The sequence below is a fragment of the Thalassotalea fonticola genome (assembly GCF_032911225.1).
GTDB lineage: Bacteria > Pseudomonadota > Gammaproteobacteria > Enterobacterales > Alteromonadaceae > Thalassotalea_A > Thalassotalea_A fonticola.
Window position 1 is genome coordinate 4,613,719 of sequence record NZ_CP136600.1, and the last position, 57,671, is coordinate 4,671,389.

Genomic DNA, 57,671 nt, shown 5'->3' on the forward strand with positions numbered 1-57,671 from the left:
AAACAGAATCAACCCCGGTTTCAGGTGTGGCCACTAAAAAAGCTGAAGTGGCAGGAGATGAAGCCCCCGAACGTTTAAGCTGTGTAGCCACAGGAATTACACCGCAAGAACAAAGCGGCAGCGGGGCGCCTATAAATGCAGCCTTTATAATTGCAAGTTTCCCTTCACCTAAATGTTTGCTCAAAATTTGTGTCGGTACAAATGACTTCATCAAGCCAGCAATAATTAAACCTAATAATAACCAGGGACTTGCTTCATTGGTTAAGGCTAATAAATTAATTGCTAATTGGCTGATAATATCCATAAATGACTTCTATAGGGTTGAAAATAATATTTTTGTTACTATTAATATTGTACCTTAGTTTTTTGTAAAATTAACACTTTTAACGATACAACCTACAGGTTTGTTCATTTTATGCTTTCGCTTATTATTAGTGCAGGTATAATACGTGTCATTATATCGATATATCGCCATTTAAAGTAATTAGATTATGTTTGAGAATCTCTCCGATCGTTTATCCAAAACCCTGAAAAATATCAGTGGTCGTGGCCGTCTTACCGAAGACAACATTAAAGACACCTTACGCGAAGTGCGTATGGCTTTATTAGAAGCTGACGTGGCTTTACCTGTTATTCGTGAGTTTATCGCTAACGTTAAAGAAAGAGCTGTTGGCCAAGAAGTTTCGAAAAGTTTATCCCCAGGGCAAATTTTTGTAAAAATTGTTCGAACTGAACTTGAATCTGCAATGGGCCAAGCCAATGAAGCTCTGGACTTAAAAGCTACGCCGCCAGCAGTTATCTTAATGGCTGGTTTGCAAGGTGCGGGTAAAACCACCTCTGTTGCTAAACTTGCTAAGTTTTTAAAAGAACGCGAAAAGAAAAAAGTATTAGTTGTTAGTGCCGATGTTTATCGACCAGCCGCTATAAAACAACTTGAAACCTTAGCTGGTGAAGTTGAAGTAGATTTTTTTCCAAGTGATATTTCACAAAAGCCTACCGCTATTGCCAATAGTGCAATAGAGCATGCGAAAAAACAATTTTGTGATGTAGTTATTGTCGATACAGCTGGCCGTTTACACGTAGACGGCGAGATGATGGATGAAATTAAACAATTACATACCAACATCAAACCAGTAGAAACTTTATTTGTTGTTGATGCTATGACGGGGCAAGATGCCGCCAATACAGCAAAAGCGTTTAACGATGCTTTACCGTTAACCGGTGTTATCTTAACTAAAACGGATGGTGATGCACGTGGTGGTGCGGCGCTTTCTATTCGTCATATTACGGGTAAACCAATTAAGTTTATGGGGGTTGGTGAAAAAACTGACGCCCTAGAACCATTTCATCCAGATCGCGTAGCATCTCGAATTCTTGGTATGGGTGATGTGTTATCACTTATTGAAGAAGTTGAGCAAAAAGTTGATAAGAAAAAAGCCGAACAATTAGCTAAAAAAGTTAAAAGTGGTAAAGGTTTTAGCTTAGAAGATTTTCGTGACCAACTGGTGCAAATGAAAAGCATGGGCGGCATGATGGGCATGATGGATAAATTACCAGGTATGGGTAATATGTCTGAGCAAGTTAAAGGACAAATGGATGATAAAGTTACTATCCGAATGGAAGCTATTATTAATTCAATGACCCCGGGCGAACGTGAACGTCCAGACATTATTAAAGGCTCTCGAAAACGCAGAATTGCGGCGGGTTCTGGTACGCAAATTCAAGATGTGAACAAGCTACTTAAGCAGTTTACTCAAATGCAAAAAATGATGAAAAAAATGTCTGGCAAGGGCGGCATGAAAAAAATGATGCGCTCAATGCAAGGCATGATGCCTCCAGGTGGTATGGGCGGTGCCGGCGGTATGGGTGGAATGGGCGGCCCGGGCGGAATGTTCCGTAAGTAAATTTAAGTCAACCTTCTCAATTCATAAATAATAAGTACATCCCTTTTGGGATTACGCATGCATATATTCACGCCAGCCAAATTTACTTCTTTGGTTGGTCTGAATTTATTCTGACGTTATAGCACCTTAACGCAACCTGAAAAATTCTCCGTTTGAGCTATATGTTACTCTCATGTAGTATGATCTTAATAAAAAAAAATTGACTTAAAAACTAATAAAAAATCAACTTCCAAAGGCATCCAGTAAAGTGCAGTTATTCAAATCTCTATTTTGTTTCAAAGGCTTAGATAATTCAGAGCGTTATTTTGCTATCAGTATTTGTTGTTTGGCCGTTTTCTTTTTATTTAATGGCGTTATCTTATCTTCACTAACCGCGAAGTTAATTTTGGTTGTTGTTATTACAGTTGTCTATTTTGCTGCAGGCATTCGTCGCTGTAGAGACGCCCACAAGCGTTCGGGGTCGGCATGGTTAACTAGTGCAATAACTGCATTATCATTTTTACTGATCATATTAATACCTTCTAGTACCAGTTATGTATTGTTAATATTGCCAGTAATGGCGAGTTTATACTTATTTTCTTTATCATCTTTCGCGCCACAAGTGTATGTTATGGGTTACTGTGGTCCTGTTGATTTAAGTGCTTTGTCAGAGCCAGTTAAAGTAGAAAGAAAACCATTATCAAACCGTATTGAACCGAGTTTATTTGGGGGAACAAATGAGCAAGATGATGAATTTAATATTTATTCACCGTCTGCTGAACCTGAAGATGTTGTTCAATCAGTTCAACAACCAGCTAAACAAGCGAGTAATGATTTAGCTTTGTTGATTAATAACTGGTTATTAACAAATCAAAAAATCGCTGTTATAGCGGCAATAATCATTTTAGTAATAAGTGCCGTTATTACTAGTTTACCTTTTTTAAATAACACAGTACTTGCTGACGAAGCAGCACAAAATGCCGAACAACAAGCAGAGCAACCTAAAACGGTCACACATCGTCAACAATTGTTAGCCATGCCAGATGAATTTTATCTATTATTAGATGATCATGAAGGCCTAATTGTGCATTGGAAGGCTGACTTAATTCGTGAGGGCGAAATCTGGTCACAAGCAAGTGCAGAGGGCGACGATAGCTGTGAGGTCATTGAATTTAACAATGGCGATAAAGTAAGAACAATCAATGTTGTGGTTGAAGATTCTGGTAGCTATTACGCGAACTTTTCGCCTTTAGATACTGCGTTTGTCGTTAAGTCATTGGCAAGGAGAGGGAACTTTGGTCTATGCGGCTATAATTTCTCACTTAAGGGCTCACAAAAAGCACTGAATTCTAACCCTATATACAGTGATTACGCCAATTAATACTGAGTCAGAGTTAGGTTTCTACTAATAAACCTGACTCTGACCCTAGTTTTAATCTCTATTTCTATTAAAAAATCCTGTCAGCACTGCTAATAGCCATAGGTAGCTCAATGCGCCGCCACCGCCACCGCCACCAGATTTTGGCTCTGGCGCGACTGCATTTTGTACCAAAATGTCCACTTCATCGGCAAACTCCCCGGGCAGATGATCATCATGTACTTCTAATTGAAACGTTAATGTTTCGTTGGCAGCAACTGTTGGCGCCGTAAAGCTTGGTTTTTCTTCCGTTATATCACTCAAACTAACAGTAGTTCCGGCAAGCTGAGTCCATTGATAAATTAGCCTATCACCATCAATATCTGAGCTTGCTGAAGCATCAAGATTAACGATAGTGCCTTCATTCACGGTTTGATCTGGTCCGGCATTGGCAACTGGGGCTGTATTTGGTAGCACCGTTACTTTATAAACACTACCGCTATTCCCATTAGGTAGGCCATCAGTATTTGCCAGTAAATACAGCTCATTGTTAGCATCTTGGCCAAATCCAAGGACTTTACCAAAATCGATAGTGTCTTCATCTTTAAAAGTTGAAATGGTCTGTTCTTTATTGATGTAGAATATCGGGCCGTCGTAATCGGCAAAAAGGTAACGGTCTTGTAGGTTTTCATATGTTTGACCGCGATAGATAAAGCCACCTATTACTGCACGCCCCTCATCATGATCGTATTCAACAGTGGGGTTGATGGTACCCATGGCATCTACTTGCTCAAATACAAAACCGTCTTCAGTATCGTTAGCATCAAAGCCAAAACTACCTTCCCGTTTATTCCAACCATAATTGCCACCGACAGTTACGATATTGACTTCTTCAATAGCATTTTGCCCTACGTCAGCAACATATAAATCACCAGTGTCAACATCAAAAGACATTCGATAAGGATTACGTAAACCGAAAGCGAAAATTTCTCTGCCGATAGTATTTACAAATGGGTTGTTTGCAGGCACGCCATAATTGCCATTCTCACTATTACTTCCCATTGGGTCAATTCGAACGATGGTGCCTAATAAATTACTATTATCTTGAGCGTTACCCGTTAAACCATGGCCTTCACCTTGATCGTCGGCATTGCCGCCATCACCCAAACTCACGTAAAGCAGCCCACTACTGTCAAATGCCAAGGCACCGCCGTTATGATTAAATTGTGGTTGTTCAATAGTGAATAATATCCGTGAAGGTGTGTTATCAATAATTATGCCGCTATCGCCAGCAATTGTTGCGCTCCACTCCCTAAGTACCGATTGATGATCACCTGTACCGGCAACAGGCATAGTGCTAAAATCAGCATTTTCTGTGACAAGCTCAGAAGTATAAGTATACATTTTGCCATTGCTAACAAAGTCTGGATGAAACGCTATTCCTAACAGGCCCCTTTCATCATAGCCACCAAAATCAGCTATACCTACAGGAACCAGTAACGAACTTAAATTTGCTATCTCAGTTTTTATGCCTGTAATTGTGTTTATTGCCCAAATACTGCCGACCTGATCAATCACATAAATAAAGTCGGTTACACCCGGAGCGCTCGTTCCCCAAAGAGGAGCTACAAGGCCTGAGGCTAGTAATTCCAATTTTAATTTAAGGCCGCCCTCTGCGATAGGAATAGGCAATGGATCATCTAAAGGACCTGGTGGTGAATCTATAGCGGTAAAACTAAACGTGTCGAATACGGCATAACTGCTCGAATTATTGACTAATTCCAATCGAGAAATGCCATCTACAGAGGTTAAGGTGATTTGTTGCCATTGGGTGGTTGCCATGAAGGTATTTGTGAGGTTGCTGTTAATGTCATAAACTCGAACTTCTGCTCCCGCTGCCCCTGTTTGCGCTCTTAACCAAACATCAACCATGCCTGCTGGCGTCTCAAATTCAACCATGCCAGTGTTATTTTGCACCATAAATGCATTCATACCGTCATGGTAAAGTGATGCTATAGCTGCTGTTTTGGCATGGCCGTTTTTGAAGGTTACAGTGTTTGGACTCGTCCCTCGAGTAAATTCTCCCGTGGTGTCGGTGAACTCAAACCCTGTAGCGAAATCAGCTGAATAGCTGCTAAAGCTAATAATAAGCAGAGATAATAATGAAATGAGTAAAAATTTAAGCGAAAAAAAAGTCGATACTTTAGCTGCATTAAACATAACAAGGCCTTTGTCATTTATTTTACTAAAATATAAGACCCGAGCAGATTAATTTTTATTTCAAATACCTGTTTCCGCTTTAGATCATAACCTCATCAGACGCTTTAACGCTCTGAAGTTATTTTTAGTCAAAATTTTATTACCTAACGCGGTTAGCATTGAGCCAAGTACAACTAAACATGCACCGATATAAGCAATATTATTTAATGACTGCGCGCTAAACATTTTTGGCCAGATTTTCTCTGCAATAGTGGCAAACAATACCGTTAGTAGGGGGGTAATCGCCAATACCGCGCTTACCTTAGATGCCGGCCAATATTCAAGAGATTCAGCAAAGGTGCCGTATGCAATAAGGGTATTAGCACAACAAAAGAATAATAATAAAAAGGCAATTAAACTTAATGAACCAATGTCAGTTGGAGTAGCCACTGGTAAAAAGAATAAGCTGGAAAATAAATAGATGAACCACATGATTTGGTTCGAACTAAAGTGATTAAGCATCTTTTTTTGCAAAATCGCATATATCGCCCAAGTAGAAGACGCGCCAAACATGATGATGAAGCCAGTGATAAAGCTACTGTTCTCTATATCGCCTGCTTGTGTGAACTGTTGATTAAAGAATAATAATAAACCTGAAATCAATACCAATGAGCCAACCATTTGCCCACGGCTAAAGTCTTCTTTTAAAAATAGCACGCTGCCTATTAACATCATAAAAGGTGCCATTTGGATCAGCATTTGTGCAGTTTCTGCAGGCACGTAGTATAAAGCTGATAGGTACAGAATATAATTTAATGATAAAAATATAGCGGCAAAAAACAGTCTTTTGAATAAACCTTTGTTTTTAAAAATAGCTGTTGGGATCTTTTTCTTACGATAAAGCATAAAAGAAACAATGATCGCAGCAAATAAAAAGCGATACCAAGTGATGGTATAAGAATCCATTAATTGCAACACACTGGTAAGTGCTAATGGAAGCAAACCCCACATAACGGCTGTTATGAGTGCTAAAGTTAAACCTTTTAAATTGTTGCTGCTTGATGTTGGCATAATAGGAATGTTTTAACCTGTTGGAATCTGCAAAAATTAATACTTAAATCGTATCAATCAGTAAAGGAGGGCGGATTTTATCGTAGATTTTGTCGATTAGCTTGTTTTTTTCGATTATTTTCCCCTTAAAGCAGCATTTAAGTTGCAATTTAGCTGTAAAAGCGTAAAATCTGCGAGCTTTTCTATCCCTTGTGGTTAGAAAGTGTCTGGAAAATTCGTTTTATAACTTAAATATAGAGGACGGTATGGTTACCATTCGTTTAGCTCGTGGCGGCGCGAAAAAGCGTCCATTTTTTACAGTGGTTGTTGCTGACAGCCGTAACTCTCGCGATGGTCGTTTCATCGAGAAAGTTGGTTTCTTCAACCCTACTGCACAAGGTCAAGCGGAAAAACTTCGTTTAGATCTTGACCGTATCAACCACTGGGTTGGTCAAGGTGCAACGGTTTCTGACCGTGTTGCAAAGTTAGTTAAAGACGCTTCTGCGGCTTAATTAACTGATTGATATTGAATAAAGAGAATTAGCAAAACATGGAAAAAGACGTCATCCTTGGAAAAATTGGTGCTGTTTACGGCATTAAAGGTTGGTTAAAAATTCATTCTTTTGCCGATACTCCAGAAGCAATTTTCGATTATAGCCCTTGGGTGTTAAATCTTAATGGCAAAAAACTAACAGTAACAGTAAGTGAATGGCGTCGTCATTCAAATAGCTTAATTGCTAAATTTGCTGATATCAGTGACCGTAACGAAGCACAGTTAAGAACTGGTGCTGAAATTACAGTATCGAGCGATCTACTGCCAGAATTACCAGAAGGTGAGTTTTACTGGCGCGATCTAATTGGTATGGATGTGGTGAATACTTCTGGCTATAGCCTAGGTAAAGTAACCGACATTATGGAAACCGGCTCAAACGATGTACTGGTGGTTAAAGCTAATCGCACTGATGCGTTTGGCAAAAAAGAAAGGTTAATTCCTTATCTTGATGAGCAAGTGATCAAACATGTATCACTTGAGCATAAACAAATTGACGTGGACTGGGACCCAGGTTTCTAACTCAATGACTAAATGTAAAATGCGGATGGAGGTAATAAGCCTTTTTCCTGAAATGTTTACTGCTATCACTGAGTCTGGGGTGACAGGAAGAGCGATTCGTAATGGCTTGATAGATTTCCAAACATGGAATCCTAGAGAGTTTACCAACGATAAGCATCGCACCGTTGATGATCGTCCTTATGGCGGTGGTCCGGGAATGCTTATGATGGTACAACCATTACGAGATGCCATTAAGGCTGCCAAAGATTCGGCAGGTGAAGATGCGCATGTGATCTACCTTTCGCCACAGGGACGAAAGCTTGACCAAGCGGGTGTACGTGAATTATCGACTCATAAGTCATTGGTATTAATTGCCGGGCGTTATGAGGGCATTGACGAAAGATTAATCGAGTCGGATATCGACGAAGAGTGGTCTATCGGCGATTTTGTGTTAACTGGCGGTGAATTACCGGCAATGACCTTAATCGATGCAGTTGCACGATTTGTACCTGGTGTATTAGGGCACAATCAATCGGCTGAGCAGGATTCATTTTCTGACGGTTTATTAGATTGTCCACATTACACAAGGCCAGAAGTTCTGGATGATAAATCTGTACCTAAAGTTTTGCTAAGCGGTAATCATGAACATATTCGCCAATGGCGTATGCAACAGTCTTTAGAAAGAACTTGGACTCGACGTCCAGATTTACTAACAAACCTAGCTCTGACTGAGGAGCAGGAAAAAATGCTTAACGCTGTTAAAGCAAAGCAATAATCCTGTTCGGTTCGGTGTAATCTAGGAAGAAAGGTGTATTATGAGTAATATCATTAATCAGCTCGAACAAGAGCAAATGAAAACTGACGTACCAGCGTTTGCCCCTGGTGATACTTTAGTTGTTAAAGTTAAAGTAAAAGAGGGTGACAAAGAACGTCTTCAAGCATTTGAAGGTGTTGTAATCGCTAAGAAGAACCGCGGATTGCATTCTGCTTTTACTGTTCGTAAAATTTCGAACGGTGAAGGTGTAGAGCGTGTATTCCAGACACATAGCCCAATGGTTGCTGAAATTTCAGTTAAACGTCGCGGTGATGTACGTCAAGCTAAACTTTATTATCTACGTGAACTTTCTGGTAAGAAAGCACGTATTAAAGAGAAGCTGGGTAAGTAATTTTTTACTTGTTCCGAAAAAAGGTTGCCCAAGGGCAACCTTTTTTATTTTTAATGCGCGAATATATTTACGGTATCCAAGGTTTAAAAGTCAGGTTAATTCAAATGGGTGCTTCACACAGAAACCTTAGACGGTTTTATTCTTAAGTTTCCTCAGACTCAGTTAAGCTCTTTAACGCCACTTCAATTTCTTGCCAACGCTCATCGCTAAAGTTGCTGTTTGCCATTTCATATGATTTTCCTTGCTTGTCAAAGAATAAGGTAACCATGTCATGACGCTCAATGTGAGCATAATCTGTAATAGGAAAGTGCCAATAGACGGTGTGAATATTGCGGTTAACAAGTTCTGTTTCCGAAATAATCAATGACGGGGAGTGCCTTGCGGCCCAAACCATGGCAAATAAGATAAAACATAATAACTGCACAATGTTTACAAACACTAAGTAGCCTAAAATAAAACTACCAATTGTTGCAATTAAACTTATTATTACTAGAGTGGCGTAATGGCCTTTCGGAGTTATATAAGGCTTAGGCTTAAATTCTTTTAACATTGATATTGTGATTCTAGATTAATTTTTATAGAAAAAGCCAGAATGACTACTGACTTTGGAAAAGTGGCTTACCATTGATATAAAATCAATCAATAAATAATCTCAACATGGCGATCTGTGCTTGGGTTAATATCTTGTCGCTTAGGGTCGCCTTTACCCATTGTAGTCGCAGTTAACCTTTCTTGATTGACTCCTGCACTTACTAAGTACACCATCACCGATAAAGCTCGTTGTTTGCCTAAATCAAAATTAAATTTTTCACCACCAACTTGGTCCGTGTGGCCCTGAAGAACAATCTGGCCTGTCTCAAGTGCTCTCATCGCAGCTAAATGAGTGTTAAGCACTTGTATGCTTTCTTCATTAAGTTCACTGGAATTGAAATCAAAGTAAACAAACGACTGTGCTTCAACGACAGCTGATTGTACCGGTTCAGCTGGCTCTGCAATTATTGCAGCATCAAGATGAGGCTTGATCAGATTTGCGCTTTTAAAGTTTGCATTTGACTGACAGGCACTGATTAACATAAGTAAACTGAGAGCAGATAACTTTTTCATCTTAAATTTCAACCCAAAAATTCTTATTAATAATATAAAGTTATAACATGATATCGTATTTTTGCGATGGATAATGTGATAAATATTAAAAGAATATATAGTTATTTAATCTAACTAAAATTTAAAATATAGATAACAACACTGTAATTTTGTGTTTTTATATAAAGTAAGGTCATTAACACCTTTGAGTTATACACAAATTTTGACTTTTGAATAACTGAGTAGAACACTTATATCACCTTAAATCGAAAGGTAGTGAAGCTGTCATTGTGTTTCAAATGTATTTGTATTAAAGTGTGTTCTTAATCGGTTACTATCCGTTTTTTCAACCGTTAACAATTATCTTGACAGTTTTATTCATCATAGGTACATTATCTCAAACGTTTGAGGTTTGGGCTTGTTTATTTATGATGACTGTCAGCAGTCCCGTTTTAAAGTTTGCATTACAATAACAAGCAATGAGCAAATAAATGATAGAGCAAGCAAAAATTAATGTTTATAAACATGTGCGTATTAATACAAAACAGATGACAGCGCTGTCATTTTGTGTTTATATAGCAATGCATAACTGAAAATAATAACTAAATCATAACAATAATAAGCAACATTTAACGAAGAATTATAACGAAACCATAACAATAATAAGAAACACTAAACTTCAACTAAACTTTAACTTAAATCATAACTGTTAAATGATACTAGGCACACAGATGAACGAACTACAAAAATTTTACCCTGTTACAGCACAAGCTAAGGCGCATACTTTCTTTGATAAACCCAAATACCAGGAACTCTATCAGCAATCGATTAGTAATCCTGATCAGTTCTGGGCAGAGCAAGCCAATGAATTTTTAGATTGGTATAAGCCGTTTGAAAGTGTCACTAATGTTGATTTTCATAAAGCAGATATTGAATGGTTTAAAGGTGGCCAATTAAACGTAAGTTATAACTGTATTGATCGCCACTTAACAGAGCGCGGTGAGCAAACGGCAATAATATTTGAAGGTGATGAACCTAGCGATACACAAAATATTTCCTATAACGAACTACATGAACAAGTATGTAAGTTTGCCAATGTGTTAAAACAACGGGGTGTTAAAAAGGGCGATACAGTTTGTATCTACATGCCAATGATCCCAGAAGTTGGATATGCCATGTTAGCCTGTGCACGTATAGGCGCGGTACATTCCGTTGTCTTTGGTGGTTTTTCTACTGAATCGATTAAAGCTCGCATTCAAGCCGCAGATTGTAAAGTCGTTATTACAGCGGATGAAAGTGTTCGTGGTGGTAAAAATATTCCTTTAAAAGCTAATGTAGATGCAGCAGTTACAGAGTGCCCAAATGTGCATTCAGTTATTGTTGTTGAACGTACTGGTGCAGATGTTGCCTGGAATGATGAAACCGATGTCAACTATCAACAAGCAATGGCAACAGTTTCAAGCATTTGTGAGCCAGAAGTAATGGACGCCGAAGATCCTTTGTTTATTTTATACACATCTGGCTCTACCGGGGCACCTAAAGGTGTAGTCCATACCTGTGGTGGTTACCTATTGTATGCGGCAATGACGCATAAATATGTATTTGATTACCGAGATGGTGATATCTACTGGTGTACAGCCGATGCTGGCTGGATAACAGGTCATAGTTATATATTTTATGGCCCGTTAGCAAACGGCGCGACCACCTTGGTGTTTGAAGGTGTGCCAACATACCCAGATGCGGGTCGCTGTTGGGATATGGTCGAACGTCATAAAATTAATGTTTTTTACACCGCTCCTACTGCAATACGCGCATTAATGGGTATTGGTGATGAATACGTGCTAGATAAAGATTTATCATCTTTGCGCCTGTTAGGGAGTGTTGGTGAACCAATTAACCCGGAAGCTTGGCATTGGTATTATGAAATTGTTGGTAAAAGCAATTGTCCAATAGTTGATACTTGGTGGCAAACAGAAACCGGTGGAATATTAATAACTTCACTACCGGGTTCTGCTGGCATGAAGCCGGGAGCCGCTGGTTTACCATTTTTTGGTGTACAACCGGTAATTGTTGATAAAGAAGGTAATGAGCAAGATGGCGAAGCACGTGGTGCATTAGTGATGAAGGGCAGTTGGCCTGGACAAATGCGCACTTTATACGGCGATCATGAGCGTTTTCATCAAACTTATTTCAGCCAATGTGCCGGTTACTATTATACAGGTGATGGCGCACAACGTGATAAAGACGGCTATTATTGGATTTTAGGTCGAATAGATGACGTATTAAATGTGTCTGGACACAGATTAGGTACTGCCGAAATTGAAAGTGCATTAGTTCTGCACCCTAAAATCTCAGAAGCCGCAGTGGTTGGTTATCCACATGACATTAAAGGGCAAGGGGTATATGCCTATGTAACTTTGATGCATGATGAAGTGGAAAGTGAAGAGCTTATTGTTGAATTAAAGGCATTAGTTGCGAAAGAGCTTGGCAGTTTTTCAAAGCCTGATTTGATCCAATGGGCACCAGGATTACCAAAAACACGTTCTGGTAAAATTATGCGCCGAATTTTACGCAAAATTGCTGAAAATGACCTAGGTACTTTAGGCGATACTTCGACACTTGCTGATCCTAGTGTCGTTGAAGACTTAATCGAACGTCGCTTACTTCGTTAATCTTTACACAAGGTTAATATCGGTATAACGGAGGCGAAAGCCTCCGCTTTTTGTTAATGAAAACGCACTTTGGTATATGTAATTACAATTTGTCTAAAAATAAATCTTGCCAGATGAAACTAAAAGCTGCTACAAATACCTATCAGCTCTGCTTTAGAGCATGCGAGTTTTGACCAGACTTTATAACGTTATAATTTTTGGTTCGTATAATTAATAGAAAAGATATGCAAAATCAAAATTTAAGCCTCCGATATTATCGCTATACCTATCTTTATTACTAAATCTTTTTAGTAACCCCTGCTGTATCTTATTAATTTAAAAAATTTTCAATCAACAACAAAACTTATATCGGAAGAACTATGCACACTAGCAAACTAAATGACGTTCATGTTAACTCAGAAGAAGTCTTAATCACCCCTAATCAACTAAAAGAAAAACTACCGCTTAGCGAGTCAGATCGTGAATTTATTTTAAGCTCTCGTCAGGTGATTTCAAACATCATTCACAAAAAAGACTCTCGTCTACTAGTGATCTCCGGTCCTTGTTCGGTACATGATGTAGAAGCCGCGAAAGAATACGGCCGAAAACTTAAAGCCTTACATGATAAGTACCAAGATACTTTATATATTGTTATGCGGGTTTACTTTGAAAAGCCTCGTACGACGGTTGGCTGGAAAGGTCTCATTAATGATCCTCATATGGATGGCAGTTTTGATGTAGCTACGGGTTTAGAAACCGCTCGTGAACTTCTTATTTACCTTACTGAGCTTGGTTTGCCATTAGCAACCGAAGCGCTTGACCCTATTTCTCCGCAGTACTTGGCTGAGTTATTCAGTTGGTCAGCAATTGGTGCGCGAACTACCGAGTCACAAACCCATCGTGAAATGGCCAGTGGTTTATCTATGCCTATCGGTTTCAAAAATGGTACCAATGGTTCATTAGGTGTTGCCATAAACGCTATGGAATCAGCGGCTTCTTCGCATCGCTTTATGGGGATAAATAAAGAAGGGCAAGTAGCATTAGTGAAAACTTCTGGTAACCCGGATGGTCACGTGATTTTACGTGGTGGTCAACAGCCTAATTATGATTCAGTAAATGTTGCCATGTGCGAGCAAAGTTTAGATAAAGCTGATTTAGCACAAGCATTAGTCGTTGATTGTTCACATGCAAACTCGAGTAAAGATCATAATCGTCAACCTTTGGTGGCTGAAAATGTGATTAACCAAATATGTGAAGGCAACAAATCTATCATCGGGATTATGCTTGAAAGTAATCTAAATGCTGGTAATCAAAGCTCGAACTTACCAAAAAGTGAACTTGCCTATGGCGTATCGGTAACAGATGCATGTATTGACTGGGCAGCAACGGTAGATTTATTTGAACAAACTAGTGCTAAGCTTAAAGACGTTTTGCCAACACGCATTGGTTAATATTGTAAGAATAGAAAGTAAACATTAATGACAACCTTTGATAAAAAGCTTCAACAATGTCGAAATGATATTGACGATATCGATCAACAACTCGTTTCTTTATTGGCTAAACGCCGTGAAGTAACGAGTAAAGTCGGTGAACTCAAAAGCCAAGTTGGTATGCCCATTTTTGCACCCGAACGGGAGAATCAATTGCTGGCCAAACTTGGCAAACAAGCAAAAGCCATAGACTTGTCTGTGCCTTTAGTTGAAGATGTTTTTCGCCGCATTATGCGTGATTCGTACTCTTCGCAAGATGAGCAAGGTTATCAGTGCATAAACCCTAATGCTGGGAGAATTGTGGTGATCGGTGGTAAAGGTCAGCTCGGGCAAGTGTTTGTCGACTTATTTACTCGTACCGGCTATCAAGTATCAATTATTGAAAAAGATGACTGGCCCAATACTGATAATATTCTCGCTAAAGCTGGTCTGGTAATTGTTGCTGTACCAATTAATTTAACAGAAATGGTGATCAGCAAATTATCTAACTTGTCTCCAGATTGTATACTAGCAGATATCACCAGTATAAAAGCGAAACCGTTAACGGCCATGATGGCAATACATAAAGGGCCTGTTGTAGGGTTACATCCTATGTTTGGTCCAGACGTAACTGGTTTGATCAAACAAACCATTATTGTGTGTCATGGTGAGCAGTCGGATAAATATCAATGGCTACTTGATCAATTTACCGTATGGGGCGCACTTAATTATGTGGTAAGTGCTAAAGAGCACGATGATGCCATGGCTATGGTTCAGGTGATGCGTCATTTTTCAACGGTAAGTTATGGCTACCACCTGATGCAGGAAAACGTCGAGCTTGATCAGCTATTGGCGATGAGTTCGCCTATATACCGTCTAGAATTGGCCATGGTTGGTCGCTTATTTGCTCAAGATCCGAATCTTTATGCCGACATTATTTTTTCAAATCCTGAAAATGTTGTGATGATGAAACGTTTTGCTAATCGTTTTATTGAGTTGCTATCATCGGTTGAACAAGGTAAAAAAGCTGATTTTATTGAAAAATTTCAGCAAGTTGCCAACTGGTTTGGTGATGACGCGCAAAACTTCTTATTAGAGTCTAAATCATTATTGGAAAAAGCCCGTGAGCAAAAATAATTCAGATAAAAGTACGTCGTTGAATACCAATAAAAAAGTAACGTTTTTGCAAAAACATAAAAGAACGATTATGTTTCTCGCGTTTGTATTTTGGATTGGCTTTGCCGTTTTATATTCTACGCAATCTAACGCAAAAGAGTCTTATCCTATTGGTGAGATAAGTAAACAACAATTACTAGAAAACCATGATGATTTTGCCAGCAATTATTATGATTATCAGCCCTCTGAGGAAGAATATACAGCAATAGCAGCAATAGCTGATAAGGTCACTGTTGACGTGTTCTTTGGTACTTGGTGTCACGACAGTGAGCGTGAAGTTCCGCGTTTATTGAAGAGCCTTAAAAATAATCAGCTAAAGGTCTCATTAATTGCTTTAGATGGTAAAAAGTCTGATCCGGCTGGATTGGCGCAACAAAGTGGAATTAAATACACGCCTACTTTTATCATTTATGCAGGTGGGGTAGAAATTGGCCGTATCATTGAAAGGCCAAAACAATCTTTAGCAGAAGATATTTGGTTAATCTGGCACAAGCATTCGTTAGCCAAATCGTAAAGTTAATAAATTCATTGTAACCCTTGTAAAGTAGAGAGCACTAGTTGTCGGTTGCTCTCAATCGCAAGGTTGATCTGCTTATTACTATTTTCTTGTTCATCCATTAATTGCCAATGTTCAGTCCAAACTTGATGTAAATTATCGGCGTCCGTTTTTACCTTGGGTGATACAGTTTGCGCTAAATCCTGCACATATAGAACATGACGCCAGCCTTTGATAGGATCGGCGTTATTCTCCACAGCATTATAAAAAGCACTATCAACTAATAATTGCAGCTCGGCCAACGACATTAGTATTTGAAATGATGATGTTCTAACGTTGCGATTAAACTCTGTTTGCTCGTTACGCCAAGTATTGTAAGCGAGCGACGTGATCGCAATAACAATACTGATAATCGCAATAAGGTTGTTTTGCACTTGTTGTTTTATCGATATTTTTTTATTACTCACGTCACCCATACACACCTTAACCGTAAATGTTATGTCGATTAACTATGCTTTTTCTTCAACTTTTCAATAAAGTCTTGTTTTTTCTTATTCAATTTATCTTTTAATACTTGTTTATATTGTTTTTTCGCGGCAGCTGAAATTGCTTTAAATAAACTATTACCTATCACGGTACCTAACTCACTCGCTGGTATGCCATCAACGCCACCAATTGCATCCAACTGTACACTTGGTATCTCTATATCATAGCTCTTACCATTAACTTTACTTAAATCTACCGTTAACGCTACACCAGTTAATTCTAGTTTATTAATGGCAATGCGAGGTTCAGGCTTACTGTCCTTTTTCTTTTTAGGTGTAGGCTCAGACTCAGGTTTTGGAATTTGGTTATTTATGGCGGCTAATAAATCTTTAAAATTATTATTGCCATTTTTATCGAACTCAACAAAGGCTTGCGGGTTTTTCATTGTAAGAGCTTCGATAATTACAGGAGAGCCAGTAAGAGAGTTAACATCTAAATCTAGTGATACTTCACCTAAATAAAATGCTAGAGGCTGCTCATACTTACTTGGGTTTGAAAAACGAACCCCATAAATTCCACCGAATCCTTCGCTAAGTTGTAGATCTACCTTGTCAACTTTTACGGTTTCTCCAGTTAGCTTTGACCCTTGAATTTCAATTTGCGAGCGGATAAAGCCATTCCAATCTGCCGAGGCCAGAAACCAAAGCATGGCGCCAAAAAATAATAATAGGCCAATGGCGATTGCTGCAAGTTTATTCATGTTTTATCCAAAATGTTGTTAAAGAAATATTACCCTTTATAATTATAGCCTTACATTACAAAATATTTAACTTAAAAAATATGTAATTCAACGTATTGTTATCGTTTCAATGTGTAATATAGGTTATATTGACTCAAATTATTTTGGACAAAATCGCCTCATGGAATCTACAAAATCATCTCGCTTACCTTTAATAGTTTTAGCAGGCTTGCTAATTGTCTTATTAGTTTATCTTAATTTACCAGAACAAAATGTTAGCAACTCAAAAAGTGCCAGAGTCGTATCGGTTAAAACTACCCCTGTAGTTATGGCTGAATTTAGCGATGAATTTGAAGCTTTAGGTACAACTAAAGCCAATGAAGAAGTTGTTATTACCGCTCAGTACACTGATATTATCGAGTCGATTCATTTTAATGATGGCGATGCAGTTAAAAAGGGGGATGTTTTAGTTGAGCTTTCTAAAGCTGAAGAGCAAGCTAAAATAAAAGAATTACAAGCCAACCTTGATCAATCAACATCACAATTACTGCGCTTTAAAGAACTACTTAAGAAAGATGTTGGCTCTATTGCCCAGCGGGACGAACAAAAAGCAAAAGTACAGTCAATCAGAGCCCAGCTATTAAGTGCAGAAGCAATCTTAAATAACTTAACCATTAGAGCGCCTTTTGATGGTCAACTTGGCTTTCGTCAAGTGAGTGTTGGTGCGTTAATTAATGACGGTTCTACCATCACTACACTAGACGATATATCTATTATAAAAATTGATTTTGCTATTCCAGAACGTTTCATTCCTACAATTAATATTGGTCAATCGATAGCTGCAACCAATGTCGCATACCCAGATAATAAGTTTATTGGCAAAGTTACCAGTATTGCACCACGTGTAGATGCGATAACTCGGACAATTCAAATTCGCGCAGAAATCGATAATAACAATAAGAAACTGCGCCCAGGTATGTTAATGAGTATTATTTTAGAGCGTAATGTAGCGCAAGTACTGCAAATTCCTGAAAGTGCGGTTATTCCTTATGAAGACAAACATTTTGTTTTTATTGTTGAAAATGATATCGCCAAAAGAATTGATATCTCTGTTGGTCGTCGCAAACCTGGTATTGTTGAGGTTTATTCTGGAATTGAAGAAGGCATAAATGTTGTCGTTGAAGGCGCGTTAAAATTAAGAGATGGTACTCAAGTAAAAGTAAGCTCCGCAATAATGGAAGCTAAATAATGGTATTGTCAGATCTTTCAGTAAAAAGGCCGGTTTTTGCCACGGTTTTAAATTTACTAATTGTTACTTTTGGTATTGTCGCATTTTTATTATTACCTTTGCGTGAATACCCAGATATTGATAAACCTGTGGTATCTGTTTCTACATCATACCCAGGGGCTTCAGCAGCCATTGTTGAGACTAAAATAACGCAAGTTTTAGAAGATAAAATAAGCGGTATTGAGGGTGTTAAGAACATCAAATCGAATTCAAGAGATGGTCAGTCTCGTATTTCAATTGAATTTAATGTAGAACGAGACGTCGACAGCGCGGCGAATGATGTGCGTGATAAAATTTCTTCTGAGTTACGCCGTTTACCAGACCAAGCTGATCCTCCTGAAGTGAAAAAGGCCAACGATGACGATGACGTTATTGCATGGTTTACTCTGCAAAGTGAAGTATTTAACACCCTAGAACTTACCGATTATGCAAATCGTTATATTGTAGACCGTTTTGCCGTGGTAAATGGCGTAGCTGAGGTTATGGTTGGCGGTGGCCGTAATTACGCGATGAAAATCACACTTAATCGTCAAGCAATGGCTGCACGCGGTATTACCGTAAATGATATTGAATCTACTCTCCTAGCCGAAAATGTTGAGTTGCCGGCTGGTGAAGTAAAATCCGTGGACAGAATTTTTAATGTACGTGTTTCTCGAAGTTATAAAACTGATGTCGATTTCGCTAACATGGTGATCGCTCGAGGAGATAATAATTCATTAGTGCGTTTATCTGATGTGGCAAGTGTCGATATTACTGCAGAAGATGAAGAAACTATGTTTAGGGGTTACGGTAGTAATATGGTTGGGTTGGGCATTATTAAACAATCTACTGCAAACACCATCGACGTAGTTAATGCCGCGCGAGAAGAAATGGAGCAGGTAAAACTTAATTTACCCGCAGGTACGAGTATCGTCCCTAGCTATGATTCATCTACCTTCATCAAGGAGTCTATAAAGGAGGTTTATAATACCTTGGGTGTTGCCATGTTAATGGTGGTTTTAGTCATTTTCTTGTTTCTAGGTAATATTAGAGCAACCTTTATCCCTGCTGTTACTGTACCGGTTGCTTTAATTGGCTCTATGATTGTATTAAGTGCTCTTGGCTTTTCTATTAATTTACTGACTTTACTTGCACTTGTACTTGCTATTGGTTTAGTCGTTGATGATTCCATTGTTGTTTTAGAAAACATCTATCGCCGCATTGAGCAAGGGGAAAAACCACTAGCTGCTGCATTTAACGGTGGTCGAGAAGTCGCATTTGCCGTTGTGGCTACAACATTAGTATTGGTTTCGGTATTTGTGCCATTAATATTTATGGCCGGCGATATAGGCAGATTGTTTACTGAGTTCGCTCTTGCTATTGCCGCAGCAGTGATCTTTTCAAGTATAACTGCATTATCGTTGACGCCAATGATGTGTTCTAAATTATTAAAACACCGAAAACGCAGTTCGTCATTTGGGCAGTTTTTAGATAATGGTTTTGCTAAGCTTGAAAAAAGTTATGCTAATGCAATATCTGGGTTGATCAAGCAACCGTTAATGATCGTGTTGGTCATGCTCCTAGCATTTGCCAGCTTATGGACCATTTTTGATAAATTGCCGAGCGAATATGCGCCTAAAGAAGATCGTGGCGGTGCATTCTTAATTATGAGTGGTGCTGAAGGTGCTAGTTTTAAAAGTAATGCTGGTAATATGCTGCAAATTGAAGAAAAATTATTGCGTCATTATGAAGAGGGCACATTGGAACGAGTTCTTGTGAGGGTTCCTGGCTTTAGAGGTACTGGCGGTATTGCCATCATTGGCCTGCCACCATGGCAAGAACGTGATATATCAACTCAAGATTTTATTAATGGCTTTAATCAAGAACTTGCCGACGTAACTGACGTACGGGCTTTTGTTATGACGCGAGGTGGTTTAGGTGGTAGAGATGGCGGTGGTCGTCCAATTGGATTTGTTTTACAAGGAACTAATTACGAAGAGCTTGCCCGCTGGCGTGATATTATTATGGCGAAAGCGCAAGACAATCCAAATATTATTGGTTTAGACAGTAATTATAAAGAAACTTCACCACAAGTTTTAGTTAATATTAACCGAACCCGAGCATCTGATTTAGGCGTTACTGTTGGCGATATAGGTAGAACCTTAGAAACCATGCTAGGTAAACGTCGAGTAACTACCTATATTGATAGAGGTGAGGAGTACGATGTATTGCTTGCCGGTAATGAAGATGAATATCGTTCTCCTGATAGCATTGACAATATCTATGTTCGTTCGAACACAACCGAGCAATTAGTGCCAATGTCGAATTTGATCAGTTTTGAAGAAAACGCCCGTTCAAAGAATCTAAATCGCTACAATCGTTTAAGAAGTATTACCTTGTCAGGTAATTTAGCAGAAGGCTATACCTTAGGTGAAGCGTTAGATTTTCTGAACCAAGTGGTCGAGGAAGAGCTCCCAGCAGAGGCTTCAGTTGATTACACCGGACAATCTCAAAAGTTAAAAGATGGTAGTAGTTCGATGATCATCATTTTTGCCTTAGCATTACTCATAACCTATTTAGTGTTAGCTGCTCAGTTTGAAAGCTTTATTCATCCATTTGTAATTTTACTTACTGTGCCATTAGCCCTTGTTGGTGCATTGGCGGGGTTATATGCAATGGGCATGAGTTTAAATATTTACAGTCAAATAGGCATAGTGATGTTAATTGGTTTAGCGGCTAAAAATGGTATTTTAATTGTCGAATTTGCTAACCAGTTACGAGACGCAGGTGAAGAGTTCACCGATGCAATTGTTAAAGGCGCACAGCAACGTTTACGTCCAATTATTATGACGTCGTTTACGACTGTGATGAGTGCTATTCCGCTTGTTATTGCTGTAGGTCCTGGCGCAGAAAGTAGAATGGTAATTGGTGTGGTTATTTTTGCTGGCGTATCATTGGCAAGTATATTTACCTTGTTTATTGTACCTGGTGCCTATTACTGGTTATGTCGCAGCACTAAGTCACCAGAGTACATCGCAAAACAGTTAGAAGAACAAATTAACTAAACTATACGCATTCCTTTAAGTAAAAAGCCAATCATCTGATTGGCTTTTCTATAATATTAATTAACAAAAATTATCGATAACTACCGAGATTTTGCTCTTCGTTTCTCGTTTCTATAACTCTCGTTTCTGCTAATCTGCTAGCACCTTTGCTGGCACATTAGTTGGTTTAATTTGCTCACTGGCATAACAGCCTAGTACTTTGATAAAGCGAGTGAGCTTTGTCAGTTTAGCCAAACAATCCTGCATAGCAGCAGACCTTAAGTTTGCCTCTAAATCAATATAAAACATTTCTTCCCAAGGTCTGCCTTGTATTGGGCGAGACTCAAGTTTCGTCATGTTAATATCGTATTCTTTCAACACCATTAAACAGTCAACCAAAGCGCCAGGCTCTTGGCTTGTTGCTAAAATTAACGTGGTTTTTGCTGGTATTTGCTCGGCAACTTCAACTGGTTTTCTGGCAACTAAAATAAAACGACTATGGTTTTCAGCTTGATTGGCAATCGATTTTGTTAGTGCCATTAAGTCATATAATTTGCCACCTTCCTCTGAGCCAATAACACCTATGTTGGCTAATTTTGAATCAGCCGCCTTTTGCATTGCCTGTGCACTAGAGTCGCAATATTCAATACGAATACCGTCTTGTTTATTTAAAAAGTTGCTACATTGCTGCACCGGTTGGGCGTGTGCATAAATAGTGTCTATTTTATCAATTGATGTATTTACCGAGGTTAACAGGCAATGATCAATTGGTTGGGATAGCTCACCAACAATGGAAAGATTGGTATGTTGAAGTAAGTCATAAACCTCATTAATGCTACCTGAGCTAGTGTTTTCGATTGGCAACATACCGTAATCGACATTACCAGACTCTACCTGATGTAAAATATCGTCAAAACTGGCACAGCCAAATTCGATGATTTCTTCAGCACGGCGTGAAAAGTAACGATAACTGGCTAAATAGCTGTATGAACCTTTATCACCTAAAAACGCAACACTCACTGTTGGTGTTTTTATATTAGGGTTTTTTAATTGTTGTAAGTAAGCTTGTTGGTTCAGTACTGAGTCTTCAATAATAGTTTGAAAGATATTCGTAACGTAATGAGCATCCAAGCCTTGCTCTTTGCCGATTTGAATAAGTTTAACTAATAATTCTTGTTCACGTTGTTGATCACGAACGGGGCGTACCTGATGAGCTTTACTTTTAGCAACATTTAACGTGAGGGAGCGACGTTTAGCAAAAAGGCTCAAAAGATCTTGATCTAATTGGGTGATTTCTTTGCGTATAACATTTAAATCTAAACTGTCTTTCACTTTTTATGCCTTAATCTAATTGATAAAAAAAGCCTTCATGGTAATGAAGGCTTTCGTGGTTTTGTTTGAAATACGAAAATCCTCCAGCATTAGCTGGTAAAGAAGATAAATTTAAACACGATAATCATATTTTTCATCCCTCTAATGTATAAATGCAGCGAAAAAGTGTCAACTGATAAATGCTTTTCTGCTAAAATAATCGGCCATAACATAGATTTTTTCGATATTTGTAGGTTTTTTGATGTCATCATTACAAGATCAGTTACTAAAAGCGGGTTTAACGACTAAACAGAAAACTCGTCAAGCCAACAGTGACAAACGTAAAAAGAATAAACAAAAGCGCAGTGGTGTAGCAATTGAGGCCACGTTGCAAGAGCAGGTGAAACAAGACTTAGCCAAATCTAAAGCTGATAAAGCAGCAAAAGATAATGAACTGAATGCACAGAAGAAACAGCAACTAGCGATAAAAGAATTACATAACCGTGTTCTACAAATTCTTGAACATCATAATGTCAAAGGCACTAACGGTGAGGTTGAATACAACTATACCGATCATGGCAAAGTGAAAAAGCTTTATATTAATGACACTACACAACAAGCATTAATAAATGGCCGTTTAGCCATTTGTGGATTAGCTGATGTCACTTATTTAGTAACAAGCGAAACTGCTGAAAAGATAGCCACATTAGATGAAAGTGTCATTCTACTGAGTAATGAAAAAGTAGAAACTGATGACATTGATGAAGATGATCCGTATGCTGATTATCAAATTCCAGATGATTTAATGTGGTAAATAACTAAACCACAACCCCCAAGTATTATACCAATTTAACCTGATAAAACGTTTATCAGGTTAGTTATTTTGATTTGATTTTATTTAAGGAACAACATGGCTTTATTACGATTTATTATTGGCCGCATCATTTTATTGATAAACTTTATTTTTTCTCCTAAAGCAATGAAACGTGAATCATCAGCCCAGAAAACGGTTGATCAACAAACTGAAAATTTCAGTTTATACCAATTAAATGCTTGCCCATTTTGTGTAAAAGTTCGCCGTAATATTAAGCGTAATAGCTTAAATATTGAGTTACGAGATATTAAAAAAGAGTCTCATTTAGACGACTTAGTTACCAATGGTGGCAAGCGTACCGTGCCTTGTTTACGTATTGAAAAGGAAGATGGCAGTAGCGAGTGGATGTATGAGTCTAAAGCTATAGCTTCATACCTTGACCAAGTAGCTGCTTAGCACTAAAGACCGCAATTACCTTTTTTATATTCAAACCGAGCAATGCTCGGTTTGTTTGATTTAGGCACTAAAAAATGTTGAAAGTATTTACCATCATTCTCTGTCTGATATCCTAAGAATGGTATAGGATGGGATGCTATGTTAATAAAGTCAAAAAAGAGCAGTGAATTTTTAGAAAGTCAGGTAACTGATGAAACAATTTATCAAAGTCGTCGTAAGGTTCTCAAGCAATTAGGCTTTGTTGGCGCGTCTGCTTTATTAGCTGGTAACAGTTTGCCTGGAAAGGCTTGGGCCGAAAGTAATTCTACCTTTAAAACTTCAGCGTTAAACTTCAAAAAATCTGAATATACGAATGTGCCAGATAAGCTTACTCCTGAGCAAAAGGTTATTTCTCATAATAACTTTTATGAATTTGGAGCTAAAAAAGATCAACCAGCTGAGCTTGCGCAACACTTTAAAGTTGATCCGTGGCAATTAAAAATAACCGGTGAAGTCGATAAGCCTTTTACCTTAGATTATGACGAGTTGTTTTCCAGCTTTACAATTGAAGAGCGCATATATCGTTTGCGCTGTGTTGAAGCCTGGTCAATGGTGATACCTTGGTTAGGTTTTCGTTTAGCCGATGTCATTAAAAAAGCGCAGCCAAATTCGAAGGCAAAATATGTTGCGTTTAAAACCTTGCATGACCCAAAGCAAATGCCCGGTCAGTCTAACAGGTACTTAGGCGGGGGCATTCAATACCCTTATATAGAAGGATTACGTATTGATGAAGCGATGAATGATTTAACATTACTGTCTGTTGGGCTATATGGGAAAACTTTACCACCTCAAAACGGAGCGCCAATTCGTTTAGTAACACCATGGAAATATGGCTTCAAAAGCATTAAATCGATTATTGAAATTAAATTGGTTGAAAAAATGCCAAAAACAACATGGAATAAATTAGCGCCCAATGAATATGGTTTTTACGCCAATGTAAACCCTGATGTTGACCACCCAAGATGGTCACAAGCGAGTGAACGACGAATCACCAGTGGTGGTTTGTTTGCACGTAACCGTATTGAAACACAGATGTTCAATGGCTATGGAGAAGAAGTTGCCGATTTATATAAGGGCATGAACCTTGGTAAGTATTACTAAATTGGCTCGGCTAAACATGCGTAACTCAGTTAAAATTCTAATACTTAAAATAATCACTCATTGTGCTGCACTTCTGCCCGCGGTACTAATGTATTATTTTGCTATTTTGGATCAACTTGGTAGCGATCCGGTAGAAGAAATTATTCATTTTACCGGTATCAGTGCGTTAAATTTATTATTAATCACCTTGTTGATATCCCCTGTTGCCAAATACTTTAAACAAGGCTGGTTGTTAAATGTTCGACGACTATTAGGACTATATGCGTTCTTTTATGCATGTTTGCATATGCTCAGCTTTTTGTTTTTTGAATTGCAGTTCGATTTCAGCCTATTTATTGATGAGATAATTGAACGCCCTTATATCACTGTTGGTATGTGTGCTTATGCCATTATTACAATGTTGGCATTTACTTCCTGGGGTAAAATACGAAAAGTCTTGGGTAAGAAATGGCAAACACTGCACAACTATAATTACTTGTTAGTTACCTTAGTGTGTATTCATTTTTATTGGTCGGTTAAATCTGAAATTATTGAACCTAGCCTTTATTTTGTTATGCTCTTTATATTGCTGTACCAACGTAAAGATAAATTCAGACGTTGGTTTAACAAATAAAATATATCCATTCTATTAAGTTTAAAATAAATGACCGATATCGCAGAAGAGTTCCACCTTAAAATAACTAACTTAAACAACTCTGTTGTCGAGTTGTTAGCAAGTGCTGCTTGCTTGTCAAAACAAGAGATAAAACAGGCAATGCAAAAGGGCTGCGTTTGGTTACAAAGAGGCTCAAACACCATGCGCTTGCGCCGCGCCAAAAAAGAGTTAAAAACAGGTGACATTGTGCATATGTATTACAACCCAAGCGTATTAAAGCAAGTGGTTGCGGATGCAATATTGCTAGACGATCAACAAGCATACAGTGTTTGGTACAAGCCTTATGGCATGCTATGTCAGGGTTCTAAGTGGAGTGATCATAACACCATTAATCGCTTTGCTGAAAATCACTTACAACCGCAGCGACCGGCGTTTATTGTTCATCGATTAGACCGGGCCACCTCTGGCTTGATTGTTATTGCTCATACCAAAGCTGCAGTTCGAGAGTTAACGAAAGCATTCGAACAACGCAATACCAGTAAAACCTATCAAGCAATTGTACATGGCAATCTCTCATTACTTGTTCAACCAAAAAACATAAATACCGACATTGATGGCAAAGGCGCTATAAGCCATGTTACTTGTATAGCCTATGACAGTGAAAGTGAGCGTTCGTTGGTGCAAGTTGCCATAGAGACGGGTCGTAAACATCAAATTAGAAAACACTTAGCCAGTATTGGTTTTCCTATTGTCGGCGATAGATTGCATGGCGAGGAAGAGGATAGACTAACAGGTAAAGATTTACAGTTGTGCGCGGTATATTTAAAAATTCCTTGTCCTAACAGCAATAACGACTGCAAGCAGAACAAGGAATATCATTTGCCAGATAGTTTTAAACTTAAACTTTAGCTAAAATTAACCACATTACCTAGCTTACTGTTTTTTAGCATGGTTAATGAGTTATCTAAGTCATTAATAATGTCTTCAGGGTTTTCTAAGCCAACTGAAATCCGAATCAAACTGTCACTTATACCCGCATCTAAACGTTCTTCCGGACTATAAGGTGAATGCGTCATTGACGCTGGATGTTGAATTAAAGATTCGGCATCACCTAAACTTACGGCAATAGAGAAAAGTTGCATTTGGTTAATGAACTGAGCGCCATCTGCTAAGTCGCCAGCAATTTCAAAGGCTATTACGCCACCGGCCGCGCTCATTTGTTTGCCAATAAACTTATGACCACTATGGCTTTTCAAACCCGGGTAATAAACACATTTCACCATAGGGTGCTGCTCTAAAAATTCTGCGACTTGTTGTGCGCTTTTGCAATGTCTTTCCATTCTAATTGGCAGCGTTTTCAAGCCACGAAGAATTAACCAAGCATCATGAGGGCTTATGGTTGCACCTATATCTTTAAGCACTGTGAGCTTAATATGTTGGATCATTTCACTTGTACCACAAACTATACCGGCAACTACATCACCATGACCATTTAAATACTTAGTGGCACTATGAATAACAATATCTATACCAAACTCAATTGGGCGCTGTAATATCGGTGTTAAAAACGTATTGTCGACGATAGAGATTAAATTATGCTGTTTTGCTACCCGGCCGATCATTTCAATATCTAATACGACCAAATTAGGATTAATCGGTGTTTCTAGGAACAACACTTTGGTATTTGGTTTAATCGCATTAACAATTTCAACTTCATCGCACATATCAACAAACGTTACTTCAATGCCGAAGCGGGTTAATTGATGCGCCATTAATGCATAACTACAACCATAGACAGCTTTTGATGAAATAAGATGATCGCCAGCGCTTAAATTTGCTAATAATGCCGCGGATACCGCACCCATGCCGGTAGCCGTTGCTGCAGCATCTTCCATACCTTCTAACGCAGCTACGCGTTGTTCAAATTGACGAGTTGTAGGATTTCCTAAACGGGTATAAATAAACCCATCTTGTTCACCGGCGAATCGCTGTGAGCCTTGCTCTGCATTATCAAAAATAAAAGTAGACGTTTGGTAAAGCGGTGTAGCTAAAGAGCCAAATTGCTCATCATTTATACGACCGGCGTGAATTGCTTGAGTGTCTATATGTGATTGTTTTTTCATTAATTTTCTCTATTTAATAATGTTTATAACAAGTAATAAGTTTGTTTTCTTATTTCCAATATAGACTGCAATTATCTTGCCTACTTTTATTAAAGTAATTAAATCAATGAGTTAACATGTTTTAATATGGTGTAATAAATACTTGTGTAATAAATGTATTACATAAGTGCTATACTTAGATGAACTTGAGAGTTAAAGCCTTTAAATTTAGGGTATACAGGTTGTAATAAATACATTACATTGTAATAAAGTTATTACAATGTTGTGGTGTGATATGAGAATAGAAATCGCTTCGTTAGACCGGGTTGGAATTACACAAGAGATCCTTGCTGTTTTTTCGGCCAAAGGCTGGAATTTATTAGCAATGGAAGTTAGCCAATATCATACCTATGTGCAGCTAAAAGATACGAATATACCACTTGCCATTATTGAACCTGAGCTGATTAAAATTTCCGGATTAAAAGCCATCCGTGAAATAGAATTACTGCCAGGAGAAAGAAAGTCACAGCAATTAGAAGTGTTACTCGCCAATATTCCTGAACCAATTATTGATATTGATAAAAACGGAATTATCTTAATGGTGAATAAGGCTGCAAGCATTGCACTTGATAGTAGCGCTGATCAGTTAATTGGTGATCCACTTAATAGCCATATAAAAGAAAAACTTCGGATTTATCTATCAGGTCAATCAACGACTCAAGAAATAACATTTGCCAATCAGCAATATTATGCCGATATTACGCCGGTAAAATCTGAAGAGTCGATCAATGGTGCAGTAATTGTATTGCGCAGTTTAGCAAATGTCGGGCGCCACCTTTCTCAATATCAACAAGGGCAAGTAGGCGGCTTTGACTCTATCATTGGCAATAGCGAGACTATTAAGCAAATTAAAAGCCAAACTAAGCGTTTTGCCAGCTTAGATTTACCGGTTTTAATAACCGGAGAAACCGGTACCGGTAAAGAGTTGTTAGCGAAGGCATTGCATGACAATGGTAATCGGTCTAGCAAACCCTTTTTAGCGATAAACTGTGCTGCTTTGCCGGAGCATTTACTTGAGTCTGAATTGTTTGGTTATGCTCCAGGTGCCTTTACTGGTGCGCAAAGTGGCGGTAAGCCAGGGCTGTTTGAACTTGCTAATGGTGGCAGCGTTTTTCTTGATGAAATTGCTGAAATGCCAATTTATCTGCAAGCAAAATTACTAAGATTTTTGCAAGATTTTCAAATTCGTCGCGTAGGCGGGGTAAAAGATAGAAAAGTTGATATTAGGATCATCAGTGCTAGCCATCAAAATATAGCCGAGCAGGTAAAAGAAAAACTATTTAGGGAAGATTTATACTATCGTTTGAACGTGTTGAATTTAGATTTACCGGCGTTAAATAAACGCAGCGATGATATTCCCTTGTTAGTAGAGCATTTCATTAATAATGCTGCTAAACAAGTCAATCAAGCAAACATTACTTTGAGCTCGCAAGCGCTCGAAAAAGTATGTGCTTATTCTTGGCCTGGTAATGTAAGACAGCTGCAAAATGTATTGTTTAGGCTTGCTGCTTTAGCTGAAAGTAATATTATTGAGGCGCAAGATATTGTCTTTGATGAGCAATTAGAAAATCAAAGAAATGAATTAGATATTGAAGATAGTAAGGTGCAAAACTGGCAACAAGCCCAGCAAAAATTTGAACAAGAGCTGCTAAACGCACTATATCCTTTATATCCATCTACGCGTAAGCTAGCCGACAGACTTCAGGTATCACATAATAAAATTGCGATGAAACTAAGGCAATACGAAATTAAATAACTGAAGCAAATTTGGCTTGGGTATGTGTTTTTTGTTATAGCTGAACTAATTATTGTTATTATCTTGTTATGATTAACTTCCTTAGAATCGATACAAGTTCTAAATAAATACCATGATAAATAAATGTACTTAAGCCTTTATTTAACTGCGAGGAATTATGACGATTAAAAATATTTCTACCTTTTCAAGATCGATGAAGCCGCTACTGGTTTCAAGTGTTGCGCTTGCCCTTACTGTTACCAACGTTGCATGTGCAGAGAAAGTGACCTCTAAAGAAATTAATATAAAAGATAAATGGGTTGCTCAGTCCGATAGTTTAAGTGTTGATAAAACACCGGTTGACCCTATTAAAGGCAGTTACGGATTAAATAAAAAAACCGGTGAGTTTACTCATCCGGTAGCGACTCGAGATAGTCATGATCGCAAACCGTTTGATGGTATTCTTGATTATTGGGACACCGAGCAATACATCAAAAATATGACCATAGAGGCGTATTATCCAATCACTGTTGAGCCATTTCATACTTGGCAAAATATTGTCGACTTTGATGGTCGCCGTTACCTATATCAATATGTTCGTCGCGATTTAAAAATATTCGATATTACCAACCCTAAAGAAGCCAAGCTGTTATTAACGCGTGGTCATACATGGGGCGCTAATGGTGCTGACGAAGTGGATCAAAACCCATATGACGAAACCGATATGTTCGGCGCAGCATCTATTCAATACAATGAAAAGCTTGGTAAGTATGTCATGGTACAAGCCTTTGAAGTACGCCGCTTTGGTTTATTGAAAAATAAACGTACTCAACCAGATAAAGTAGAGGCGATTCGTAAATCAAGCCATTTAAAAGGTTTTAAAGTTTACGAAATGAATGGTCCTATGCCAAAAGACTGGAAGTTAATCGCTGAACGAACTACGGATGTAGCACACCCTGATGCACCGTATGGTCAACAGCAAGGTTCAGGCGTTCGTGATCTCCCTGCTTATTTTGGGGGTGATACTATGTATGTCGCTGCGGCGCCCGATGCAAGTTACTCATTAACTGAATACCCAAATGATTTATATTCTGCCGGCTATCAGTCGTGGGATATGTCAGATCCAGCCAATCCTAAATTTTTAGATCAATTAACTGTACCTGGGCAAATTGCTTTTGATCCTGTTCATGAAGCGGCTTTTAAAGAAAACCCACGAGCGGGTAATCGTACTTCCTGGATGGGGGCTCGCATGTCATTGTTTATCCCAACGCCAGTAGAGGATGGTGGTAAGTATGGTTATGCTGCTATGGGGGGATTAGGTTTTTATGTGGTCGACATTACCGACAGTAAAAATTTAAAAGTCGTTAGCCATCTGAATTTCGCACCAAGTGTTGCTGGTACGGAAGGTGACTTTATTGATATTTCGCAAGTAGAGAAAACAGGTATTGTTTATTTTAGTGGGTACCCGTTAAATGAAGATTGTTGGGAACCGTACAAAGATGTGCACATGATTGATGTTAGTGATCCAACGACACCAGTTAAAATTGGTGTATTGCCTCGCCCTAAGCCTCCAGCAGATGCTAAATTTGCCGATTTTTGTCAGCGCCGCGGTAGCTTCGGACCAAAACGCACTGGTTATTACACTCAACCAGGCACGCCTAAAGATAACATTTTGCCGTTCAACTTCTATAATGCCGGTTTGCAAGTATTTGACGTTAGTGATTTAAAAAATCCTGAAATTACCGCTTATTTTGTGCCACCATTTAATACTGAACGTGTGGTTGAATATGCCCGTGGCAACTTATCGCACAGTGTATATGTTGAATACGATAGAAACTTGTTTTGGCTATTTACCAATCACGGTATCTATGTATTATCGAGCCCTGTATTAGGTGAGCCTAGCTTTTCAGCACCGACTACGCCTTGGCCTGTTCAACCTGCGAAGAAATAGTAGCTCAATAAAGTAGCACTTATAAGCCTTAGAGCTATGCTCTGAGGCTTTTTTCATTTAAGCCAACAAAATAGCCTAGTTATAATTAATTTATTATAGTTGTATGGTGTATTGTTATTTTTAAGTTATTACAAATGCCTATATGATGATTTTAATAACAAACATATATAAAGAGCTTGGAATTAGGTTTTCTGCCAGGAACAGGTGGCAGAGCAAGTAAATACTCCTATTACCAATACCACCGTATCTATAGCTGTGAGACAAACATGCAAAAAATTACCAGAGAAGATTGTATTCAATTAGATAGCCAAGACACCTTAGCTGATTTTCGTAATGAATTTAATTTACCAGAACATGACATTTACATGTGTGGTAATTCATTAGGAGCAATGCCGAAAAAAGCCATGGCAAAAGTAGAACAAGTGATGTTGGACCAATGGGGCACTAGCTTAATTAAAAGTTGGAATATTCATGGTTGGTTTACCTTAAGCCAAACTATTGGTGACCAATTGGCTACGACTATTGGCGCAAACGCAGGCGAGGTTGTGGTTACTGATGCTACCGGTATAAATGTTTTTAAAGTGATCGCTGCGGCTTTAACGCTTAATCCAGAGCGTAAAAAAATTGTAATGGAAGGCAGCAACTTCCCAACGGATAACTATACTGCGCAAGGTTTAGTTAAATTACTAGGCAATAAGCATGAAATTGTATTTGCTGAAACTGAGCAAGGCATTTTAGATGCCATTGATGACTCTGTTGCTGTCGTTTGTTTAACACAAGTACATTATAAGTCGGGTCGTTTGCTTGATATGAAATCTATCACTGAAAAAACTCAGCAGTGTGGCGCTATTTCAGTGTGGGATTTATGTCACAGCGGTGGTGCCTTACCGGTTGATCTTAATGGCTGCAACGTTGATTTTGCTATTGGTTGTACCTACAAATACTACAATGGCGGACCTGGCAGCCCAGCTTTTGTATTCTGTGCAAAACGTCATCAAGGTAAAGCTTTACAGCCATTAACCGGTTGGTATTCACATGCTGCACCATTTGCCTTCGAGCAGGATTATCGTCCAGCGGATAACATCAATCAAATGCTTTCTGGCACGCAAGGGATTTTAAGCCTTGCGGTATCTGAAATCGGCATTGATATTACCTCTCGCGCCGATATGAACGAAGTTCGCAATAAATCATTAAATTTATCTGATTTATTCATGCAATTAGTCGAGCAAGAATGTGCTGAATTTAACTTTGAGTTGATCACGCCAAAAGAGCGAGCTCGTCGAGGTAGCCAGGTAGCAATGAGTCATGAAAATGGTTATGCCATTATGCAGTGTTTGATTGCACAAGGTGTAATGGGAGACTTTAGAGCCCCTGATACACTAAGGTTTGGCCTAACGCCATTATATTTACGTTTCGTTGATATTTGGGATGCGGTGGCAAAGTTAAAAGATATAATGCAACAAGGCACTTGGCAGGAAGCCGTATATAATCAAAAACATGCTGTGACCTAATAGTCATCATTATCCTGATAAGCAGTAAAATAATAACGAGGTAATAAATGAGTATTTCAGCCACAAAAGCGGTGACTTGGTCATCAAAATCTAGTTTTCTCTTAGCGACAATTGGCATCGCCGTTGGCTTAGGAAATATCTGGCGTTTTCCTTATGTGGTTGGTACTAATGGTGGGGCAGCGTTTGTCTTAGTATATGTTTTAACGTTGTTGTGTTTTGCCGCGCCGATCATGATCGCTGAATTGATGATCGGCAGACAAGGCCAAAAAGACCCATTCACTAGTGTTAAAGAGCTAAGTGACAAAAATGGCGGCAGTAAAAACTGGCAGCTTATTGGTTGGTTAAGCTTACTTATCCCGTTTATAGCGTTGTCTTATTACAGCGTTGTTGCTGGCTGGACGGTAGATTACACTTGGCAGTCATTGTTAAACCGTTTTGAAGATATTGATAATGCCGGCTCGAAGCAGCACTTCCAAGCACTTGCTGGCTCTCCAACTCAAAGTATTGCTTTATTCCTTGGTTTTATCGCCTTTACTATGTTCATCATTTCCAAAGGTTTAAAAGAGGGTCTAGAGAAAAGCGTTAAACTGTTAATGCCAATGCTATTCGTTATCTTAGTATTTTTGGTTATTTATGCTGCTATTGCTGGCGATTTCGCCAAAGGATTTGCTTACTTGTTTTCACCCGATTTATCTAAGATCAATGCCGATGTGGTCTTAGCTGCAATGGGGCAAGCATTTTTCTCCTTAGGAGTAGGTGCCGGTAGCGTTATGGCATATGGCGGCTATTTATCAAAAGATATTTCTATTCCAAAATCTGTGCTAACAGTTGCCTTTGCTGACACCTTGGTGGCTCTATTAGCCGGTCTTGCTATATTCCCATTTGTGTTTGCGTTTGATTTAACTCCTTCAAGCGGACCCGGTCTAATTTTTGAAACACTACCAATAGCGTTTGGGCAATTACCTGGAGGGCAATGGGTTGGCTTGTTATTCTTCTTCTTATTAGCTGGCGCAGCGCTTACCACTGCGCTCTCTATGCTTGAGTGTTTAGTACGCTTCCTAGCTGATAGGTATCAATTAACTCGAGTTAAAGCGACATGCATTGCCGGCTCTGCCAGTGCAGTGTTAGGTTTAGGTGCAGCGCTGTCTTTTAATGTGCTTGCAGATTTCAAACCACTAGGCTTTATAGACTTTTTTAGTGGGAAAACATTTTTTGATTTAATGGATTACTCTGTGGCTAATATTATGATCCCGTTCAATGCGTTATTAATTGTATTGTTCTGTGGTTGGGTAATGACCAAAAAGGTTGTGCAAGCAGAGTTTTCAGAGCAACAGTCTGTTTGGTTTAAGCCTTGGTTAACACTCATTCGATTTATTGCCCCAATCGGCGTTATTGCCGTGTTAATTATTGGCTTGTAAAACAACTCAACGTTCTTAAATAGGCAGCTATAGCTGCCTATTTTTTCTTCATGAATGAAGGAATGTCCAATGGCCATGGATGGCATAAAATTGACTCATTCAAACTCGCAAAATTCCTCGACTAATTTGAATAAATTAGTTTCGAAATTGGGAACAAAATATTAACATGAGTTAATAATAATAAAATTCCAATGACTCCAGAGTTTATAATTCTTACAATTATTCGTCGTTATATTTATTTGTTCTTATAACTATATGAATTTAATTAATAAATATTAATTTATTGGTTGCCTGGCGGATGTTTTAGCTATATATAAAAATATATACCAGGCCAGGAATAAATTATTTTTATTATATGTTTGACTCCTTTAATGTGGTTACAGATGAGTAAAAACATAATAACAACTCATTAATAAGATAAATTCATTCAGAAAAATTATAAAAGATAATTCCCTGACACTAGGGTGGAGAACAGAAGATGAGTATGCAACATAATTCAAAGGTTAAAACCATGCGAAATCCAATAGCTATGAGTGTAGCTCTTGCAATAGGTTTAACTAACCTGTCTGCTTTTGCTGAAGAAGAGACAGCAAGCGCTGAAGTAGATGAGTTAACAATTGAGCATGTAACTGTTACTGCTCGTCATAAAGTTGAAAGCTTACAAACAACGCCAATTGCAGTTTCTGCTTTTGGTGCTGATCAAATTAAAGAAGAACGCATTAACGGCTTAGAAGATATCTCAAGCCGTGTTCCTGGTTTTCAAATGAATGCCTATAACTCGGCTGAGCCTGAGTTATTTATGCGTGGTATTGGTAGCGATATTGAAAGTGCCGGCGCCGCTGCTGCAATCGGTATGTATATTGATGGCGTATATATTTCACGCGGTACCAGTGCCGTTATGGATTTATATGACCTACAAAGCGTTGAGGTACTTCGTGGACCACAAGGTACGTTATACGGTAAAAACGTTGTTGGTGGTGCCGTTAACTTTATCACTAAACGTCCTGTCGATGGTGACATGGAAGGTAGTGCTGAAGTAACCGCAGGTGACTATGGCCTAATGGAAGCAAAAGGTTTTGTTACTGGTGCTATCTCAGATAGCGTAGCAGGTAAAATTTCTGTCGTGTCAAAAACACGTGATGGCTATGGGAAAAACACCCACACAGGCAATGATGCCGATGTTGCTGAAAGCACCTCTGTTCGTGGTCAGTTATTATATACAGCAAGTGACGATTTAGAAATCCTTGTTACTGCTGCATCAAGCACTGCTGACGGCGTACCGAAAATTAAACATATTGGTTACAGCGCAGGTCGTAACGAAGCATTCATTAGTGATGATCCACGTGAAGATTTAAGCAGTGTTGATAATGATGAAGAATCAGACAGCACTACTTTTGCTGTGCAAGTTGATTGGACCACTGGAATTGGCCAGTTAACTTCGATCACTGCATATCGAGATAATGATTACAGCATTTATGAAAATGCAGCTGCGGGTCTCGTTGACTCAACACAGAAATTTGAATGGTGTGGCGATTGGAGTACTGGCGATGTTTTCCCTTGTGAAGATAACACCGTTGAAAATCAAGAAGACTTAGCGTTGATTCAGCCTGATGATGAATGGTTGTCGTTAAAAGAAGAGCAATCTGAACAATTTTCACAAGAGTTTCGTTTAGCTGACGTAAGTAACGGACCATTAGGTTGGTTAGTTGGTGTGTTTTACATGACTGAAGACATTGACCGAAATGAGGCGGTAGATTACTGGTTTGATACTCAGTGGGGTACAACAACAGGTAATATATATAACACTACGATAAATGACACCACAAGCTATGCTGTTTTTGGTCAAGCAAGTTATGAATTAACCGACAAGTTATCTGTTACTGGTGGTTTACGTTGGTCACGTGATGAAAAAGACTTTTCAGGTACCGCCGGTGGTAAACGATTTGATAACTGTTGTGGTCATCACATTGACCTTGATGGTAACTGGGTATTTGACGAATATGCTTTTGAGACAGATGATTCATGGGAAGAGTGGACACCTAGTTTCAATATAGATTATCAAGCAACAGATGATACGTTCTTATACGCATCAGTAGCTAAAGGTTATAAAGCTGGTGGCTTTAACGGCGAAGGCATGGAGAAAGCTGAAGAAGCTATTATAGCTTTTGACCCTGAAACTGCTTGGAACTATGAAGTAGGCTTTAAAACTCGCAGCTTTGCCGACAGACTACAAGTAAACGGTGCATTGTTCTTTACTGAATATACCGATATTCAAACAACAGTTTGGGTTGAAACAGGTGAAACCACGCCTGACAATTTACAAGTATTTAACGGTACTGGTGAAGTATCCGGTTTAGAACTTGAAGTTGTTGCCCTAGTAACAGAAGGCTTAAAAATAAGTGGCAGCTATGGCTTTATTGATTCAGAATTTACTGAAGATTTCGAAGTAGATGGTGAAAACCTTAAAGGCAATAAAATGCGCCGTACACCTGAAAATACGTTCAGCTTAAATGCTGTGTATGAGTGGGGCATGGGCGACTTTGCAGAAGCAAGTATCAGTGTTAGTTACCAATATCAAGATGAATACTTCTTCGATAACTCGAATGACCCACTTACACAAGTGGATTCAGAAACTAACGTTGATGCAGTATTTATGTTACGTAGCTGGGAAGACACTTGGTCAGTGCAAGTTTGGGCGAAAAACCTTACGGATGAGCTAAATGTTGCATCTACCACAGTTTATGCAGCTATGGATGATACAGTTTATAACTCATACAAAGCACCTAAAACAGTTGGTGTAACCTTTGGCTATAACTTTTAATTAAGCTACTCCCAAGTATTAATTAAGCATTTAAATTTGGCCCTATTAACGCTCGTTAGTAGGGCTTTATTAATTCACGGATGAATTAACTTAGCATTGCCATGGATGACTTAAATTCTGTTATTTCAAGGAACATGTCATGAAAATATTTTCGAAACTCGGTAGTATCAAAATAGCATTGCTGTCATTAGCATTAGTATTTTCTACCCCTCAAGCATTCGCTGTTGCCGATCAAAGCGCAATATATACAATAACCGTTTGGAAAATTCACCCTGGCAAACACGTTGAATTCATTAAATACATGAAAGAATGGGAAGAAGTATTTAAAGAGATTAACGAGCCGCCAATGAAGTGGTACCGTAAAATATCTGGTGACAGTTATGACTTTGTCAGCATTAGCCCACCATTTAATTATGAAACTGAAAAAGCTATGGAAGCAGCCGGCAAAAAGCGCGGTTTGCCAATAGGGTATAACTATACATTAAAGCTTAATGAATTTGCCGACGCATACACCAGCACTATTGTTGAGGGACCACAGTCGATGGCTGATTTACTCAACCAAATTGAATAGCTGATTTTCAGCAGTCACAATTTACCAATAAGAAATCAACAATATAATAGAAAAATGACATTCCCGCGCAAGCGGGAATTCATTAGTTAGGCAGATTGTGCCAACCATCTACTGTCACAAAAATAGAAATAACACGCTGCCTTCCCGATGAAAACCAGGATCTCCTGAAGATTACTGATTATAGAAAAGTCGAATACACAACTCAAACACCACTACCTCAAAAGAACTGAGAGTCAACAGCGGATATCACAACGTATTTTACCTTACACTGGATAGTTTGTGTCGAATTCGCCTCATTTATTTTCATCAACTAAACTTAAGTTTTGCATTATTTAGTGAGGTCTAAAATGGCTAAGCACAATATTTCACGTCGATACTTTTTAAGCGCATCAGCAGCCGTGGCGTCATTATTTTCCACGAGCCTAATTGCTAAAGAAATTCAACCTACAGCTAAACAACAAGAGGGGCCTTTCTTTCCCAAGCATAAGCAAGCTGATAAAAATGCAAATATGAATCAAGTTGATGGCAATAACGGGCATGCCAAGGGAGAAGTGATCACTATATTAGGAAGGATCACTGATACTGAAGGTTCACCAGTTGTTGGGGCTATAATTGATATTTGGCAAGCCGATAAAAATGGCAGATACTTGCATGATGACGCTCCTAAGTCCTCGCCGATTGATCCCAATTTTCAGTATTGGGCTCAATTAAAAACCGATTCGGATGGAACGTATAGTGTAAAAACAATTAAACCGGGCAAATACCCCGCAATGGGAAATTGGGTGAGACCACCACATATTCATTTTAAAATTGCGCGTAGGGGATTGAGAGAACTTACCACACAAATGTATTTTGCCAATGAATCTCTAAATGAAATTGACAAGCTCTACTTAGAAACCCCCGAAAAACAACGAGCTTCTATTGTTGTAGATTTCAAAGAAGGCAAAGGGTTATTTAATATTATTTTGGAAAAGGTCTGAAGTTATTTTCTAATAAAAATATTTAATATTAATAGTTGGTTAAATCATTCGCAGCTAGGGTTTATGAATTAGAAACAATCTTACCTTTCAGTAAAATAAAAAAGGCAAAGGTCATAACTATTTTGCTCATATATTAATTAGTTCGCTTATTTTGAAATAGGCAAGGATTCATCTGATCCCCATTCTGCCCAAGAACCATCGTACAAACTGACGTTATTAAAATCAGCAATAATCGCCGCAACGAGTACTATGCAAGCAGTAATACCTGAGCCACAGGAGAAAATAATAGCAGAGTCACTACTACATCCAAGTTTCTCAAAGAGACCTTTAAGATCATCTGCTGCTTTATACTGAGTTGACTCTAAAACCAAACCAAATGGCAAATTTTTTGATTTTGGAATATGACCAGATCTAACACCTGCTCGTGGTTCAGCTACGACACCTAAAAACCTTTGTTCTGCACGTACGTCAATCACTATCGAGTTTTCTGTTTCAATATTCAAGAGCAACATGTCACTGGTGGTAATAGCTGCTGTATTACAATCTAGCTCACTATTTAAATCGCCGAAGTCTTGGGGTAATAAATGGTGTTTATCATCTATTGGACGTCCTTCTGCTATCCATTTCGGTAAGCCACCATCAAGAATAAAGACGTTCTCAAACCCCAACGATATAAATATCCACCATGCCCGTGGAGCCGAATAAATACCTTGGTCATCGTAAAGGATCAAAGTGCTTTGTAAGTTGAAACCAAGTTGTACTGAAAGTCTCTGAACTTGCTCTCCTGACGGGAAAGTATGAATTGCACTAGAATTTAAATCAGATAAGTCATTCTCAATGCTAACTTTATAGCTATTTGGGATGGTAAACAACTGCTCATAGATTATTGGCTGCTTACCAATTACCTTTGACATACTTACATCAAGGATGAATAGATCGCAGCACTCCAAATGAGAGTTAAGCCAATCTGTAGAAACGAGAGGGGAATTCATATTGTCTCCTTGTTAACTAACAATTTATTATAATTCAAATTACGTAAAAGCCCTAGCGCCAGTGGTTTTACGTAATTATCACATGCTGAGTGCTAGTGATATGTAGTCACCCCATTTGTAAAAAATATACTCTGATTTTTAAGTAAAATATACTCTGATTTTTAAGTAGAGACTGTTGCATTTATGTCAATATGAAGTTGTCAGAAAATGATAAAAAAAACATCATCTTCACGATGAAAATCGGGATCTCCTGAAGTGTATTGTGGGAGATGAAAGTACCCGCAGCAAACAGTCGTTATATCTTCAAATAATTCTTTCTTTAGCATAATCACAATTTTGTTCGATTTTACAAAATATGAACTTAACACGGTTATTGTCGACAATGTTTGAGTTTGTATTACTATTACGTTGTCACTTAAGGTTTTGTTATGTATTATTGTCGACAATGTTTGCGAGGAGATATTTGGAATGTGGTACGATTTATTTGGTGCAATGAATACAATATTTATTTTTGTTAGTTTATATGGCGTTTTTTTACAGCTTAATAAAGTCTGGTTGAGAAAGAGAAGCAATGAACCTAAAGTTACTCTCATTTTGTCTCAAAACCAGTTCACAATGAGTTTTCTAGCTTATTTTTCATTCTTTATATATGGGTATAGCATTGATCCTTTTAATCATTATATAGTTTGGCCGAGGCTTATCGCCTCAGTATTGGTTACACTAATATTGTTTGAAATGTGGCAAGATAGAAAGTCCAAAACCTCATTCTTTTGTGTTTTATTTGTTGGATTGAGCTTTATTGGCGGCGTTATAGGGCTTGTTTTCAATGATACATTTTCAAGCCAGAGTAAGAATTTGTCGACAATTTTAATTGTGGCAATCACTGCTTTATTAGCTCAAGGATACGTACATCAAATAAAGCTAATCATTAATTCTGGAAAGACTGGAGCTATAGATATAAGGATGAGTCAGTTTATTCTTATGATGGACATATCCACTATAGCTTTTGCTGTTTCTATGGGAGTTAGTGAAGGTTGGCCTCTAATAGTTCTTGCCGTTGTTAGTGGTATGACTAAATTAGTTATTATGTATCTATTCCGTTGGGTTCGCCTTAGCCCTAAAGCCGAATATCGTCGATTAAATTTAAAATGCTGAGCGGCCGATAATCGCTCAAATAGGTATTTGGAAACTTTAATCATATTGTAAATATACAATATGATGTTATTGTAAAATCACAAGTTTTTAGTTGTCGCAACCGACCGACGGCTTTGAGTGAATCAGCGATTGGAAATTAATAATCCCCTCAAAAATATCGGGTTAATAATAAATGACATTTAAGAAGTATATTAGACCGGTAAACTTAGGTTTAAGACTAAGTTAGAGCAAGCAGTATTAGAATTTATCTCAGGTTTTATATGTGCAATATTTTCTTATATTGGTTATGAAGCTGACTTAGCAATATTATGTTATCCAACAGCATTGGTTGCATTAATATGCGTTATATTGTCATTGTATAATCTTTATGAATTAGTTCAATATTGGCTTAACAAATCGCCTAGCAAGGTCTAATTCAGGGCTAAAACATTTTTGATGAGTATTAGATATGCCAGCTTAGTGAGCAGCAAACGTTGCCCAATTAATACTAATAAGATTAACTAAACACAGTATAAGTAGTTATGAACAAATTTATGATACCAGTAGCCGTAATGCTTTTTAAAAGCGTACTTATAATTTTAGGGATATCGATACTTCTATCTCCTTCGACACTTCTGGCAAAAAATAATGTAAGAGCTCCAAATATTGTATTAATTGTTGCTGACTATATGGGGTATTCTGATATAGAGCCCTATGGTTCAAATGACATAAAAACTCCCTCGCTCAATACACTGGCTTCGCATGGGCTTCTATTTTCAAATCATTATTCAGCTGCCTCTTCTTGTATCCCTTCTCGCGCATCTTTAATGAGTGGGAAGTACCCAGCAAAAGTACTAGAAGGCTTTAAACTGGGAAGAGGAAGAGGTTTACACGCAAAAAATAACAATTTACTTAATGGACTAATTACTAGTGGATACGAAACAGCGTTAATCGGCAAGTGGCACCTTGGCGCAGAGAAAAACTTTAGGCCAAATGATCATGGTTTCGATTATTTTTTTGGATTCAATTCGTGGACATTAGGATACCATACTCACCTTACCTCAGATGGTGACCCTGGCCTGTTTAGAAACAAAGAGCCAGTAATTGAAAATGGATACCTGACAGATATTTTTACTGACGAGGCCGTACAGTTCATCGACAAAAGTGCAGATGATCCTTTCTTTCTTTATCTTTCCTATAATGCCGGCTTACCACCTTATCAAGCGCCTGACTTACCAAAGCCTGAGTGGGATTCAGGTTGGGATGCAAATGACGCTAGTAGGGCTGACTATATTGCAATGATAGAAAGGATGGATCAAGGAATAGGAAAGGTGCTAAGTAAACTTAGCGAGCATGAATTTGAAGAAAATACGCTTGTGATTTTCACTTATGATCATGGAGGTCGTCACCTCGTTGACTCGGGACCACTGTTTCATGGCTTCGGAACGTTGTGGGAGGGAGGGATTCGTGTCCCTTTAATAATTCGTTGGCCAAACAAAGTGAAAAAACAAGGTGTGTTTAATACGCCTACAATCGCTATGGACCTTACCGCTACAATACTTGACGCCGTACAAGCCAATAATGCCATTGACTCTTTAGATGGAACAAGTTTATTAAATATTATCGAGGAATCGGATAAATTTGAAAATCGAAATCTATATTGGCGAGATGGAAAAATGAAAGCGATCCGTAAGAATAATTGGAAGTATGTGATGGACGGGTATTCACAATTACTTTTCAATCTAGAAGCTGACATCAGTGAAAGAAACAACGTGTTTCATAAGAATCCCAAAAAAGTTAATGAACTTAGGCAAAAGTTAGCAGACTGGGAGAATGACTTAGATGAACATTAATATAATGGTCCAACTATAAGTAACTCAAACTGAACAAAACAGTTGGTTAGTAATAGTTCTGCGATGTTTTATTCACTACTTGTTAGTCCCTTAATGGACCATTAGCGAATGGTGAATGCAACGCTATCCATACAGTAGTTTAAGAGGTCCCTATATTATTGTGGAAAAAGTGCTCTTGTTCTGCTTTTTATGGTGTTGTGAAATAGGGACTTTTTTGCAAATGGAAAGCCTTAGAGCGAATAACGTCAGGTTAAAAATATAAAAATATAAAAATATAAAAATCATCTCAAATTAAATATTTCTAACCCATTAACTTAGCCTATTAGATATTTCTGATATCAGAATGACATTGATAATTTGAATCAACGTTGTCTGGATAATCAATACGCATTTGGTCGTAATCAACATTGTCAAAACTGGCATCAATCGTATCGGTAAAGTCTTCAGCTTTAGCACCGATTAAACTGCCTTGCTCACCCAAAGCATCAAAATCATGCTGATGTTCATCCATCAACTTGTCTAGTTTGGCAACTACTTGTTCTTGTTGCTTCAAGTAGCTCTTATCAATATAAAGAGTGTCATCATTATCTTGAATTGCGAGCGATGTTAACTCTTCAATTTGCTCAGTATATTCTTGCAATTGTTGTTCAATGGCTTGAATAGGCTGCTCTAAGGCATGCATTTTTTGCTCTTCTGCTTGTAACGCTTGATACGCTTCTACTTGTTCTGTATTCATTGCGTATTTTGCCACTACGTCACAGCCTTTCAATAAAGTAATGGTGTAATCAGTGTTTGTACTACTTGCTTGACTAGCAAACGCAGCTCCAATTAGTAAGCAAGATGAAATGGTGGCGAACTTGAATGTTTTTTGAAATGTCATGGTAACCCCTAGTTATGTACCAAGTTGCTTATATATCTGCTCATTTTTAATGGTTAAAACGAATAACTACTGCGTTATTAAATTTATAAGTACTAAAGCATGGATGCTGCAGGTAGAGCGACGCAGGATGCCAAAGCCGAGAATAACTACTTACTAAATTTTATGCCTTGTATTTATCCGTTTTTCCTGATGAAAAAGTAGATCACATACATCATCAAATTGGTAATATCGATTTTATTTAAATTCAATAACTAGTAAGTCGAGGTGATTGCAAAAAAAGTTTAAATTTTTTTAATTTAATTTAAACTTTTATGCATTACTGGTGGGAAAATTAATGAGTTTCTAGTGGCTTGTATGAAAGCCCCATATAGGCTTGGCCCTTCCAAGAATCTAACACAAAGCTGATATTTGCGTTGTCGTTTTTCCATTCACTGTTTAATTTATAATCGCCTTTTGAGGTTGATTGACAAAGTTGTTCAACGTTTACTGTGGCTAAATCTACTTTGTTATTAGTTACTATTTTCGCGACGCCGTATTGCTTTTCAACTTCAGCTTTTACTTCTTCGTATGCGCTGACACAATTAGTAGCCTCTGCGCTAAAGCCTTTGTAGTATAAAACGTTAACTAATTTCCCATCATTATTGAACAAGTATTCTTTATGGAATTCAATGTCAAATAAATGGCTTTCATACGTTATACGCGTTGGTATTTCATCGTCGGGTTTGGTTGTATGACTTTGCTTTACTTCACTGTAACTTTGGCTCCAGTCTATCGCGTCTAATTTTGAGTTACCCGTAGCATTTACATTTGCTATATAAGCTAGTGAAAGTAATAAAAGGGGTAAGAGATTTAATGGTTTCATAGTAATACCTTTAACGAGTGGGTTACTTAGATGGTGCCAGATACCATAGATAAAGTCTTATAACAGATTGGTTTGTTATAACTCCTTTATTGTTATAACAATAAACGTAAAACAAAAAAGCCAACAATATATGTTGGCTAGTAGGTACATTGATAACGTATTAAAAAATTTCTTTATAACGCTTGGTAAGCTTTTCTGCTTCTTCGCGCAACGCTTCCAATAAATAATGCGCAGCTGGCGGTAATTGACGTTGAGCTCTTAAGGTTACCCCAATTGGCCCTGGGGCAATAATTAATGGGATATCAAGGCGCTTAAGTAAACCTATTTCTTCATAGGTTAACACTACCTGAAGAGGTAAAGCGGTGATCATATCGGTATTTTTTAATAACGTACGATTAGTTAAAATTGACACCGACTCAACGGGGTTCACTGGTACATCTAAGCCTTCACGATGAAAGGCACCATCAATTTCATCTCGAAGCATGGTTTCTCTTGGTGGTAAGATCCATTGCTGATCAACCAAATCATGCAAAGTAAGATTTTTTCTACTCTGTAAAGGGTGGTCAGCACGGGCAACAATTACTACCGGCTCATGATAAAGCACTTCATTGGTTAAGCCGTCTTGATCTGGAACCTCGGGAATTCGGCCTACCATGATGTCTAAATCATCAATTTTTAATGACTTAATTAACCGGTCACCTGTGCCTTCTCTTAACGCTACTGAAACGTTAGGTCGGTTTTTCTTTAATCTGGCAATAGCATTTGGCAACAGCGTTGCACTGGCGGCTAATAAACTACCAACTGTTACTCGGCCAGTTAAACCACCTTGTAATGATGATAATTCTTCACTGGCATGTTTAACTTGAGACAGAATTAACTTAGCGTGTTTAATTAAGACTTCACCGTAAAGTGTTGGTGTTACACCGCGAGAAGAACGATCAAATAATTCGATATTTAGCGCAGATTCAATGTCGCGAATAATTTTTGTCGCTGCAGGTTGAGCCATATTGTGTATTTGCGCGGCTTTAAATATATTGCGTTGCTCGCCAACGGTAACCAATAATTGTAAATATTTAAATTTTAAACGCGACACTAAGTGACGTTCTAACATATTAGGATTCATTAAATTTCCCTTCGCTGGCTAAATTAATATCGTTATGATGATTTATTACTTTAATATAACAAGGTTAAGTTTTATAACAAAGTAATTATATCGCTTGGTTTATAGCAAAGTACATACTTCGTCAAATTCAAATCTTGGTAAGCGTTGAAATATTTTTTTTGTATCGCCATAACCTAAACTGCATAAAAAATTACTTTTAACACTACTACCACTAAAGAATTCATCGTCAGCAGCTTGATTATTAAATCCCGACATTGGACCAATATCTAAGCCGAGGGCACGCGCTGCTATCATTAAGTAACCACCTTGCAAGGTACCATTACGAAAGGCGGTACTAGATACCATATTGGGATTATTCTCAAACAAGGCTTGTGCACCAGGATTATGAGCAAATAGTTTTGGCATGTGTTTATAAAACTCCATGTCATGGCCAATAATTACCGTTACAGGTGCGCTTAAAACTTTGTCGACGTTCAGCGGCGCTAAACATTTTTTTAATCGCTGTTTTGCTTCATCGGTGCGAATGAATACGAACCGAGCAGGGCAGGTATTCATACTTGTTGAGCCCATTTTTACGATCTCATAAAGCTGCTTAAGTAAGTCATCACTTACCGGCTTGTTCAACCAACCATTATGACTACGAGCTTCTCTAATAATTAAATCTAGGTCGTTATCATTAAGGGTAGGATGACCCGCTTTTAATTGATCAGCCTCAAGCTGAGCGGTTTTAATTGCTTGTAATTGTTGCGCGCTAAATTCTGGTTTATTCATATTGCCAATCTTCTACTTTACTAGGTATGGCTACATCATCTGCTTTTTTGCAACATAGTTAAATTAAAATAAAGCCCTTTAGTTATAATAAAAAAAGTATATCACAGCTATATATTATAGCGTTGTCTGCATAGTGATGCTTGGGTATACTGACTGCAAGTTTTATTTGAGAATTAGATTAAGGTTTGAATTAATGGACATGTTGATTGATATATTACCTTTTGTGGTAATGATGTTAGTAACCGGTGTGGTCGGTGGAATTTTAGCTGGTCTTTTAGGTGTAGGCGGCGGTATTGTTATTGTACCTGTGCTTGATACCGCCCTTGGCTTTTATGGTGTAGACAGTGCAATACGAATGCATATAGCAGTTGCCACATCCTTAGCATGTATTATTTTAACCTCAATATCTTCATCAAAAGCACATCATGCAAAAGGTGCAGTTGATTTCAATTTGATTAAAGTTTGGGGGCCTGCAGTTTTTATTGGTTCGCTAATTGGCGCTATGGCAGCAAGTTATGTGAACAGCCAAGTACTTTCGGCAATCTTTGGCATAGTTGCTTTAATTGTTGCTATCAAAATGGCACTGCCTTTAGATAACGTAATTATCAGTCAAGATGTACCGCGTGGCATTACAGCGCCTGCAACACCTGTAGTTATTGGCGGTCTATCTAGTATGATGGGAATAGGTGGCGGTACGTTAAGTGTACCGGTGCTAACATTAATGAATCAGCCAATTCATCGAGCGGTAGGCAGTGCAGCATTTATTGGCTTGTTAATTAGCATCCCTGGTACTATTGGTTTCATTGTTTCTGGACTTAACGATCCTCGTTTACCACCAGGTAGTTTCGGTTATGTGAACCTAATTGGTTTTGCTCTCATTTCTCCGGTAACCGTTTGGGCTGCACCTATAGGCGCAAAAATCGCCCATAGTTTAGATAAACGTCATTTAAGTACATTGTTCGGTGGTTTTTTATTCATCGTAGCGTGCAGAATGATATACCGTACCCTAGTCGCTTAAGTATGAGCTCGTGAGTTTAGTCCTTTAGAAGCCTATACCAATTCTATTAATTATTTCAGGCAACAGCATTTCCTCCCAGTGGTGCTGTTGTCTTTTTTTACTTCATGGATGAAGCAATGCAAATTGCCAAGGACCACTCTTTCATATCCATATGATCGTGGCATTAATACAATCCATGTATGTCATGGTATTAGGTTTGTAAAATACTCTTCCCATTTAAATACATCATGCAAATAATAACTCGCTATATCGCAAAAAATAGAGGTGAGTGGCTAGTTATAATAAAAAAGATATATTTAAACGTTAAAAATTTAGTCGATTTTTATAGCTAAACATCGCACATTGTATACATAACTTTAACAAATAATTAATGGAGTGTAGCAATGACAAACTATGGTTTAGCTACTTATCAACAAGGCGATGTAAAAAGCACCGCTATTGTATTTGAACAACAATATTACGATTTAAAAACAGCATACCGTGCTGTTTATCCAGACAATAGTCAAGTACCTGCTTGGGCCTCAGATGTCACGTTAGCCTTATCACAGTGGCAACAAATCAGCGCTGAAGTTGATGCATTTGCACAAGCTGCCACTAAGCAGTTAGCCAGCCTAACAATGATAAGCGGTGACTACAAAATATTAGCACCATTTAAACCAACCACAATCTTTGGCACAGCGTCTAACTACCATGAGCATGCAGCAGAAATGAATACCATTTTAGCTGCTAAACCAGACAGCTCTCCATATGTATTTATGAAAGCGACTAGCAGTGTGATTGGTACTAATGAATATGTGATTTTACCACCTGAAACCAAAAAGCTTGATTGGGAAGTTGAGCTAGGTGTGGTCATTGGTAAAACCGCTCGTCGAGTTAAAGCTGAAGATGCGCTTGACTATATTGCTGGTTATACCGTGGTCAATGATATTTCAGCCAGAGACTTAAACCACCGTACCGATTACCCATTTAAGCATGATTGGTTCCGCGGCAAAAGCTGGGATACATTCTGTCCAATGGGACCTGTATTTGTGCCTAAAAGTGCAATAGCAGACCCACATAAAGTTAAGTTGGCGTTATTTCTAAACGATAAACAAATGCAAGACGGTAATACCAGTGAGTTAATTTGGGATGCATTTGAACAAATTCAATACTTATCAAGCATCCTTACATTACAGCCTGGAGATGTGATCATGACAGGTACTCCCGCAGGTGTAGGTAAAGGGATTGGATTGTTTTTAAAGCCGGGAGATGTATTGCGAGCATCAGCTGAAGGTGTAGGTGAAATAATCAATACTGTAAAAGCTGAACAGCTTTAAACTAAATTAAGGATCGAAAAATGTACAAACCACAACCATTAAAGTTAGGCCATTTAGTTTTAAAAGTTGATGATATTCAAGCGTCGGTAAAGTTTTATCAAGACGTTGTTGGCTTAGAGATATCTGACTGGATTGATGATCGCATGGTATTTATGCGCTCTAGCAGCGACCACCATGATTTAGCACTTTTACAATTGCCTGAAGATCAAAGAGGCAAGTTAGATCCTGAACATAATCGCGTAGAGCATTTTTCTTATCAGGTCGAATCTCTCGTTGAAATTAAACGTATTACCGCGATGTTAATTGAACGCGGTATCGAGATTGACCGTGGCGTTGGTCGCCATGGCCCTGGTGATAATACCTTTATTGTATTTAAAGATCCTGACGGTAACAATGTTGAGTTTTACTCAGACATGTTACAGATCACTGCTGAAGCACCTTATCAAGCATCTGTGTGGAAAAGTGATGTACTTGAAACGTTTGATCAATGGCATTTAAAAGACTTTGTGGTTGAGCCGCCGGCTAGAATTACCGCCATTTTAAAGAAAGATTAAAATAAATAGGAATTATTATGTCGATTTTAGAAGTTAATTCGAATCAATTTTATTATGAAGTGCATGGCGAAGGCGAACCTGTCGTATTAGCCCACGGTCTTGGTGGCAATCATGCAACTTGGTATCAGCAGGTATCTGTATTAGCAAAAGCCTATAAAGTTATTACTTTTGATCATCGTGGTTTTGGCTCATCTACAGATAACGAAAAGTTAGGCAGAGCTGGGTTTGTGAGTGATTTACTGGCCTTACTCGATCATTTAAATATAGAGAAAGCTGCACTAGTTGGTCAATCTATGGGTGGTGGCACGGTAATTAACTTTGCCAATCAATACCCGGAGCGAGTTGCTGGTCTGGTCATTGCTGATTCTTTGCATGGTTTGGTCGAATCAGCAGATGTAGAAAAAATAATGAATAAAGTGCGTAACGAGACTAAAAATTTAAGTCAGCTAGACCGAGTATTAGGTCAAACCTATCGCCAACAAAATCCGCTAGGTGCGCTGCTTTATCAACAAATCAATAGTTTTAATGCAACCGATAAATCTAATTTAGTTGGTGAATATTCATCTGAGAAAGTGTCACCGCAAGCATTAGCAGAACTTGGTATTGCGGTGATGTTTATAACTGGTCAGGACGATATTTTATTTCCAATAGATGCAGTGCGATTAGTGCAAGAGCAGGTGGCTAATTCTTTTATTGTTGAATTTGATCATTGTGGTCATTCAGCATTTTATGAACGAGCGCAAGAATTTAACGATAGTGTATTAAGCTTCTTACAAATGGCAGGATTAAACCCTAGTAATAATTCAGCCCACAGTAATGCTTCTGGCTATGTAAAGGCGGGTTAATAACTGCAGTTAATATAACTGCTTTAACCTTTAATAAACTGCCTTTGGTAGTTAACAAAAATATTTAATTTGGTGTTTATGATGAGTAATAAAACAGTAGCACAACAAGTGGTCGATGCATTAATCGACTTAGGCGTTAAGCACGTATTTGGCGTACCTAGCGGTGGTTGGGTCGATTATATGGAAGCTATGCGCACCACTGACGGCATAGATTTTGTATTAGCAACCCATGAAGGCGGTGCTGGTTTTATGGCTGATGTTTATGGCCGTATTACCGGTGTACCGGGTGTGTGTTTTGGTACATTTGGTCCAGGCGCAACTAATTTAGCAACAGGTGTTGGTAGTGCATATTTAGATCGTTCGCCAATGATCGCCCTTACTGATGAAATGGCTAGTGATAAACGCAATCGTATTGTGCAAATGAATATTGATCATCAGGCATTATTTGCGCCAATTACTAAAAAAACCACACGGTTAGAAGCTGACAAAGTAAGAGAGATTATTTTTGACGCGGCACAAGTTGCGCTATCAGATGTACCTGGGCCAGTGCATGTAGGTTTACCTGCTGGTATGAGTAGCCAAGTTACGACTGTACAAGACATTGCGCCATATGCAATTAAGTCACAACCTAAAGCAGATAAAGAGTTAATAAAGCAAATGCAAACATTGTTTGCTGATGCGAAAAAGCCGGTTATTGCTTTGGGGATGCGCGCTGTTACGAGTGGTATTCAGGATCAAATTCTTAAATTTGCCGAAAAGTATAAAGTACCTGTCGTGCTTAACCCAATGGCTAAAGGAATGATCCCTGAAGATCATCCTTGTTATGCTGGCGTACTGTTTCACGCGTTAAGTGATGTGGTTGGTCAAACTCATCAACAAGCCGATTTGGTAGTAAGTATTGGTTACGATGAGATTGAATTTAACTATGAAGATTGGATCCCTAATGTACCAGTAGTCAGCATTGATATTGTTGCTACTGACTTAGACACAGCAGAATATACATTAGCTTGTGATGTTCTTGGTGATATTAAATTTTCTGTAGAGCAACTTGTGAAAGCTGATTTTGCTGAAAAGTCTTGGGATTTACCAGCAGTTGCTATAAGAAAAGCCGATATGTTTGCTCAAATGACGTCGCAAAATGGTGCCTTTGGGCCTTGTGCTGCATTAGATATATTACGAGAAAAATTACCAGATGATGGCATTATGACTTGTGATGTAGGGGCTCATATCCACTTAATTGGACAAAAGTGGCCAACGCCAAAGCCAGGGCTACAAATAATGACTAACGGTTGGTCTGCTATGGGATTTGCTATTCCGTCGGCCATTACCGCCAAAATAACCAACCCAGATACTAGTGTATGTGCAGTGGTTGGTGACGGTGGTTTCTTAATGACCGCCGGTGAGTTGGCTGTAGCAGTAAGAGAAAAGCTTAAAATTGTATTTGTACTGTTTACCGACAACGACTTAGCGCTTATTCGTATTAAGCAGGAAAAGAAACGCAATCCTATTTATGGAACGCCAATCCGCGAACGCGGCACTATTGGTGGTGATAACATCTTTGGTGTACCGGTAATTAAAGCGTTTGAACCAGCTGAATTTGACGCCGCACTTGAGCAAGCTTTTGCAGCAGACGGGCCAGTAATTGTTGAAGCAATATTAAACTCTCGTGAATACGATGACTTAGTACTTAGAAAGGATAAGCCATAACATGCCAGCATTAGCGACTAAATTTAAAGACAACATGATTGCAGTTCACACTGGCAGCAAAAGAGACAAAAACACTATTTTAATTAATGGTGATTGGATCGGCGCCAAACAAACAATGACTATTATCAATTCATTTGATAATAGCGTGATTAGCGAAGTGTCTTGTGCAAACAATGACCATGTTGAACAAGCAATACAAAGCGCCAAACAGGCATTCAAGCTTAACCAATATCAACCAAGCCATGAACGTGCGGCTATTTTAAAAGGTGCAGCACAGAAGGTGTTGGCCAGGCTTGAAGAGTTTGCACAAACAATTGCTCTTGAAACGGGGAAACCTATTGTTGCAGCTCGTAAAGAGGTAAGTCGTTGTGCCAATACGCTTAACTTGTCAGCAGAGGAAGCAACTCGGTTAACTGGTGAAACGGTTAAATTTGATAGCTTCTCTGGTGGTGAAAACCGCTTAGGCTATTACGAACATGTACCACTAGGCGTCATAGTCGCAATTACGCCATTTAATGACCCGTTAAATCTTGCTGCTCATAAAATTGGTCCAGCACTTGCCGCGGGTAATGCGGTTATTTTAAAGCCCTCACAACAGGCGCCTTTATCAGCAATTAAGCTAGTAGAAGTATTAATTGAAAGTGGCTTAGCCAACGGTCAAGTAAATGTACTAACCGGCTATGCAAGGGACTTTGCACAATGCTTAGTGTCAAGCAAAGATGTGGCAATGGTGACTTATACAGGCGGTGAAGCCTCAGGTGAAATTATTGCCAAAAATGCCGGTATTAAAAAATTAGCCATGGAGCTTGGCGCTAATTCTCCGGTGATAGTCATGGACGATTGTAATTTAGACAAAGCGGTAGAAGCATGTGTCTCAGGCTCTTATTGGGCGGTAGGTCAAAACTGTATTGGTGTACAACGTATTTATATTGAGCGCGGCATTTATCAACAGTTCAAGGCTAAGTTTATTGAACAAACTGCACAGTTAACCGTAGGCGATCAATTAATTGATAGTAACGACGTTGGTCCTATGATCAATGAAGCTGAGGCTAAACGTATCGAAAGTTGGGTAAACAGTGCAGTAGATAAAGGAGCTAACTTATTAGTTGGCGGAAAACGAACTGGCGCTTGTTACTACCCAACGGCATTAGATAACGTTGCTAATACCGAGAACTTAATTTGCCAAGAAGCATTTGGCCCGGTAGTGAGTTTATTTCCATTTTCGGACTTAGATGACACTGTTGCCCTTGCTAATAATGTTGAATTCTCGATTCACGGCGCAGTGTTTACCTCAAACATAAATACGGCTATGAAAGTTTCTCGTGAGCTTGATGTTGCGGGAGTGATGGTAAATGATTCGAGTGATTACCGTCTAGATGCGATGCCTTTTGGCGGCGCTAAACGCGGCAGTATGGGTAGAGAAGGTGTTAAGTTTGCAGTTAAAGAAATGACTCACACGAAAGTATTTTGTATGAATTTAGATGCATAAAATTTATAAAACACTTCCAATTTGAAACTCCCCAGATACAAGCGTTGTGCACAATGTGCCGCGCTTGTATTTTTTTCTTGCAAGTTAATTCTGTTGTCGTACTATATTACTAAGTTTTTCTAATAACATAGTCGTTCTCATGGCAAGTTTAACCATTTCCGATAAAATCTATAATCAACTTTCTAGTGCCATAATTTCTGGTGAATTAAAACCCGGGCAAAAGCTCGAAGAGCAAGAAATTGCCAATAAATATGGCGCTTCACGCACACCTATTCGTGAAGCTCTTAGGCTGCTTCATACTAATGGCTTAGTTGAAAGTAAGCCGCATAAAGGCGTTACGGTCATAGAACTGGATATTGACCAACTTGCCGATATGTACGAAGCCTTAGCTGAACTGGAAGCGCTGTGTGCTGGCCTTAGCGCAGAACGTATGACTATGGTTGAACGTAAGCAGTTACTGCGCTTGCATGAGCAGTCTCAACACGCCGTAGAATCTGAAGATGTTGATGAGTTTGCTAATTTGAACAATCAAATTCATCACGCGATTCATCAAGGGTCGCGTAATAAAACACTGCTTGAAACAATAAACAAACTACGAAAGCGTTTAAGTCTTTACCGTCAACCTTGGTTATTCGAAAAGCGCAACCGCCTCGAGGCATCGTATACTGAGCATGATGAGTTGGTTGAAGCGGTAAGTAAAAGTCAAAAAGAAGCCGCATTTAATGCAATGAAGAATCACATATCCAATACCAGTATGGGGACATTAGATTTTCTGATGCGACAGAAATAACCTCGATATGTATGCCCCATTTTTCAGGTTGTGCATTATGAAAAAGTCTGACGAATTTTAAAATCACTCACAATTTATTAATAATACATAAGATCAAGCTAATTCTAACTGATATGTTTTTTAACCAATAACAATAAAAATTATTGGAGAATGAGCTTGTCTTATACAAAAATTGCTGGATTACAGTTATCAATGCCCACACCTGTATGGAAAGTCGTGCAAACCTTGTTGTGGCTGATCGGTGTCATTATTGTTGGCTTACTTATTGTTGAACCAGATCTTGGCATTTTATTGTTCTGGAATTTGTTAATTCCAATAGCACCGGCAATTGTGGTTATTATTCCTGGTGTTTGGCGCAATATATGCCCTATGTCTACTACCGCTTTACTACTGACTAAACTCGGGTTTTCGAAGCAGAAAAAGCTTAGTATTAATAACAGCGGTAGACTATTTGCTGCTGGCATTGTAGCGTTATTATTAATTGTTCCTCTTCGACACTTGCTACTAAATACTAGTGGCGCTGCTACTGCAACAATGTTATTGATCGCAGCAGCTATTGCCGTAATTATGGGGTTTAAATACCAATGGCGTAGTGGCTGGTGTGCTTCCCTTTGTCCAATACATTCGGTTGAACGTTTGTATGGCAGTACCCCGGCATTTACCACCGACAATGCTCATTGCAGCTCATGTGAAAAATGTACTTCTGTTTGCCCAGACTCAACCAAACAAATGTCAGCCGTAGTCACTCGAAATATATCCGCAGAAAAACTATCTGGTTTAGTTATGACGGGAGGATTTGTTGGTTATATTTGGGGCTGGTATCACGTTCCCGATTACGTGCAAGTTGGCTTTTGGCAAGTGTTCTATGCTTATGCTTGGCCGTTTGGCTCTGGACTTATTTCTCTAGCTATTTACCTGTTATTGCGAAAACAACTGGCTCCATCACAAATTAAAGAAATGAATAAGGTTTTCGCAACCGCTGCTGTTATTTGTTATTACTGGTATCGCTTACCATCTCTTATTGGCATGGGGCTTTACCCTGACGATGGGGTACTGATAAACCTGTCAGATACTTTGCCTTACTGGTTTCCTGCGCTGCTAAAGCTGGCCAGTGCATTGTTTTTTATTTGGTTTATGTTGTATCGAAACCGAAGCAGGAGAAAAAGAAGTTGGAGTACACGTCCGGATTATGCAATTAATACCTAACGGATTAAATAATTCTATACCTCATATTGCCATTGGGAATATGAGGTATGCTGTAAGAGTAAAAATTATTTAGCAGGCTTGTCTTTTCCTGGGTGTAAAGTACCGCATTTTTTGCATGTTCTAGCGTCTATGTTTTGATGAAATGCTTCATAGGCTTTTGGTAAGTCCTCGACAATAGATAATATCTCAGCTTCTATTTGATAAACCATTTCATAACAATGTCCGCAGTGCCATTGCAGTTTGTCTAATTGCCCTTTAGGCCTTGCTGGCTCTACAACCAAACCGATACTGTCAGGCTCTGGACGCTGTGGCGAATGCAATACACCTGCTGGCAATAGTAGCATTTCACCTTCTTTAATGTGAATTTCACAAGGTTGACCGTTTTCATCAAACGAATTTAAGTAACAATTCCCTTTGAGTTGATAAAACAACTCTTCGACCGGGTTGCAATGAAAGTCTAAACGTTCATTCGGACCGCCGACCATCATTACCATCATGTCGGCATCTTTGAAAATTAACTCATTATTTACTGGTGGACGTTTTAGTAAATGTTGATTGTCATTAATCCACTTTTGTACGTTTAATGCTTTTGGCAGGGCCATATTAGCTTCCTCTGTTTGTGTTGTAAGTATCTTACTATATCTTGAGGAATTGTTAATAAATTGATGCAAGTCAAAGAAATTCAGTGTTGGATATCGTGGATCTTAGTCTTGTTATATTGGTTAAATTATAGCTGTTCTATTAAGATGGATTTTAATATTAATTGCTTATTTTTACTTTCATACCGTCAAGCTTATCACTGACAATTACCTGACAAGCTAATCGTGAATTAGCATTGGTATTTTTTAATTTATCCAAAACCTGTTGTTCCCCAAAATATTTGGTTGAAGTTATTGTTAAATAATCATCATCAATGTCAACTAAACAGGTACCGCAGCTGCAACAACCATTACAAATAGCAGGAATACCATCTATATGATTATCAACGGCGGCAACCATTAAACTTAAGTCATTCTCTGCAGTTACGGTTTGCTCTAAGCCATTATTTTGAATAAATGTAATGTTAGGCATGGACTTTCCTAAGGTGTTGGTTGTTTAAGTTCATAGGTTAATTTTTATAGCCGTGCTAATGGCTGTGTACAAAGCTAAGCTTGTTAAGATAAATTTTAATAGTGTCATATAATGCTGGTTTGGAATTTTATGGCGTAAATAGTTACCTAAAATTGAGCCTAACGTAGCGCCCAAAACCGACGCTAAAATTAATTGCCATAAGTCAAGAAACTGAAAACCAATAACACTATAGACAATCACTTTATTCAAGTTGGTAATGCCCATTAATAAAGAAGCAGTGGCTATTATTTGTTCTTTATCAACGAGCTTTTTATACAGTAATGTTACTGTTATCGGCCCAGGCGCTCCCACTAATAAACCTAAGCCGGCTTGTATGGCACCGACCAAATAAAAGCTTTCAAATTTGCCGAATAATTTAGCAATAGGCTTAAACCATAGTGTCAGCAATAAATAAATTGATATAAACAGAGGTAAATATTGACTGGCAATATTGATTAAAAAAACACTGAATAAGCTGGTACCAATCAGCGCTCCAAGAACGAATTGCCATACAAAAGGCCAATGTATATGTTGGTAACAAAACGCAAGACGCGAGCTGTTACTGGCAAATTGGGCAACACCATGAACTGGTATAATAGCAGCAGCGGGAACGAAAAAAGGCAATACCAACACTAAAATCATACCACCACCCATCGCACAAATACCGGCGAGGGTAGAGGTGATCGTCGCTATTAAAAAGAGACTTAGCTCATTGGTGAACATGAGTTGTTATTACCTACTTTTAAACACGCAGTCTAAAGTGTTTTATAAGTTTGGGTACCAACCCAGCCACGCTCAGAAATATCTACCATGATGTTTTCTGGGCCATTCATTTTATATTCCGCGTTATCTTTTGCTGGGTTTTTGCCAAGACCTTGAGCTAGATTTACATCGTGACGTGGTTGATAGCCATTTTCTTGAAAATCACCTACCATGGCTTCAATATCATCACATTGAAAGCCAATGTGATGTAACCCTACATAGCCTTGAGGAAATTCTTTGCCGGCCGCAGGACCATTCTTGAAATTTAAAATAGCTAAATTTACGTTGCCATCTGTTACGTAATATCCGTTCGCATTACGACTGGCAACAACACCGGCAACGGACCAACCCATTACGTTTACAAAAAAGTCTCTGCTTTTATCTGGGTCGCTTGATGCCATGGCCAAATGCTTTAATTTTATTACTTGCTTGCTCATAATTTTTTCCTAAATTTATCTGTTATTTAATATATGTAACTTGTTAACTGCCAACTCTAAGTGGCGTGGTAATGGAGCGCAGGGCGGTGATCACGCTTAATGCGGTAATTCGGCCGGTTCCTGGGTTCTCAATTGTTGGTACATTTTCAATGGTCAACGAAAAACTAGCGCTATCGGCATCTACATTGATGTAATGCGTGTTTCTGGTTTTAGTCGGGTCAGCCCAAATTTCCAATTGGG

The 57,671-nt window shown here is 38.5% G+C and carries 53 protein-coding genes (2 of these 53 only partly in view); 34 read left to right on the top strand and 19 right to left on the bottom strand.

Going from position 1 to position 57,671, the window contains the following annotated elements; translation table 11 throughout:
• Positions 1-304: the start of an SO_0444 family Cu/Zn efflux transporter gene (locus RI844_RS19065; RefSeq protein WP_348396224.1), read on the bottom strand. 779 nt of this gene lie to the left of the window's left edge; the window shows 304 of its 1,083 coding nt (coding positions 1-304); it begins with the start codon at positions 302-304; its stop codon lies off the left edge, out of view.
• A gap of 187 nt (positions 305-491) precedes the next feature.
• Here RI844_RS19065 and ffh point away from each other — a divergent pair, with 187 nt between their 5' ends.
• Both ffh and RI844_RS19075 read left to right on the top strand, forming a co-directional pair.
• Positions 492-1,904, top strand: a complete 1,413-nt coding sequence (ffh, locus tag RI844_RS19070) for a signal recognition particle protein (RefSeq protein ID WP_348396225.1) — start codon at positions 492-494, stop codon at positions 1,902-1,904.
• Positions 1,905-2,151: 247 nt separating this feature from the next.
• Complete coding sequence (locus RI844_RS19075; RefSeq protein ID WP_348396226.1) at positions 2,152-3,264, top strand: hypothetical protein; 1,113 nt, start codon at positions 2,152-2,154, stop codon at positions 3,262-3,264.
• 51 nt (positions 3,265-3,315) lie between these two features.
• Here the strand turns inward: RI844_RS19075 and RI844_RS19080 are convergent, their stop codons facing one another.
• A complete protein-coding gene (locus RI844_RS19080; RefSeq protein ID WP_348396227.1) occupies positions 3,316-5,460 on the bottom strand; it encodes a PQQ-dependent sugar dehydrogenase in 2,145 nt (714 codons plus the stop codon).
• Between the two features lie 84 nt (positions 5,461-5,544).
• Complete coding sequence (locus tag RI844_RS19085) at positions 5,545-6,510, bottom strand: DMT family transporter (protein WP_348396228.1); 966 nt, start codon at positions 6,508-6,510, stop codon at positions 5,545-5,547.
• 245 nt (positions 6,511-6,755) lie between these two features.
• Between RI844_RS19085 and rpsP the strand changes: the two genes are divergently transcribed.
• From rpsP to rplS, 4 genes are read left to right on the top strand one after another with little or no spacing between them, the layout of a single operon-like run.
• A complete protein-coding gene (gene rpsP, locus RI844_RS19090) occupies positions 6,756-7,001 on the top strand; it encodes a 30S ribosomal protein S16 (RefSeq protein WP_033078455.1) in 246 nt (81 codons plus the stop codon).
• Between the two features lie 38 nt (positions 7,002-7,039).
• Positions 7,040-7,561 (top strand): ribosome maturation factor RimM, encoded by a 522-nt coding sequence (gene rimM / locus RI844_RS19095; protein ID WP_348396229.1) that lies wholly within the window; start codon positions 7,040-7,042, stop codon positions 7,559-7,561.
• 19 nt (positions 7,562-7,580) lie between these two features.
• A complete protein-coding gene (gene trmD, locus RI844_RS19100) occupies positions 7,581-8,315 on the top strand; it encodes a tRNA (guanosine(37)-N1)-methyltransferase TrmD (RefSeq protein WP_405054496.1) in 735 nt (244 codons plus the stop codon).
• A gap of 40 nt (positions 8,316-8,355) precedes the next feature.
• Complete coding sequence (gene rplS, locus RI844_RS19105; protein ID WP_033078457.1) at positions 8,356-8,706, top strand: 50S ribosomal protein L19; 351 nt, start codon at positions 8,356-8,358, stop codon at positions 8,704-8,706.
• A 142-nt stretch (positions 8,707-8,848) separates the two neighbouring features.
• Here the strand turns inward: rplS and RI844_RS19110 are convergent, their stop codons facing one another.
• Positions 8,849-9,256, bottom strand: a complete 408-nt coding sequence (locus tag RI844_RS19110; protein WP_348396231.1) for a hypothetical protein — start codon at positions 9,254-9,256, stop codon at positions 8,849-8,851.
• Positions 9,257-9,345: 89 nt separating this feature from the next.
• On the bottom strand, positions 9,346-9,810 hold the full coding sequence (locus RI844_RS19115) for an OmpA family protein (protein WP_348396232.1): 465 nt from the start codon (positions 9,808-9,810) through the stop codon (positions 9,346-9,348).
• Between the two features lie 710 nt (positions 9,811-10,520).
• Here RI844_RS19115 and acs point away from each other — a divergent pair.
• From acs to RI844_RS19135, 4 genes are all read left to right on the top strand, one after another.
• Positions 10,521-12,461: an acetate--CoA ligase gene (acs, locus tag RI844_RS19120; RefSeq protein ID WP_348396233.1), complete on the top strand. Its 1,941-nt coding sequence runs from the start codon at positions 10,521-10,523 to the stop codon at positions 12,459-12,461.
• Positions 12,462-12,820: 359 nt separating this feature from the next.
• Complete coding sequence (locus tag RI844_RS19125) at positions 12,821-13,891, top strand: 3-deoxy-7-phosphoheptulonate synthase (RefSeq protein WP_348396234.1); 1,071 nt, start codon at positions 12,821-12,823, stop codon at positions 13,889-13,891.
• Positions 13,892-13,918: 27 nt separating this feature from the next.
• Entirely contained in the window at positions 13,919-15,046 is a 1,128-nt protein-coding gene (gene tyrA, locus RI844_RS19130) for a bifunctional chorismate mutase/prephenate dehydrogenase (protein WP_348396235.1), read from the top strand.
• Positions 15,033-15,599: a thioredoxin family protein gene (locus tag RI844_RS19135; protein ID WP_348396236.1), complete on the top strand. Its 567-nt coding sequence runs from the start codon at positions 15,033-15,035 to the stop codon at positions 15,597-15,599. The genes tyrA and RI844_RS19135 overlap by 14 nt, the downstream gene beginning before the upstream one ends.
• 11 nt (positions 15,600-15,610) lie before the next feature.
• On the opposite strand, the gene RI844_RS19140 is transcribed toward RI844_RS19135, so the two are convergent.
• Together RI844_RS19140 and RI844_RS19145 are read right to left on the bottom strand one after the other, a co-directional pair.
• A complete protein-coding gene (locus tag RI844_RS19140; protein WP_348396237.1) occupies positions 15,611-16,048 on the bottom strand; it encodes a hypothetical protein in 438 nt (145 codons plus the stop codon).
• A gap of 38 nt (positions 16,049-16,086) precedes the next feature.
• Positions 16,087-16,827 (bottom strand): DUF748 domain-containing protein, encoded by a 741-nt coding sequence (locus RI844_RS19145; RefSeq protein ID WP_348396238.1) that lies wholly within the window; start codon positions 16,825-16,827, stop codon positions 16,087-16,089.
• Positions 16,828-16,987: 160 nt separating this feature from the next.
• Between RI844_RS19145 and RI844_RS19150 the strand changes: the two genes are divergently transcribed.
• Entirely contained in the window at positions 16,988-18,055 is a 1,068-nt protein-coding gene (locus RI844_RS19150; protein ID WP_348396239.1) for an efflux RND transporter periplasmic adaptor subunit, read from the top strand.
• Positions 18,055-21,138, top strand: a complete 3,084-nt coding sequence (locus tag RI844_RS19155) for an efflux RND transporter permease subunit (protein ID WP_348396240.1) — start codon at positions 18,055-18,057, stop codon at positions 21,136-21,138. Before RI844_RS19150 ends, RI844_RS19155 begins: the two co-directional genes overlap by 1 nt.
• Positions 21,139-21,267: 129 nt before the next feature.
• Here the strand turns inward: RI844_RS19155 and RI844_RS19160 are convergent, their stop codons facing one another.
• Entirely contained in the window at positions 21,268-22,449 is a 1,182-nt protein-coding gene (locus RI844_RS19160; protein ID WP_348396241.1) for a chorismate mutase, read from the bottom strand.
• A gap of 241 nt (positions 22,450-22,690) precedes the next feature.
• On the opposite strand from RI844_RS19160, the gene RI844_RS19165 reads away from it, so the two are divergent.
• The 5 genes from RI844_RS19165 to RI844_RS19185 all read left to right on the top strand — a co-directional run bounded on the left by RI844_RS19165 (position 22,691) and on the right by RI844_RS19185 (position 26,342).
• Positions 22,691-23,242, top strand: a complete 552-nt coding sequence (locus tag RI844_RS19165; protein ID WP_348396242.1) for a DUF2058 domain-containing protein — start codon at positions 22,691-22,693, stop codon at positions 23,240-23,242.
• Between the two features lie 96 nt (positions 23,243-23,338).
• On the top strand, positions 23,339-23,698 hold the full coding sequence (locus RI844_RS19170) for a glutaredoxin family protein (protein WP_348396243.1): 360 nt from the start codon (positions 23,339-23,341) through the stop codon (positions 23,696-23,698).
• A gap of 138 nt (positions 23,699-23,836) precedes the next feature.
• Complete coding sequence (gene msrP / locus RI844_RS19175) at positions 23,837-24,838, top strand: protein-methionine-sulfoxide reductase catalytic subunit MsrP (RefSeq protein WP_348396244.1); 1,002 nt, start codon at positions 23,837-23,839, stop codon at positions 24,836-24,838.
• A 16-nt stretch (positions 24,839-24,854) separates the two neighbouring features.
• Entirely contained in the window at positions 24,855-25,451 is a 597-nt protein-coding gene (gene msrQ / locus RI844_RS19180; RefSeq protein WP_348396245.1) for a protein-methionine-sulfoxide reductase heme-binding subunit MsrQ, read from the top strand.
• Between the two features lie 30 nt (positions 25,452-25,481).
• Positions 25,482-26,342, top strand: a complete 861-nt coding sequence (locus tag RI844_RS19185) for a pseudouridine synthase family protein (RefSeq protein WP_348396246.1) — start codon at positions 25,482-25,484, stop codon at positions 26,340-26,342.
• On the opposite strand, the gene megL is transcribed toward RI844_RS19185, so the two are convergent.
• Positions 26,339-27,556: a methionine gamma-lyase gene (megL, locus tag RI844_RS19190; RefSeq protein WP_348396247.1), complete on the bottom strand. Its 1,218-nt coding sequence runs from the start codon at positions 27,554-27,556 to the stop codon at positions 26,339-26,341. The two genes, RI844_RS19185 and megL, sit on opposite strands and share 4 nt — an antisense overlap.
• 274 nt (positions 27,557-27,830) lie before the next feature.
• On the opposite strand from megL, the gene RI844_RS19195 reads away from it, so the two are divergent.
• From RI844_RS19195 to RI844_RS19225, 7 genes are all read left to right on the top strand, one after another.
• Positions 27,831-29,351, top strand: a complete 1,521-nt coding sequence (locus tag RI844_RS19195) for a sigma 54-interacting transcriptional regulator (protein ID WP_348396248.1) — start codon at positions 27,831-27,833, stop codon at positions 29,349-29,351.
• Positions 29,352-29,508: 157 nt separating this feature from the next.
• Entirely contained in the window at positions 29,509-31,281 is a 1,773-nt protein-coding gene (locus RI844_RS19200; protein ID WP_348396249.1) for an LVIVD repeat-containing protein, read from the top strand.
• Between the two features lie 266 nt (positions 31,282-31,547).
• Positions 31,548-32,792 carry a kynureninase gene (gene kynU, locus RI844_RS19205; protein WP_348396250.1) on the top strand — a complete coding sequence of 415 codons (1,245 nt, stop codon included), beginning with the start codon at positions 31,548-31,550 and terminating at the stop codon, positions 32,790-32,792.
• 47 nt (positions 32,793-32,839) lie between these two features.
• Positions 32,840-34,210, top strand: a complete 1,371-nt coding sequence (locus RI844_RS19210) for a sodium-dependent transporter (RefSeq protein WP_348396251.1) — start codon at positions 32,840-32,842, stop codon at positions 34,208-34,210.
• A gap of 478 nt (positions 34,211-34,688) precedes the next feature.
• Entirely contained in the window at positions 34,689-37,031 is a 2,343-nt protein-coding gene (locus RI844_RS19215) for a TonB-dependent receptor (protein WP_348396252.1), read from the top strand.
• Between the two features lie 139 nt (positions 37,032-37,170).
• Positions 37,171-37,602 (top strand): hypothetical protein, encoded by a 432-nt coding sequence (locus tag RI844_RS19220; RefSeq protein ID WP_348396253.1) that lies wholly within the window; start codon positions 37,171-37,173, stop codon positions 37,600-37,602.
• A gap of 347 nt (positions 37,603-37,949) precedes the next feature.
• Complete coding sequence (locus RI844_RS19225) at positions 37,950-38,582, top strand: protocatechuate 3,4-dioxygenase (RefSeq protein ID WP_348396254.1); 633 nt, start codon at positions 37,950-37,952, stop codon at positions 38,580-38,582.
• A 146-nt stretch (positions 38,583-38,728) separates the two neighbouring features.
• Here RI844_RS19225 and RI844_RS19230 read toward each other — a convergent pair whose 3' ends face one another.
• Positions 38,729-39,574, bottom strand: a complete 846-nt coding sequence (locus RI844_RS19230; RefSeq protein WP_348396255.1) for a sulfurtransferase — start codon at positions 39,572-39,574, stop codon at positions 38,729-38,731.
• A 468-nt stretch (positions 39,575-40,042) separates the two neighbouring features.
• Between RI844_RS19230 and RI844_RS19235 the strand changes: the two genes are divergently transcribed.
• The gene (locus tag RI844_RS19235; protein WP_348396256.1) at positions 40,043-40,729 is read left to right on the top strand and encodes a hypothetical protein; all 687 of its coding nucleotides are present in this window, start codon (positions 40,043-40,045) and stop codon (positions 40,727-40,729) included.
• Positions 40,730-41,250: 521 nt separating this feature from the next.
• On the top strand, positions 41,251-42,561 hold the full coding sequence (locus RI844_RS19240) for a sulfatase-like hydrolase/transferase (RefSeq protein ID WP_348396257.1): 1,311 nt from the start codon (positions 41,251-41,253) through the stop codon (positions 42,559-42,561).
• A gap of 322 nt (positions 42,562-42,883) precedes the next feature.
• Here the strand turns inward: RI844_RS19240 and RI844_RS19245 are convergent, their stop codons facing one another.
• The 4 genes from RI844_RS19245 to RI844_RS19260 form a co-directional block, all read right to left on the bottom strand.
• A complete protein-coding gene (locus tag RI844_RS19245; protein WP_348396258.1) occupies positions 42,884-43,441 on the bottom strand; it encodes a hypothetical protein in 558 nt (185 codons plus the stop codon).
• A 331-nt stretch (positions 43,442-43,772) separates the two neighbouring features.
• On the bottom strand, positions 43,773-44,303 hold the full coding sequence (locus tag RI844_RS19250) for a hypothetical protein (RefSeq protein ID WP_348396259.1): 531 nt from the start codon (positions 44,301-44,303) through the stop codon (positions 43,773-43,775).
• A 160-nt stretch (positions 44,304-44,463) separates the two neighbouring features.
• The gene (locus RI844_RS19255) at positions 44,464-45,426 is read right to left on the bottom strand and encodes a LysR family transcriptional regulator (RefSeq protein ID WP_348396260.1); all 963 of its coding nucleotides are present in this window, start codon (positions 45,424-45,426) and stop codon (positions 44,464-44,466) included.
• A gap of 99 nt (positions 45,427-45,525) precedes the next feature.
• A complete protein-coding gene (locus tag RI844_RS19260) occupies positions 45,526-46,197 on the bottom strand; it encodes a malonic semialdehyde reductase (RefSeq protein ID WP_348396261.1) in 672 nt (223 codons plus the stop codon).
• 193 nt (positions 46,198-46,390) lie between these two features.
• Here RI844_RS19260 and RI844_RS19265 point away from each other — a divergent pair, with 193 nt between their 5' ends.
• The 8 genes from RI844_RS19265 (at position 46,391) to RI844_RS19300 (ending at position 55,122) form a co-directional block, all read left to right on the top strand.
• The gene (locus RI844_RS19265; RefSeq protein WP_348396262.1) at positions 46,391-47,215 is read left to right on the top strand and encodes a sulfite exporter TauE/SafE family protein; all 825 of its coding nucleotides are present in this window, start codon (positions 46,391-46,393) and stop codon (positions 47,213-47,215) included.
• Positions 47,216-47,598: 383 nt separating this feature from the next.
• On the top strand, positions 47,599-48,531 hold the full coding sequence (locus RI844_RS19270) for a fumarylacetoacetate hydrolase family protein (RefSeq protein ID WP_348396263.1): 933 nt from the start codon (positions 47,599-47,601) through the stop codon (positions 48,529-48,531).
• A 20-nt stretch (positions 48,532-48,551) separates the two neighbouring features.
• Entirely contained in the window at positions 48,552-49,085 is a 534-nt protein-coding gene (locus RI844_RS19275; protein WP_348396264.1) for a VOC family protein, read from the top strand.
• Between the two features lie 17 nt (positions 49,086-49,102).
• Positions 49,103-49,930 (top strand): alpha/beta fold hydrolase, encoded by an 828-nt coding sequence (locus tag RI844_RS19280; protein ID WP_348396265.1) that lies wholly within the window; start codon positions 49,103-49,105, stop codon positions 49,928-49,930.
• A gap of 81 nt (positions 49,931-50,011) precedes the next feature.
• Positions 50,012-51,637: a thiamine pyrophosphate-binding protein gene (locus RI844_RS19285; protein ID WP_348396266.1), complete on the top strand. Its 1,626-nt coding sequence runs from the start codon at positions 50,012-50,014 to the stop codon at positions 51,635-51,637.
• Between the two features lies 1 nt (position 51,638).
• Positions 51,639-53,126, top strand: coding sequence for an aldehyde dehydrogenase family protein (locus RI844_RS19290; protein ID WP_348396267.1), 1,488 nt, complete (start codon positions 51,639-51,641; stop codon positions 53,124-53,126).
• A 139-nt stretch (positions 53,127-53,265) separates the two neighbouring features.
• The gene (locus tag RI844_RS19295) at positions 53,266-53,916 is read left to right on the top strand and encodes a GntR family transcriptional regulator (protein ID WP_348396268.1); all 651 of its coding nucleotides are present in this window, start codon (positions 53,266-53,268) and stop codon (positions 53,914-53,916) included.
• Between the two features lie 156 nt (positions 53,917-54,072).
• Complete coding sequence (locus RI844_RS19300) at positions 54,073-55,122, top strand: hypothetical protein (protein ID WP_348396269.1); 1,050 nt, start codon at positions 54,073-54,075, stop codon at positions 55,120-55,122.
• 65 nt (positions 55,123-55,187) lie between these two features.
• On the opposite strand, the gene RI844_RS19305 is transcribed toward RI844_RS19300, so the two are convergent.
• The 5 genes from RI844_RS19305 to RI844_RS19325 all read right to left on the bottom strand — a co-directional run.
• Positions 55,188-55,724, bottom strand: a complete 537-nt coding sequence (locus RI844_RS19305) for a 3-hydroxyanthranilate 3,4-dioxygenase (protein ID WP_348396270.1) — start codon at positions 55,722-55,724, stop codon at positions 55,188-55,190.
• Between the two features lie 157 nt (positions 55,725-55,881).
• Complete coding sequence (locus tag RI844_RS19310; RefSeq protein WP_348396271.1) at positions 55,882-56,193, bottom strand: 2Fe-2S iron-sulfur cluster-binding protein; 312 nt, start codon at positions 56,191-56,193, stop codon at positions 55,882-55,884.
• Between the two features lie 30 nt (positions 56,194-56,223).
• Positions 56,224-56,955, bottom strand: a complete 732-nt coding sequence (locus tag RI844_RS19315) for a sulfite exporter TauE/SafE family protein (protein ID WP_348396272.1) — start codon at positions 56,953-56,955, stop codon at positions 56,224-56,226.
• Between the two features lie 32 nt (positions 56,956-56,987).
• Positions 56,988-57,431, bottom strand: a complete 444-nt coding sequence (locus tag RI844_RS19320; protein ID WP_348396273.1) for a VOC family protein — start codon at positions 57,429-57,431, stop codon at positions 56,988-56,990.
• A gap of 43 nt (positions 57,432-57,474) precedes the next feature.
• Positions 57,475-57,671, bottom strand: the 3' end of a protein-coding gene (locus tag RI844_RS19325) for an aspartate dehydrogenase (RefSeq protein ID WP_348396274.1). Its footprint extends 616 nt past the window's final position; the window shows 197 of its 813 coding nt (coding positions 617-813); its start codon lies beyond the right edge, outside the window; it ends in the stop codon at positions 57,475-57,477.

Excerpts from the sequence above, each read along its gene's own strand:
- RI844_RS19225 (WP_348396254.1), top strand. The coding sequence starts at position 37,950 with ATGGCTAAGCACAATATTTCACGTCGATACTTTTTAAGCGCATCAGCA.
- RI844_RS19145 (WP_348396238.1), bottom strand. The coding sequence starts at position 16,827 with ATGAATAAACTTGCAGCAATCGCCATTGGCCTATTATTATTTTTTGGC.
- RI844_RS19265 (WP_348396262.1), top strand. The coding sequence starts at position 46,391 with ATGGACATGTTGATTGATATATTACCTTTTGTGGTAATGATGTTAGTA.
- RI844_RS19125 (WP_348396234.1), top strand. The coding sequence starts at position 12,821 with ATGCACACTAGCAAACTAAATGACGTTCATGTTAACTCAGAAGAAGTC.
- acs (WP_348396233.1), top strand. The coding sequence starts at position 10,521 with ATGAACGAACTACAAAAATTTTACCCTGTTACAGCACAAGCTAAGGCG.
- RI844_RS19085 (WP_348396228.1), bottom strand. The coding sequence starts at position 6,510 with ATGCCAACATCAAGCAGCAACAATTTAAAAGGTTTAACTTTAGCACTC.
- tyrA (WP_348396235.1), top strand. The coding sequence starts at position 13,919 with ATGACAACCTTTGATAAAAAGCTTCAACAATGTCGAAATGATATTGAC.
- RI844_RS19275 (WP_348396264.1), top strand. The coding sequence starts at position 48,552 with ATGTACAAACCACAACCATTAAAGTTAGGCCATTTAGTTTTAAAAGTT.
- RI844_RS19220 (WP_348396253.1), top strand. The coding sequence starts at position 37,171 with ATGAAAATATTTTCGAAACTCGGTAGTATCAAAATAGCATTGCTGTCA.
- RI844_RS19115 (WP_348396232.1), bottom strand. The coding sequence starts at position 9,810 with ATGAAAAAGTTATCTGCTCTCAGTTTACTTATGTTAATCAGTGCCTGT.
- RI844_RS19285 (WP_348396266.1), top strand. The coding sequence starts at position 50,012 with ATGAGTAATAAAACAGTAGCACAACAAGTGGTCGATGCATTAATCGAC.
- RI844_RS19150 (WP_348396239.1), top strand. The coding sequence starts at position 16,988 with ATGGAATCTACAAAATCATCTCGCTTACCTTTAATAGTTTTAGCAGGC.
- RI844_RS19255 (WP_348396260.1), bottom strand. The coding sequence starts at position 45,426 with ATGAATCCTAATATGTTAGAACGTCACTTAGTGTCGCGTTTAAAATTT.
- RI844_RS19185 (WP_348396246.1), top strand. The coding sequence starts at position 25,482 with ATGACCGATATCGCAGAAGAGTTCCACCTTAAAATAACTAACTTAAAC.
- RI844_RS19320 (WP_348396273.1), bottom strand. The coding sequence starts at position 57,431 with ATGAGCAAGCAAGTAATAAAATTAAAGCATTTGGCCATGGCATCAAGC.
- RI844_RS19240 (WP_348396257.1), top strand. The coding sequence starts at position 41,251 with ATGAACAAATTTATGATACCAGTAGCCGTAATGCTTTTTAAAAGCGTA.
- rplS (WP_033078457.1), top strand. The coding sequence starts at position 8,356 with ATGAGTAATATCATTAATCAGCTCGAACAAGAGCAAATGAAAACTGAC.
- RI844_RS19195 (WP_348396248.1), top strand. The coding sequence starts at position 27,831 with ATGAGAATAGAAATCGCTTCGTTAGACCGGGTTGGAATTACACAAGAG.
- msrQ (WP_348396245.1), top strand. The coding sequence starts at position 24,855 with ATGCGTAACTCAGTTAAAATTCTAATACTTAAAATAATCACTCATTGT.
- RI844_RS19230 (WP_348396255.1), bottom strand. The coding sequence starts at position 39,574 with ATGAATTCCCCTCTCGTTTCTACAGATTGGCTTAACTCTCATTTGGAG.
- rimM (WP_348396229.1), top strand. The coding sequence starts at position 7,040 with ATGGAAAAAGACGTCATCCTTGGAAAAATTGGTGCTGTTTACGGCATT.
- RI844_RS19270 (WP_348396263.1), top strand. The coding sequence starts at position 47,599 with ATGACAAACTATGGTTTAGCTACTTATCAACAAGGCGATGTAAAAAGC.
- RI844_RS19210 (WP_348396251.1), top strand. The coding sequence starts at position 32,840 with ATGAGTATTTCAGCCACAAAAGCGGTGACTTGGTCATCAAAATCTAGT.
- RI844_RS19165 (WP_348396242.1), top strand. The coding sequence starts at position 22,691 with ATGTCATCATTACAAGATCAGTTACTAAAAGCGGGTTTAACGACTAAA.
- msrP (WP_348396244.1), top strand. The coding sequence starts at position 23,837 with ATGTTAATAAAGTCAAAAAAGAGCAGTGAATTTTTAGAAAGTCAGGTA.
- RI844_RS19260 (WP_348396261.1), bottom strand. The coding sequence starts at position 46,197 with ATGAATAAACCAGAATTTAGCGCGCAACAATTACAAGCAATTAAAACC.
- RI844_RS19250 (WP_348396259.1), bottom strand. The coding sequence starts at position 44,303 with ATGAAACCATTAAATCTCTTACCCCTTTTATTACTTTCACTAGCTTAT.
- RI844_RS19170 (WP_348396243.1), top strand. The coding sequence starts at position 23,339 with ATGGCTTTATTACGATTTATTATTGGCCGCATCATTTTATTGATAAAC.
- RI844_RS19295 (WP_348396268.1), top strand. The coding sequence starts at position 53,266 with ATGGCAAGTTTAACCATTTCCGATAAAATCTATAATCAACTTTCTAGT.
- ffh (WP_348396225.1), top strand. The coding sequence starts at position 492 with ATGTTTGAGAATCTCTCCGATCGTTTATCCAAAACCCTGAAAAATATC.
- RI844_RS19110 (WP_348396231.1), bottom strand. The coding sequence starts at position 9,256 with ATGTTAAAAGAATTTAAGCCTAAGCCTTATATAACTCCGAAAGGCCAT.
- trmD (WP_405054496.1), top strand. The coding sequence starts at position 7,581 with ATGCGGATGGAGGTAATAAGCCTTTTTCCTGAAATGTTTACTGCTATC.
- RI844_RS19310 (WP_348396271.1), bottom strand. The coding sequence starts at position 56,193 with ATGCCTAACATTACATTTATTCAAAATAATGGCTTAGAGCAAACCGTA.
- RI844_RS19290 (WP_348396267.1), top strand. The coding sequence starts at position 51,639 with ATGCCAGCATTAGCGACTAAATTTAAAGACAACATGATTGCAGTTCAC.
- RI844_RS19305 (WP_348396270.1), bottom strand. The coding sequence starts at position 55,724 with ATGGCCCTGCCAAAAGCATTAAACGTACAAAAGTGGATTAATGACAAT.
- RI844_RS19155 (WP_348396240.1), top strand. The coding sequence starts at position 18,055 with ATGGTATTGTCAGATCTTTCAGTAAAAAGGCCGGTTTTTGCCACGGTT.
- RI844_RS19315 (WP_348396272.1), bottom strand. The coding sequence starts at position 56,955 with ATGTTCACCAATGAGCTAAGTCTCTTTTTAATAGCGACGATCACCTCT.
- kynU (WP_348396250.1), top strand. The coding sequence starts at position 31,548 with ATGCAAAAAATTACCAGAGAAGATTGTATTCAATTAGATAGCCAAGAC.
- RI844_RS19245 (WP_348396258.1), bottom strand. The coding sequence starts at position 43,441 with ATGACATTTCAAAAAACATTCAAGTTCGCCACCATTTCATCTTGCTTA.
- RI844_RS19215 (WP_348396252.1), top strand. The coding sequence starts at position 34,689 with ATGAGTATGCAACATAATTCAAAGGTTAAAACCATGCGAAATCCAATA.
- rpsP (WP_033078455.1), top strand. The coding sequence starts at position 6,756 with ATGGTTACCATTCGTTTAGCTCGTGGCGGCGCGAAAAAGCGTCCATTT.
- RI844_RS19235 (WP_348396256.1), top strand. The coding sequence starts at position 40,043 with ATGTGGTACGATTTATTTGGTGCAATGAATACAATATTTATTTTTGTT.
- RI844_RS19280 (WP_348396265.1), top strand. The coding sequence starts at position 49,103 with ATGTCGATTTTAGAAGTTAATTCGAATCAATTTTATTATGAAGTGCAT.
- RI844_RS19200 (WP_348396249.1), top strand. The coding sequence starts at position 29,509 with ATGACGATTAAAAATATTTCTACCTTTTCAAGATCGATGAAGCCGCTA.
- RI844_RS19080 (WP_348396227.1), bottom strand. The coding sequence starts at position 5,460 with ATGTTTAATGCAGCTAAAGTATCGACTTTTTTTTCGCTTAAATTTTTA.
- megL (WP_348396247.1), bottom strand. The coding sequence starts at position 27,556 with ATGAAAAAACAATCACATATAGACACTCAAGCAATTCACGCCGGTCGT.